The organism is Leclercia sp. W6 (assembly GCF_003336345.1).
Classification (GTDB): domain Bacteria; phylum Pseudomonadota; class Gammaproteobacteria; order Enterobacterales; family Enterobacteriaceae; genus Enterobacter.
Genome location: NZ_CP031104.1, coordinates 1657744 through 1715021, shown reverse-complemented (window position 1 = coordinate 1715021; position 57278 = coordinate 1657744). Strand labels below are relative to the sequence as shown.

General features: G+C 54.1%; 56 protein-coding genes, 1 other RNA gene, 1 pseudogene and 1 other annotated feature (1 of these 59 running past the window's edge). Of the genes and pseudogenes, 38 read left to right on the top strand and 20 right to left on the bottom strand.

Annotated elements, in window-relative coordinates; genetic code table 11:
- The 4 genes in view from DVA43_RS08385 to xthA are tightly spaced (at most 21 nt apart) and all read right to left on the bottom strand, a layout consistent with a single transcriptional unit that may run on beyond the window.
- Window positions 1-286, bottom strand: the 5' end (the start) of a protein-coding gene (locus DVA43_RS08385) for a thiamine ABC transporter permease (RefSeq protein WP_114315250.1). The gene continues 1250 nt to the left of window position 1, outside the view; the window shows 286 of its 1536 coding nt (coding positions 1-286); the start codon lies at window positions 284-286; its stop codon lies off the left edge, out of view.
- Window positions 259-1422: an ABC transporter substrate-binding protein gene (locus DVA43_RS08380; protein ID WP_371414032.1), complete on the bottom strand. Its 1164-nt coding sequence runs from the start codon at window positions 1420-1422 to the stop codon at window positions 259-261. Before DVA43_RS08380 ends, DVA43_RS08385 begins: the two co-directional genes overlap by 28 nt.
- Before the next feature lie 21 nt (window positions 1423-1443).
- Window positions 1444-2130, bottom strand: a complete 687-nt coding sequence (locus DVA43_RS08375) for a TVP38/TMEM64 family protein (RefSeq protein ID WP_114315248.1) — start codon at window positions 2128-2130, stop codon at window positions 1444-1446.
- Entirely contained in the window at window positions 2131-2940 is an 810-nt protein-coding gene (gene xthA / locus DVA43_RS08370) for an exodeoxyribonuclease III (RefSeq protein ID WP_114315247.1), read from the bottom strand. It abuts the gene before it with no gap.
- Between the two features lie 444 nt (window positions 2941-3384).
- On the opposite strand from xthA, the gene DVA43_RS08365 reads away from it, so the two are divergent.
- The 7 genes from DVA43_RS08365 to ves all read left to right on the top strand — a co-directional run bounded on the left by DVA43_RS08365 (window position 3385) and on the right by ves (window position 11089).
- The gene (locus tag DVA43_RS08365; protein WP_103179275.1) at window positions 3385-4605 is read left to right on the top strand and encodes an aspartate aminotransferase family protein; all 1221 of its coding nucleotides are present in this window, start codon (window positions 3385-3387) and stop codon (window positions 4603-4605) included.
- On the top strand, window positions 4602-5636 hold the full coding sequence (gene astA, locus DVA43_RS08360; RefSeq protein WP_114315246.1) for an arginine N-succinyltransferase: 1035 nt from the start codon (window positions 4602-4604) through the stop codon (window positions 5634-5636). Before DVA43_RS08365 ends, astA begins: the two co-directional genes overlap by 4 nt.
- A complete protein-coding gene (gene astD, locus DVA43_RS08355) occupies window positions 5633-7120 on the top strand; it encodes a succinylglutamate-semialdehyde dehydrogenase (protein ID WP_114315245.1) in 1488 nt (495 codons plus the stop codon). Before astA ends, astD begins: the two co-directional genes overlap by 4 nt.
- Complete coding sequence (astB, locus tag DVA43_RS08350; protein WP_114315244.1) at window positions 7107-8432, top strand: N-succinylarginine dihydrolase; 1326 nt, start codon at window positions 7107-7109, stop codon at window positions 8430-8432. Before astD ends, astB begins: the two co-directional genes overlap by 14 nt.
- Window positions 8433-8442: 10 nt before the next feature.
- Window positions 8443-9408 carry a succinylglutamate desuccinylase gene (astE, locus tag DVA43_RS08345; protein WP_114315243.1) on the top strand — a complete coding sequence of 322 codons (966 nt, stop codon included), beginning with the start codon at window positions 8443-8445 and terminating at the stop codon, window positions 9406-9408.
- 338 nt (window positions 9409-9746) lie between these two features.
- On the top strand, window positions 9747-10238 hold the full coding sequence (gene spy / locus DVA43_RS08340) for an ATP-independent periplasmic protein-refolding chaperone Spy (protein ID WP_103823832.1): 492 nt from the start codon (window positions 9747-9749) through the stop codon (window positions 10236-10238).
- Window positions 10239-10531: 293 nt separating this feature from the next.
- On the top strand, window positions 10532-11089 hold the full coding sequence (gene ves, locus DVA43_RS08335) for an environmental stress-induced protein Ves (protein WP_114315242.1): 558 nt from the start codon (window positions 10532-10534) through the stop codon (window positions 11087-11089).
- Here the strand turns inward: ves and cho are convergent.
- Both cho and nadE read right to left on the bottom strand, forming a co-directional pair.
- A complete protein-coding gene (gene cho, locus DVA43_RS08330; protein WP_103823834.1) occupies window positions 11058-11945 on the bottom strand; it encodes an excinuclease Cho in 888 nt (295 codons plus the stop codon). The genes ves and cho overlap by 32 nt on opposite strands.
- Before the next feature lie 85 nt (window positions 11946-12030).
- Complete coding sequence (nadE, locus tag DVA43_RS08325) at window positions 12031-12858, bottom strand: ammonia-dependent NAD(+) synthetase (RefSeq protein ID WP_114315241.1); 828 nt, start codon at window positions 12856-12858, stop codon at window positions 12031-12033.
- A gap of 231 nt (window positions 12859-13089) precedes the next feature.
- Between nadE and osmE the strand changes: the two genes are divergently transcribed.
- The 7 genes from osmE (at window position 13090) to chbG (ending at window position 18938) form a co-directional block, all read left to right on the top strand.
- A complete protein-coding gene (osmE, locus tag DVA43_RS08320; protein ID WP_103179284.1) occupies window positions 13090-13431 on the top strand; it encodes an osmotically-inducible lipoprotein OsmE in 342 nt (113 codons plus the stop codon).
- A gap of 272 nt (window positions 13432-13703) precedes the next feature.
- A complete protein-coding gene (gene chbB, locus DVA43_RS08315) occupies window positions 13704-14021 on the top strand; it encodes a PTS N,N'-diacetylchitobiose transporter subunit IIB (RefSeq protein WP_103823836.1) in 318 nt (105 codons plus the stop codon).
- Between the two features lie 84 nt (window positions 14022-14105).
- A complete protein-coding gene (gene chbC, locus DVA43_RS08310) occupies window positions 14106-15464 on the top strand; it encodes a PTS N,N'-diacetylchitobiose transporter subunit IIC (protein ID WP_114315240.1) in 1359 nt (452 codons plus the stop codon).
- A gap of 45 nt (window positions 15465-15509) precedes the next feature.
- Window positions 15510-15863 carry a PTS N,N'-diacetylchitobiose transporter subunit IIA gene (gene chbA / locus DVA43_RS08305; RefSeq protein WP_114315239.1) on the top strand — a complete coding sequence of 118 codons (354 nt, stop codon included), beginning with the start codon at window positions 15510-15512 and terminating at the stop codon, window positions 15861-15863.
- Between the two features lie 28 nt (window positions 15864-15891).
- Window positions 15892-16710, top strand: a complete 819-nt coding sequence (gene chbR / locus DVA43_RS08300; protein ID WP_114315238.1) for a transcriptional regulator ChbR — start codon at window positions 15892-15894, stop codon at window positions 16708-16710.
- 102 nt (window positions 16711-16812) lie between these two features.
- A complete protein-coding gene (locus tag DVA43_RS08295) occupies window positions 16813-18168 on the top strand; it encodes a 6-phospho-beta-glucosidase (protein WP_114315237.1) in 1356 nt (451 codons plus the stop codon).
- A gap of 11 nt (window positions 18169-18179) precedes the next feature.
- The gene (chbG, locus tag DVA43_RS08290; protein WP_114315236.1) at window positions 18180-18938 is read left to right on the top strand and encodes a chitin disaccharide deacetylase; all 759 of its coding nucleotides are present in this window, start codon (window positions 18180-18182) and stop codon (window positions 18936-18938) included.
- A gap of 129 nt (window positions 18939-19067) precedes the next feature.
- On the opposite strand, the gene katE is transcribed toward chbG, so the two are convergent.
- Complete coding sequence (gene katE, locus DVA43_RS08285) at window positions 19068-21326, bottom strand: catalase HPII (protein WP_114315235.1); 2259 nt, start codon at window positions 21324-21326, stop codon at window positions 19068-19070.
- 210 nt (window positions 21327-21536) lie between these two features.
- Between katE and cedA the strand changes: the two genes are divergently transcribed.
- Window positions 21537-21776, top strand: a complete 240-nt coding sequence (gene cedA / locus DVA43_RS08280) for a cell division activator CedA (protein ID WP_231604252.1) — start codon at window positions 21537-21539, stop codon at window positions 21774-21776.
- 58 nt (window positions 21777-21834) lie between these two features.
- Here the strand turns inward: cedA and DVA43_RS08275 are convergent, their stop codons facing one another.
- The 4 genes from DVA43_RS08275 to hxpB form a co-directional block, all read right to left on the bottom strand.
- Window positions 21835-23226, bottom strand: coding sequence for an L-cystine transporter (locus DVA43_RS08275; RefSeq protein ID WP_114315234.1), 1392 nt, complete (start codon window positions 23224-23226; stop codon window positions 21835-21837).
- A 129-nt stretch (window positions 23227-23355) separates the two neighbouring features.
- Window positions 23356-23946: a metal-dependent hydrolase gene (locus DVA43_RS08270; RefSeq protein WP_103179294.1), complete on the bottom strand. Its 591-nt coding sequence runs from the start codon at window positions 23944-23946 to the stop codon at window positions 23356-23358.
- Between the two features lie 92 nt (window positions 23947-24038).
- On the bottom strand, window positions 24039-24800 hold the full coding sequence (gene kduD, locus DVA43_RS08265) for a 2-dehydro-3-deoxy-D-gluconate 5-dehydrogenase KduD (RefSeq protein ID WP_103823845.1): 762 nt from the start codon (window positions 24798-24800) through the stop codon (window positions 24039-24041).
- Between the two features lie 148 nt (window positions 24801-24948).
- Complete coding sequence (gene hxpB, locus DVA43_RS08260; protein WP_114315233.1) at window positions 24949-25617, bottom strand: hexitol phosphatase HxpB; 669 nt, start codon at window positions 25615-25617, stop codon at window positions 24949-24951.
- A 144-nt stretch (window positions 25618-25761) separates the two neighbouring features.
- On the opposite strand from hxpB, the gene DVA43_RS08255 reads away from it, so the two are divergent.
- On the top strand, window positions 25762-26298 hold the full coding sequence (locus tag DVA43_RS08255) for a YniB family protein (protein WP_103179297.1): 537 nt from the start codon (window positions 25762-25764) through the stop codon (window positions 26296-26298).
- A gap of 39 nt (window positions 26299-26337) precedes the next feature.
- Here the strand turns inward: DVA43_RS08255 and DVA43_RS08250 are convergent, their stop codons facing one another.
- From DVA43_RS08250 to pfkB, 3 genes are all read right to left on the bottom strand, one after another.
- Window positions 26338-27198, bottom strand: a complete 861-nt coding sequence (locus DVA43_RS08250; protein WP_114315232.1) for a fructosamine kinase family protein — start codon at window positions 27196-27198, stop codon at window positions 26338-26340.
- A 105-nt stretch (window positions 27199-27303) separates the two neighbouring features.
- A complete protein-coding gene (ghoS, locus tag DVA43_RS08245) occupies window positions 27304-27594 on the bottom strand; it encodes a type V toxin-antitoxin system endoribonuclease antitoxin GhoS (protein ID WP_103823848.1) in 291 nt (96 codons plus the stop codon).
- Window positions 27595-27681: 87 nt separating this feature from the next.
- Window positions 27682-28614: a 6-phosphofructokinase II gene (pfkB, locus tag DVA43_RS08240; protein ID WP_114315231.1), complete on the bottom strand. Its 933-nt coding sequence runs from the start codon at window positions 28612-28614 to the stop codon at window positions 27682-27684.
- A gap of 292 nt (window positions 28615-28906) precedes the next feature.
- Here pfkB and DVA43_RS08235 point away from each other — a divergent pair, with 292 nt between their 5' ends.
- A complete protein-coding gene (locus DVA43_RS08235) occupies window positions 28907-29665 on the top strand; it encodes a YdiY family protein (protein ID WP_114315230.1) in 759 nt (252 codons plus the stop codon).
- Window positions 29666-29921: 256 nt separating this feature from the next.
- Window positions 29922-30155 carry a hypothetical protein gene (locus DVA43_RS08230; RefSeq protein ID WP_103823851.1) on the top strand — a complete coding sequence of 78 codons (234 nt, stop codon included), beginning with the start codon at window positions 29922-29924 and terminating at the stop codon, window positions 30153-30155.
- A 187-nt stretch (window positions 30156-30342) separates the two neighbouring features.
- Here DVA43_RS08230 and yniD read toward each other — a convergent pair whose 3' ends face one another.
- Together yniD and yncL are read right to left on the bottom strand one after the other, a co-directional pair.
- Window positions 30343-30450 (bottom strand): small membrane protein YniD, encoded by a 108-nt coding sequence (gene yniD, locus DVA43_RS08225; protein WP_103823852.1) that lies wholly within the window; start codon window positions 30448-30450, stop codon window positions 30343-30345.
- A 99-nt stretch (window positions 30451-30549) separates the two neighbouring features.
- Window positions 30550-30642 (bottom strand): stress response membrane protein YncL, encoded by a 93-nt coding sequence (yncL, locus tag DVA43_RS08220; protein ID WP_103179304.1) that lies wholly within the window; start codon window positions 30640-30642, stop codon window positions 30550-30552.
- A 327-nt stretch (window positions 30643-30969) separates the two neighbouring features.
- On the opposite strand from yncL, the gene thrS reads away from it, so the two are divergent.
- From thrS to selO, 14 genes and pseudogenes are all read left to right on the top strand, one after another.
- Window positions 30970-32898, top strand: a complete 1929-nt coding sequence (thrS, locus tag DVA43_RS08215; protein ID WP_103823853.1) for a threonine--tRNA ligase — start codon at window positions 30970-30972, stop codon at window positions 32896-32898.
- A gap of 3 nt (window positions 32899-32901) precedes the next feature.
- Entirely contained in the window at window positions 32902-33444 is a 543-nt protein-coding gene (gene infC / locus DVA43_RS08210) for a translation initiation factor IF-3 (protein WP_023616141.1), read from the top strand.
- A gap of 97 nt (window positions 33445-33541) precedes the next feature.
- A complete protein-coding gene (gene rpmI / locus DVA43_RS08205; protein WP_001124225.1) occupies window positions 33542-33739 on the top strand; it encodes a 50S ribosomal protein L35 in 198 nt (65 codons plus the stop codon).
- A 50-nt stretch (window positions 33740-33789) separates the two neighbouring features.
- Window positions 33790-34146: a 50S ribosomal protein L20 gene (gene rplT / locus DVA43_RS08200; protein WP_000124850.1), complete on the top strand. Its 357-nt coding sequence runs from the start codon at window positions 33790-33792 to the stop codon at window positions 34144-34146.
- Window positions 34147-34263: 117 nt separating this feature from the next.
- Window positions 34264-34387 (top strand) — a sequence feature (Phe leader region).
- Window positions 34269-34313, top strand: a complete 45-nt coding sequence (gene pheM, locus DVA43_RS08195) for a pheST operon leader peptide PheM (RefSeq protein WP_001386830.1) — start codon at window positions 34269-34271, stop codon at window positions 34311-34313. It overlaps the preceding feature by 45 nt.
- A gap of 40 nt (window positions 34388-34427) precedes the next feature.
- Entirely contained in the window at window positions 34428-35411 is a 984-nt protein-coding gene (gene pheS, locus DVA43_RS08190) for a phenylalanine--tRNA ligase subunit alpha (protein WP_114315229.1), read from the top strand.
- Window positions 35412-35426: 15 nt separating this feature from the next.
- Entirely contained in the window at window positions 35427-37814 is a 2388-nt protein-coding gene (pheT, locus tag DVA43_RS08185; protein ID WP_114315228.1) for a phenylalanine--tRNA ligase subunit beta, read from the top strand.
- 4 nt (window positions 37815-37818) lie between these two features.
- Window positions 37819-38118, top strand: coding sequence for an integration host factor subunit alpha (ihfA, locus tag DVA43_RS08180; RefSeq protein ID WP_006820203.1), 300 nt, complete (start codon window positions 37819-37821; stop codon window positions 38116-38118).
- Between the two features lie 101 nt (window positions 38119-38219).
- A complete protein-coding gene (btuC, locus tag DVA43_RS08175; protein ID WP_114315227.1) occupies window positions 38220-39200 on the top strand; it encodes a vitamin B12 ABC transporter permease BtuC in 981 nt (326 codons plus the stop codon).
- A 35-nt stretch (window positions 39201-39235) separates the two neighbouring features.
- Window positions 39236-39787, top strand: coding sequence for a glutathione peroxidase (locus DVA43_RS08170; protein ID WP_114315226.1), 552 nt, complete (start codon window positions 39236-39238; stop codon window positions 39785-39787).
- A pseudogene (btuD, locus tag DVA43_RS08165) lies at window positions 39787-40542 on the top strand (vitamin B12 ABC transporter ATP-binding protein BtuD). The gene DVA43_RS08170 and the pseudogene btuD overlap by 1 nt, the downstream one beginning before the upstream one ends.
- A gap of 72 nt (window positions 40543-40614) precedes the next feature.
- On the top strand, window positions 40615-41079 hold the full coding sequence (locus DVA43_RS08160; RefSeq protein WP_103179311.1) for an NlpC/P60 family protein: 465 nt from the start codon (window positions 40615-40617) through the stop codon (window positions 41077-41079).
- 285 nt (window positions 41080-41364) lie between these two features.
- Entirely contained in the window at window positions 41365-42075 is a 711-nt protein-coding gene (locus tag DVA43_RS08155; RefSeq protein WP_114315225.1) for an EAL domain-containing protein, read from the top strand.
- A 64-nt stretch (window positions 42076-42139) separates the two neighbouring features.
- Complete coding sequence (gene selO, locus DVA43_RS08150; RefSeq protein WP_114315224.1) at window positions 42140-43582, top strand: protein adenylyltransferase SelO; 1443 nt, start codon at window positions 42140-42142, stop codon at window positions 43580-43582.
- 33 nt (window positions 43583-43615) lie between these two features.
- Here selO and hemP read toward each other — a convergent pair whose 3' ends face one another.
- From hemP to DVA43_RS08135, 3 genes are all read right to left on the bottom strand, one after another.
- A complete protein-coding gene (gene hemP, locus DVA43_RS08145) occupies window positions 43616-43852 on the bottom strand; it encodes a hemin uptake protein HemP (RefSeq protein ID WP_210405516.1) in 237 nt (78 codons plus the stop codon).
- Between the two features lie 167 nt (window positions 43853-44019).
- The gene (gene aroH / locus DVA43_RS08140) at window positions 44020-45066 is read right to left on the bottom strand and encodes a 3-deoxy-7-phosphoheptulonate synthase AroH (protein ID WP_103823929.1); all 1047 of its coding nucleotides are present in this window, start codon (window positions 45064-45066) and stop codon (window positions 44020-44022) included.
- A gap of 153 nt (window positions 45067-45219) precedes the next feature.
- Window positions 45220-46053 (bottom strand): pyruvate, water dikinase regulatory protein, encoded by an 834-nt coding sequence (locus DVA43_RS08135; RefSeq protein ID WP_103823860.1) that lies wholly within the window; start codon window positions 46051-46053, stop codon window positions 45220-45222.
- Window positions 46054-46391: 338 nt separating this feature from the next.
- Between DVA43_RS08135 and ppsA the strand changes: the two genes are divergently transcribed.
- From ppsA to DVA43_RS08120, 3 genes are all read left to right on the top strand, one after another.
- Complete coding sequence (gene ppsA, locus DVA43_RS08130) at window positions 46392-48770, top strand: phosphoenolpyruvate synthase (RefSeq protein WP_103823861.1); 2379 nt, start codon at window positions 46392-46394, stop codon at window positions 48768-48770.
- A gap of 236 nt (window positions 48771-49006) precedes the next feature.
- A complete protein-coding gene (locus DVA43_RS08125; protein WP_114315223.1) occupies window positions 49007-50407 on the top strand; it encodes an MFS transporter in 1401 nt (466 codons plus the stop codon).
- 3 nt (window positions 50408-50410) lie between these two features.
- On the top strand, window positions 50411-52792 hold the full coding sequence (locus DVA43_RS08120) for a glycoside hydrolase family 3 N-terminal domain-containing protein (RefSeq protein ID WP_114315222.1): 2382 nt from the start codon (window positions 50411-50413) through the stop codon (window positions 52790-52792).
- Between the two features lie 43 nt (window positions 52793-52835).
- On the opposite strand, the gene rprA is transcribed toward DVA43_RS08120, so the two are convergent.
- Window positions 52836-52947: antisense sRNA RprA (gene rprA, locus DVA43_RS08115), an RNA gene on the bottom strand.
- A gap of 428 nt (window positions 52948-53375) precedes the next feature.
- On the opposite strand from rprA, the gene DVA43_RS25090 reads away from it, so the two are divergent.
- From DVA43_RS25090 to DVA43_RS08105, 3 genes are all read left to right on the top strand, one after another.
- The gene (locus DVA43_RS25090) at window positions 53376-53519 is read left to right on the top strand and encodes a phage integrase N-terminal SAM-like domain-containing protein (protein WP_246842290.1); all 144 of its coding nucleotides are present in this window, start codon (window positions 53376-53378) and stop codon (window positions 53517-53519) included.
- Between the two features lie 974 nt (window positions 53520-54493).
- Window positions 54494-54706 (top strand): hypothetical protein, encoded by a 213-nt coding sequence (locus tag DVA43_RS24485; protein ID WP_147271015.1) that lies wholly within the window; start codon window positions 54494-54496, stop codon window positions 54704-54706.
- 196 nt (window positions 54707-54902) lie between these two features.
- Window positions 54903-56060 (top strand): HEPN domain-containing protein, encoded by a 1158-nt coding sequence (locus DVA43_RS08105; protein WP_114315221.1) that lies wholly within the window; start codon window positions 54903-54905, stop codon window positions 56058-56060.
- The last annotated feature ends 1218 nt before the right edge of the window (window positions 56061-57278 follow it).

Below are 57278 nucleotides of genomic sequence, written 5' to 3'. Positions count from 1 at the left end.
GCAGCCACGGCAGGTGGTTGCACAGGCGTCGCCAGCGGCTGCCAGGCCACAGCGCGGCCACCACCGCCAGGGCCAGTATCAGCGCCCCGGCGGCGGCAATCAGGGTGGAAACCAGAGTGGCGGCCAGCGCCTGCGGGATCTGCGGATCGGCAGCCAGCGCCCGCCAGTTCTCAAGGGAGAAAATCGGGGGTAGCAGCAGGCCGAAGGCGGGCAGTAACGGCAGGTACACCGCCGCCATCAGCAGCCAGGCAAGCCCGCTTAGTGGGTGCCGTAACGACGCAGCCATTCCTGCTCCAGCGCATTCACCCAGGCGGCATGTGGTTCAGCGAGCGTTGGCGGAAGCTCAGCCGGCATAAACTGGCGCAATTTATCCGCCGCTGCCGCCGGGAGTTTTTGTGGATCCAGCACAGTGGGATCGCCCCAGTTAGCCGGGTCCGCCTTGCGGATCTGTGCCTGCGGCGAGAGCAAGAAATTCGCGACGACTTTCGCCCCCGCGCTGGCGGAGGCGTTGGCCGGGATCGCCACAAAGTGTACGTTGCCGATCATCCCCTGCTGAAAACCAAAGCTGTAGCTGTCTGCGGGCAGCGCTTTGCTGGCCACTTTCTGCCGGGCGTGGGCCGGGTTAAAGGTGATCGACAGGTTTAAATTGCCGCTGGCCAGCAGGGCATCCATCCGCGCCGGTGAAGGCGGGAAGTCTTTGCCCTCGCGCCACAGATAAGGATGTAGCTTATCCAGCCAGGCCCACAGCGGCGCGGTCACCCGGGCAAAGGTGGCGCTGTCCGGCGGCTGTTTCAGCGCCTCCGGCTGGGTGGTTTGCGTCAGCAGCAGCTGTTCCAGAAACGCGGTGCCGGTAAAGTCGGGCGGGCGCGGATAGGTGATGGTGCCGGGATGTTGCGTGGCGTATGTCAGTAGCGCCTGCGGGTCGGCCAGCGGTTGCGGCAGGCTCTTGCGGCTGGCGATAAAGGTCAGCTGGGCGCTGCCCCACGGAGACTCGGCTCCCTCGGTCGGGATGGCAAAATCTTCGGTGACTGGTTTCGTGGTATCCACATAGCGCCAGTTAGGGAGCATTTGCGCCCAGCCGGTCTGCAACAGCCCGGCGGTTTTGAGGGTGCGGAAGTTCTCGCCGTTGACCCACAGCAGATCCACCGAACCGTTGGTTTTACGCCCGGCGCTGGCCTCGGTCTGAATGCGCTTCACCGCGTCGGCAGCATCCGCCAGACGGACAATCTTCAGGTTTATGGCGTAATGGCTTTTCATCTCCCCGCTCACCCAGTCCAGGTAGCGGTTCACCGCCTCATCGCCGCCCCAGGCGTTAAACCAGACGGTCTGGCCGCGGGCATCCTCTTTGATTTTCTGCCAGCCGTCATCGGCCAGCGCGTATCCTGCCATCAGCAGGCCCGTTAACAACATGCAAAAACGCACACGGCGCATAGTGCCTCTCTGTTATGAAGAAGTGCGGGAAAAGCGGGCGAACAGCCAGCGGGTGGTAAGCGGCAGCAGCCCCAGTAGCGTAAAGGCAATGACCACGCCGGGTGAAAGGATATCACGCAGCGCGGCGATCTGCCCCAGCTGGTGTCCGGCATTAAGGTAGACGATTGCCCCTGGCAGCATGCCGAGCTGACTGACCCACCAGTAGCGCCACAATCCGATCGGGGCGATTCCGGCTAGCAGGTTGACCATAAAGAACGGAAACAGCGGCATCAGGCGCAGGGCAAAGAGGTAGAACGCCCCGTCCCGCGAGACACCGTCGTTAACCGTGCGCATTGGCCCGGCAAAACGGCGCTGCACCCAGTCCCGCAGCAGGTAGCGGCTGCTCAGCATCGCCAGCGTGGCCCCCAGCGTCGAGGCGAATGACACCAGCACAATTCCCGGCCACAGGCCAAACAGCGCCCCGCCGAGCAGGGTCAACACCGCAGCGCCCGGCAGCGACAGGGTAGTGACCAGCACATAGAGAATAAAAAAGAGGGCGGCGCTTTGCAGCGGGGCCTGCTGGCAGTATTGCTGCAGGGCCTGATGCTGCGCCTGAAGGTTTTCCAGCGTCAGCATTCCGGGCGGCAGTAGCTTAAAGAGAAGGGTAAAAGCGCCCAGAAGGGCGCAAATAAGCAGAACTTTACCGCGACGTACAGCCATTTACTTCACGTCGAAGGTCGCCCAGACCGGGGCATGGTCGGACGGTTTTTCCATGCTGCGGATCTCGTAGTCGATCCCGGTTTCGATGCAGCGCTCCGCCAGCGGATTGCTTGCCAGCAGCAGATCGATGCGCAGGCCGCGGTTATCGTCAAAGCCCTTAGAGCGGTAATCGAACCATGAGAAGCGATCCTGGGTCTCCGGGTTGGCGTGGCGGAAGGTATCCACCAGACCCCAATCCATCAGACGGGCCATCCACTCGCGCTCCTCCGGCAGGAAGGAGCACTTCCCGGCGCGCAGCCAGCGCTTGCGGCTCTCTTCACCGATGCCGATATCCAGATCGGTGTGGCTGATATTCATGTCGCCCATGATCAGCACCGGATCGTCTTTCTTCAGCTCGGTTTCGAGGAAGGACTGAAGGTCCTGGTAGAACTTCTCTTTGGCCGGGAATTTCAGCGGATGGTCACGGCTCTCGCCCTGCGGGAAGTAACCATTGATGACAGTGATGTTGCCAAGCGGTGTGGGTATTTCCGCCATGATGATGCGGCGCTGGGAATCTTCACCGTCTCCCGGGAAGCCGCGTCGCACCGAGACTGGTGTCTCTTTGGTGAGCAGCGCCACGCCGTAATGACCTTTTTGACCGTGATAGAAGACGTTGTAACCCAGTTTTGCCACCTCTTCGAGGGGGAACATATCGTCGTGAACTTTTGTCTCCTGCAGGCCAATGACGTCAGGCTGATGTTTTTCGACGATGGCCTGCAGTTGATGAGGACGGGCGCGCAGGCCGTTGATATTAAAAGAGACAAATTTCATAGTCGCTGCCAGTGCAAGGTGAATAGTGCAAGGATGGTAGCAGAATTTCATCCCGCTGACTGCCGCCGCTGCGTATGTTCCACCCATTACTGCAACAGACCCTGCCGATAGTGCAATTTCTGCACCGTTCTGGCGCGTTACGCCCTCCGATGGCGCGTAAAAGGTATACAAATTTCGCGAGCGATCACAATTCCAGAATTATATTTGGCCTATGCATAATATTTCTGTTTTTCCTTCGGTAAAGCTGCGCTTGTTGTAAAAATATTCACTTTTTATGCAATAACAGTGAATAACTCCATGTTGTAACCTGTTGATATTTCGTTACCCCCTCCCGTTTATGCATTTTTATCGCTGGCTGGCACGAACGCTGCAATCTACATTCACAGGGCAAACACATAAATATTTAACATTTTATCAACCTTTTATTTACCGGATGAGGTCGCTATGTCTCTGTCAATTACGCGTGAAAACTTTGATGAATGGATGATGCCGGTTTACGCCCCGGCGGCTTTTATTCCGGTACGGGGAGAGGGCTCGCGCCTGTGGGATCAGCAGGGTAAAGAGTATATCGACTTTGCTGGGGGCATTGCGGTTAACGCCCTGGGACATGCTCATCCGGCGCTGCGTCAGGCGCTGAACGACCAGGCGGCGAAGTTCTGGCACACCGGGAATGGCTATACCAACGAGCCCGCGCTGCGCCTGGCGAAAAAACTGATCGACGCCACCTTCGCCGAAAAAGTGTTCTTCTGTAACTCAGGGGCCGAAGCTAACGAAGCCGCGCTGAAGCTGGCGCGTAAATATGCACACGACAATTTTGGCAGCCACAAAAGCGGCATCGTCGCCTTCAAAAATGCCTTCCACGGCCGCACCCTGTTTACCGTCAGCGCGGGCGGTCAGCCTTCCTATTCGCAGGATTTTGCGCCGCTGCCGCCGGATATCCGCCACGCGGTCTATAACGATCTGCAGTCTGCCAGCGAGCTGATTGATGAGTCCACCTGCGCGGTGATCGTCGAGCCGATGCAGGGCGAAGGCGGCGTTGTGCCTGCCGATAAAGCGTTCCTGCAGGGGCTGCGCGAGCTGTGCGATCGCCACAACGCGGTGCTGATTTTCGATGAAGTCCAGACCGGCGTCGGGCGTACCGGTGAGCTCTATGCCTATATGCACTACGGCGTGACGCCGGATGTGCTCTCCACCGCCAAAGCGCTGGGCGGCGGCTTCCCGGTCGGGGCAATGCTCACCACCGATAAATTTGCCCGGGTGATGACCGTCGGCACCCACGGCACCACCTACGGCGGCAACCCGCTGGCATCGGCGGTGGCAGGTCAGGTGCTGGATATCATCAACACGCCGGAAGTGCTGAACGGCGTGAAGCAGCGTCACGACTGGTTTGTTGAGCGTCTTCAGGCCATCAACAGCAAAACCGGCCTGTTTAAAGAGATTCGCGGGCTGGGGCTGCTGATTGGCTGCGTGCTCACGGATGAATTCGCCGGAAAAGCTAAACTCATTTCACAGGAAGCGGCAAAAGCGGGCGTGATGGTGTTGATCGCCGGGGCTAACGTGGTGCGCTTCGCGCCTGCGCTGGTTGTCAGCGAAGAAGAGGTGCGGACCGGGTTAGATCGCTTTGCGCTGGCCTGCGAACAGGTGAAGTCCGGGGTGTCATCATGATGGTCATCCGTCCCATTGAGCGCGGGGATTTATCCGCCCTCATGCAGCTTGCCGGTAAGACGGGAGGCGGGCTGACCTCGCTTCCCGTTGACGAAAACACGCTCTCGGCGCGCATTGAGCGCTCCATTGAGACCTGGCAACGGACGCTGCCGAAAGGCGAACAGGGCTACGTGTTTGTGCTGGAAGATACCGTTACCGGCACCGTGGCGGGGATCTGCGCCATTGAGGTGGCGGTGGGTCTGAACGATCCCTGGTATAACTACCGTGTGGGCACTCTGGTGCATGCCTCGAAAGAGCTGAACGTCTACAACGCGCTGCCCACGCTGTTTCTCAGTAACGATCACACCGGCAGCAGCGAGCTGTGCTCGCTGTTTCTCGACCCGGAGTGGCGCAAAGAGGGCAACGGCTATCTGCTCTCCAAATCGCGCTTTCTGTTTATGGCCGCTTTCCGCGATCGCTTTAACGAAAAAGTGGTGGCCGAGATGCGCGGCGTGATCGACGAAACCGGCTTCTCGCCGTTCTGGAAAAGCCTGGGCGAGCGCTTCTTCTCCATGGAGTTCAGCAAGGCGGACTACCTGTGCGGCACCGGGCAGAAAGCTTTTATCGCCGAGCTGATGCCAAAACATCCTATCTATACCCATTTCCTCAGCCCCGAGGCGCAGGCGGTAATTGGCGAGGTCCATCCGCACACCGCTCCGGCGCGGGCGGTGCTGGAAAAAGAGGGCTTCCGCTACCGGAACTATGTCGACATTTTCGACGGCGGCCCGACGCTGGAGTGTGATATCGACCGGGTGCGGGCGATCCGCAAAAGCCGTCTGGTGGAGGTGGCCGAGGGGCAGCCCGCGCCGGGTGAGTTTCCGGCCTGCCTGGTGGCGAACGAACAATATGACAGCTATCGCGCCACGCTGATCCGCGTGGACCCCGAATGTGAACGTCTGGTGCTGACCGCAGCGCAACTGGATGCCCTGAAATGTTGCGCTGGCGATCGTATTCGCATGGTGCGTCTGTGCCCCGAGGAGAAAACGGTATGAACTTATGGATTAACGGTGACTGGGTAACCGGCGAAGGTGAACTTCGCAGCAAACATAACCCGGTGGGGCAGGAGAGATTATGGCAGGGGGCGGATGCCAGCCCCGGGCAGGTTGAGCAGGCGTGCCGTGCCGCGCGCGCCGCGTTCCCCGGCTGGGCGAAGCTGCCGTTCAGCGCTCGCCAGGCGATCGTGGAGAAATTTGCCACCCTGCTGGAGGCCAATAAACAGGAGCTGACCAGCATTATTGCCCGCGAAACCGGCAAACCGCGCTGGGAGGCGGCGACCGAAATTACCGCGATGATCAACAAGGTCGCCATTTCGGTGAAGGCCTACCACACCCGTACCGGCGAGCAGCGCACCGAGATGGCGGACGGGGCCGCCACGCTGCGCCACCGTCCGCACGGCGTGCTGGCGGTGTTCGGCCCCTATAACTTCCCCGGCCACCTGCCGAACGGCCACATCGTGCCCGCCCTGCTGGCGGGTAACACGGTGATCTTCAAGCCGAGCGAGCTGACGCCCTGGAGCGGCGAGACGGTGGTCAAACTGTGGGAGCAGGCCGGGCTGCCGCCGGGTGTGCTTAATCTCGTCCAGGGCGGGCGCGAAACCGGTCAGACGCTGAGTGCACTGAGCGACATTGACGGGCTGCTCTTTACCGGCAGCGCCGGCACCGGCTATCAGCTCCACCGCCAGCTGGCCGGGCAGCCGGAAAAAATTCTCGCCCTTGAGATGGGCGGTAACAATGCCCTGATCGTTGATGACCCGGCGGATATTGATGCCGCGGTCCACCTGACTATCCAGTCAGCCTTTATCACCGCCGGACAGCGCTGCACCTGCGCTCGTCGGCTGCTGGTGAAACGCGGCGCTGAAGGGGATGCTTTCCTGGCCCGTCTGGTTGAGGTGAGTGGGCGGCTGCTGCCGGGCGAGTGGGATGCCAGCGAGCAGCCGTTTATCGGCGGGCTGATTTCCGAACAGGCGGCAAAAAATGTCTACCACGCCTGGCGGGAACATGTCGCCCGCGGCGGCCAGTCGCTGCTGGAGCCGCGGCTGGTGAAGGCGGGAACCTCTTTATTAACCCCGGCAATCGTCGAGATGACTGGCGTGAGCGGTGTGCCGGACGAAGAGGTCTTTGGTCCGCTGCTCTGCGTCTGGCGCTATGACGATTTTGACCAGGCCATCGCGATGGCAAACGCCACACGCTACGGCCTGTCGTGCGGGCTCATCTCCCCGGAACGCGAGAAATTTGACCAGCTGCTGCTGGAGGCACGCGCCGGGATCGTCAACTGGAATAAACCTCTGACCGGCGCGGCCAGTACCGCTCCGTTTGGCGGGGTGGGCGCCTCCGGTAACCATCGTGCCAGCGCCTGGTATGCGGCGGATTACTGCGCCTGGCCGATGGCGAGCCTGGAGACACCGGCCATCGTCCTGCCGGAGCAGCTGAATCCGGGCCTCGATTTTACACGGGAGAAGCGTCATGAAAGCGCGTGAAGTTAACTTCGACGGGCTGGTGGGGTTAACCCACCACTATGCCGGGCTGTCTTTCGGCAATGAGGCCTCTACAAAACACCGTTTTCAGATTTCCAACCCGCGGCTGGCGGCAAAGCAGGGGTTGTTAAAAATGAAGGCGCTGGCGGATGCGGGTTTTCCTCAGGCGGTGATCCCGCCGCAGGAGCGGCCTAACGTCGCCGTCCTGCGCCAGCTCGGGTTTACCGGCAGCGACGAGCAGGTGGTGGAGAAAGCGGGCACCCAAATGCCGCAGCTGCTCTCTGCCGCCAGTTCGGCCTCCTCCATGTGGGTCGCCAACGCCGCGACGGTGGCCCCCTCCGCAGATACCCTCGACGGAAAAGTGCATCTGACGGTGGCGAACCTGAACAACAAGTTCCACCGCGCCAGTGAAGCTGGCACTACGGAACAGGTGCTGCGGGCTATTTTCCGCGATGAGTCCCGGTTCAGTGTCCATACAGCGCTGCCGCAGGTGGCGATGTTCGGCGACGAAGGGGCGGCTAACCATAACCGTCTTGGCGGCGATTATGGCGAGCCGGGCCTGCAGCTGTTTGTCTATGGCCGTGACGAGGGGACTGGTCCCGCGCCTGCCCGTTACCCGGCCCGTCAGACTCTGGCCGCAAGCCAGGCCGTTGCCCGCCTGAATCAGGTCAATCCGGGCCAGCTGATGTTTGCCCAGCAAAACCCGCTGGTGATCGACCAGGGGGTGTTCCATAACGACGTGATTGCGGTCTCGAATCGCCAGGTGCTGTTCTGCCACGAGCAGGCGTTTGTTCACCAGTCAGCGCTGCTGCACGCCCTTGGCGATCGCGTGCCCGGATTTATGCCGATTGAGGTGCCGACGGAAGCCGTTTCGGTGCAGGATGCGGTGGCAACCTATCTCTTTAACAGCCAACTGCTGAGCCGTGACGACGGCAGCATGATGCTGGTGCTACCCCAGGAGTCGCAGAACCATCCTGGCGTCTGGCGCTATCTGAATCAGCTGGTGGCAGAGGATAACCCTATCAGCGAGCTGCGGGTGTTCGATCTGCGCGAAAGCATGGCCAACGGCGGCGGTCCAGCCTGTCTGCGCCTGCGCGTGGTGCTCACTCCTGAGGAGCAGCGGGCGGTCAATCCGGCGGTAATGATGAACGAGACCCTGTTCAACACGCTTAACGACTGGGTGGATCGCTACTATCGCGATCGATTGACCCAGGCCGACCTGATCGATCCGCAGCTTTTACGAGAAGGGCGCGAGGCGCTGGATGCCCTGACCCGCATTCTGCAACTGGGCTCCGTCTATCCGTTCCAGCAATAAAGGAGGCGTGATGGAAAACTTTCTGGCGCTGACCATGGCCAATGAAACGCCCGCCCGACGGGAAGGCAAAGGGGCTTCGTTTCACTGGCGCTGGCTGGCACGCGGCGTGCTGGAGCTTATCCCGGAGGCAGCCAGCGAGCGAGCCCTGGTGCTCTCTGCCGGGATACACGGCAACGAAACGGCGCCGGTGGAAATTGTCGACCTGCTGGTCATGGCGTTGTTTCGCGGCGAGCTGACGCTGCGCTGCCGCCTGCTTGTCATCTATGGCAATCCACCTGCGCTGAGGGCGGGTAAGCGCTACCTGACCTGCGATATCAATCGCCTGTTCAGCGGGCGCGGAACGCAGTTCCCGGCCTGCGAGGAGACCGAACGGGCGGCGCTGCTGGAGGCGCGGGTAGAGGCGTTTTATCACCAGGCCGGGCCCGATCGCTGGCATCTGGATCTGCATACCGCTATTCGCGCCTCGTATCATGAGCGCTTTGGCGTGCTGCCCCAGCGCAGTCAGCCCTGGGATGAGGCGTTTATTCAGTGGCTCGGCGATGCCGGGCTGGAAGCGCTGGTCTTTCATCAGGCCCCGGGGGGTACCTTCACCCACTTCAGCTGTGAGCGCTTTGGCGCCCTGGCCTGTACGCTGGAACTGGGCAAAGCGCTGCCGTTCGGCCATAACGATCTGACCCGCTTCGCCACGACTCATCGGGCGCTGTATGCCCTGTTGAGCGGTGAGGCGCCAGAGCAGCATGTTGATCCTGTCGAGCAGTACCGGGTGGTGCAGCAGATCACCCGCCGCAGCGAGGCCTTTGTGCTGCATATGGCCGCGCATACCCTGAACTTTACCCCGTTCCGTCAGGGCGTTTTACTGGCGGAGGACGGGGAGGAGCGCTATGAAGTACAAAAGCCGACCGAGTATGTTCTCTTCCCCAATCCGGCGGTGGCGTTTGGCTTACGCGCCGGACTGATGCTGGAAAAAATCCCCTGATAAGTCACAGCCCCGAAAAGCGTAACGCGGCGGGGCTGTTTATTTTCTGATTCAGTTCTTCTGTCTCGCTGTTTATTGCAGATTATTCCTGGTTGTTTGCTTTATTATTAATCTGTTTGTCGGTATACTTCTCCACAATCTCTTTAAAATCATCTTCATGCATATTTTTGTTTCAACTCTCCATGCTTTATCCTTATTTTCTCCATATTTGACGATAATTTGTTTTTTACACTTTCACTGTTTTACCGTTGCTCTGACTAATTGACGATAAACCCCGTAAAGTTAATCTCGTCAACACGGCATAGCGCCGAAGAATAACTGAAAGGAAGGACAAAATTATGCGTAAATTAACTGCACTGTTTGTTGCCTCTACCCTGGCTCTGGGCGCTACCAGCGCAGCGTTCGCCGCTGATACCGCCACCACTACCACGGCTGCACCGACCGAAGGCAAAATGATGCATCACAAAGGTAAGCCGGGCATGCATCACGACATGATGTTTAAAGACCTGAACCTGACGGATGCGCAGAAAGAGCAGATCCGCGACATCATGAAAAGCCAGCGTGACCAGATGAAGCGTCCGCCGGTAGAGGAGCGCCGCGCAATGCATGACATCATCGCCAGCGACTCCTTCGATAAAGCGAAGGCCGAAGCGCAGGTTGATAAGATGGCCGAGCAGCATAAAGCCCGCATGCTGGCGCACATGGAAACCCAGAACAAGATTTACAACATCCTTACCCCGGAACAGAAAAAGCAGTTTAATGCCAATTTTGAGAAGCGTCTGACAGAACGTTCCGCGGCGAAAGGTAAAATGACCACCTCAGCCGAATAATCGGTTCAGCTATTCAAGACCGCCGGAGTCTTGTCCACGCAAGCAAATTTGCTGTGGGCAGGTCCGGCGGTTTTTTCTTTTCCAGCCTCTTGCCAGCCGCCGCCATCCCGGTATTCTCCTGTTATCGATTTGCAGAATGTGTTTGAAATTTCTGACGTTACTTTTTTCGTCGTCAGACTAAGGCCCACCCGCACATCTGCCGATACTGATCTGCAGCGACCTAACGATAACAAACAATAAGCGACCGCCCTGGGCGGGATGCTCTGGCGCGTATTGCGCCATTTGGAGTGGTGATGGAATTCTTCGATATCCGCAAAATGCCGATCAACCTCTGGCGCAACGGCGCGGGAGAGACGCGCGAAATATGTTGTTTCCCTCCTGCAACCCGGGACTTTAACTGGCGCGCCAGTATTGCCTCCCTTGCCAGCAACGGGGATTTTTCTATTTCCCCCGGTGTTGATCGGGTGATCACCCTGCTGGAAGGGGGAGAAGTGCATCTGGATGGTGGAAATGCGTTTACTCACACGCTGCGACGTCATCAACCCTTCAGCTTTGCCGGCGAACTGCCGGTCAAGGCGCAGCTGCTGGAAGGGCAGATGTCGATGGACTTTAACATCATGACCCGCCGGGATTGCTGTCGGGCTAAGGTGCGGGTGGCGGACCGCACCTTCACGACATTCGCGTCACGCGGCGGCGTGGTGTTTGTGCTGAGCGGCGCCTGGCAGCTCGGCGAAAAGCTGCTGACCGCCGATCAGGGCGCGTACTGGCATGAGGGCGACCATACCCTGCGATTGCTTAAGGACGAGGGCACCCTGCTGTTCAGCGAGATTTTCTGGCTTCCAGGCCACTGAGCGGAATGATCTCATACTTGCCCGCCAGCAGCGGCTTGCAGAGTATTTTATACCCATCCTGATCAAAACCGGCGGGCGTGCGCAGCAGTTCCGCCGCCTCGTCCAGGCTTTCCACCGCGCCCAGCCAGAGCCAGTTATGGATAATGTGATAGTGAGTCATCTCCGGGCGCGACTCTTTCAGCGCCACGGCGCAGTCCCACGGCCAGCAGGTGACGCCTATCGCCTGCAACCCCTCAACCAGCCGCTGCTGATGCTCTTCCACGCTCTCTTTCCCGCAGCACGCCCCTGCACAGCGCTTCAGGGCGGAGCGGAAACAGGCCCGCCCACGGCTTAACGACTCCAGCCCGAGCAGGCCGTAACAGAGCTGTCGCTCGTCGGCCAGCGTCTGTAAGGTTTGCAGCGCCGCCCGGCGGTTGGCGAACAGGCCATACAGGTTCGGGGTATGGGAGAAATCGACTTCCCGGGCATACACAATCTGCGGTTTGCCCTCAGCGATCTGCAGCGAGCAGAGCTGGCGATTGCGGCGTAATCGTTTATTGAACAGCGGCTGCTGCTCCTTGATTAAACGCGCTTCCAGCAGCAGGGCGCCCAGCTCGCCCGCGGTTTGTGTCCAGGTGATACGCCGGGACTGGCGCAGCATAGCGGCCTCGTCCGGCGTGCGCAGATGCGAAAGCACCCGGCTGCGGATATTGACGCTTTTGCCGATATAAAGCGGCATGGCATCGCTTTCGCCATGAAAGAAGTAGACGCCTGGCTGCTTGGGGAGTGCCTCAAGCCACGGGCGCAGATGTTCGGGATATTCATAGATTGCTGCCGCTTCGAATTCAAGCCGCGGTGCCGATTGACGCCTGCTCACAACATACTCCTGATACTGTTCAGGCATACAGTGTAGCAGCAGTGGTGTGGTTAAAAAAGAGGCGGCATAAGCCGCCTCGTCAGAATTACGCTTTCCAGAAGTCGTCGAACACCGTGATCGGCGGGCGACGTTTGTGCTCGGTCTTCAGATACCAGCCCTCAATAATGCGGGCGGTGGCCTCATCCAGCGTCTTGCCTTCCAGATAATCGTCAATGTTTTCATAGGTCACACCCAGCGCGGCTTCATCCGGCAGGGAAGGGCGATCGTCTTCCAGATCTGCGGTAGGGGCTTTCTTGTACAGATGCTCCGGGCAGCCCAGCGCGGCCAGCAGCTGTTTGCCCTGGCGCTTGTTGAGACGGAACAGCGGGTTAATGTCGGTACCGCCATCGCCATATTTGGTGAAGAAGCCGGTCAGGGCTTCTGCCGCATGGTCTGTCCCCACTACTACGCCGCTGGTCATCCCGGCGATGCTGTACTGCGCCTTCATGCGCTCGCGAGCCTTTTCGTTGCCGCGGACGAAATCGCTCAGCTCAATGCCCGCATCGCGCAGCGCTTTTTCGCTGGCCAGCACCGCTTCTTTAATATTGACGGTCAGCACGCGATCGGGCTGGATGAACGCGATGGCATCCTGACAATCCTGCTCGTCGAACTGCACACCGTAGGGCAGGCGTACCGCGATAAACTGCAGGTCGTTATTCCCCGTTTCGGCACGCAGTTCGCTGATCGCCATCTGGGCGAGCTTCCCGGCAAGCGTAGAGTCCTGACCGCCGCTGATGCCCAGCACCAGCGTTTTCAGGAACGGGAACCGGGTTAAGTAGGATTTCAAAAAATCGACGCTACGGCGAATCTCTTCTTCCGCATTGATGGTGGGTTTAGCACCCAGTGCCTGGATAATCTCTTGTTGCAGAGCCATCTAGCCCCTCCGTTACACAAATTTGCCTGATGAATGTACTGTTAAAGCTAACCCGTCATGGGGAAAACGACAAGGATCACAAATTTGAATGGAGCGAAATAGAGCGATTTAGCAGGTTATCTTTGTTTTGCAGGAATTTTCCGAAAAAACTTTGCCGTCACGCTTGAGGTTGAAAAATGTAGTTTTCTATTCCAGGCTTACTTAACACGCTGATAAACAAGAGGACGGAATATGAACAAGAACGTAGCAGGAATGTTAGGCGCAGCGGCTGTACTGACTTTACTGGCGGGCTGTACCGCTTATGACCGCACAACCGATCAGTTTAAAGAGCCTGTGGTCAAAGATGTTAAAAAAGGGATGAGCCGCGCTCAGGTAGAGCAGCTGGCTGGTAAGCCATCATCTGAAGTGACGATGATCCACGCTCGCGGTACCTGCCAGACCTATATCCTGGGTCAACGGGATGGTAAAACCGAAACCTATTTTGTTGCATTAGATGACACAGGTCACGTTATGAACTCTGGCTACCAGACCTGCGCGGAATATGACACCGATCCGCAGGCACCTAAAGCCTGATAACACTTTCCCTGAGCAGACCCAAACCGGCCAACTGGCCGGTTTTTCTTTATTCCCCTCCCTAATCTTAATTCTTATCGCGAATTATTTGCCCGAAATGTGAAGGTTGTCATAACTGCAGGTCAATGAGAGACAATTCTAAAACTTCCTGGATTACCACTGACATTTCCCTTGCCGTATACTCATCCCATCAGACCAGCCTGCGAGAAGGACGCCCGGTAAGGGTGCTGATGTCGCAGCTAACGCGGTGGCCATATAAGAGGGAAGTCATTATGGAAAAGAAACATATCTATCTGTTTTGCTCAGCGGGCATGTCAACGTCACTGCTGGTGTCAAAGATGCGTGCGCAGGCCGAGAAGTACGAAGTCCCGGTAATCATTGAAGCCTTCCCGGAAACGCTGGCAGGCGAAAAAGGCACCAGTGCCGATGTAGTGCTACTGGGGCCGCAAATTGCCTATATGCTGCCAGAAATTCAACGTCTGTTACCAAATAAACCGGTTGAAGTGATCGACTCTGCGCTGTACGGCAAAGTGGATGGTTTGGGTGTTCTTAAAGCTGCTGTAGCAGCGATTAAAAAAGCTGCTAATTAATTTAATTTTTTATTTTTCCCGTCAAAGAGCAATTTCACACACACTTACGCCGCAATATTATTGCGGCATTTAAGGGCATTTTCTATGAGTAGATTTATTGCTGCGCTTGAAAAGGTACTCCTTCCTTTTGCAGTTAAAATAGGAAAGCAACCGCATGTCAACGCTATTAAAAACGGCTTTATTAAATTAATGCCGTTAACACTGGCTGGGGCCATGTTCGTTTTAATTAACAACGTTTTTCTTAGCTTCGGTGATGGTTCATTTTTCTATTCATTAGGCGTTGGTTTAGATCCCTCAACTATTGAAACGTTAAATGGTTTCAAGGCCATCGGCGGCAATGTGTACAACGGTACGCTGGGTATTATGTCGCTGATGGCACCTTTCTTTATCGGGATGGCGCTGGCAGAAGAGCGTAAAGTCGACTCGCTGGCCGCCGGTTTATTATCTGTCGCGGCCTTTATGACCGTCACCCCTTATAGCGTCGGTGAAGCCTATGCAGTAGGCGCTAACTGGCTGGGAGGGGCGAACATCATTTCCGGTATTGTGATCGGTCTGGTCGTGGCGGAAATGTTTACCTTTATTATTCGTCGCAACTGGGTGATCCGCTTACCGGACAGCGTTCCGGCATCGGTATCACGCTCCTTCTCGGCGCTGATCCCGGGCTTCATTATTCTCTCCATCATGGGAACCATCGCCTGGGCACTCTCTAACTGGGGCACCAATTTCCACCAGATCATCATGGACACCATCTCTACACCGCTGGCATCCATGGGTGGCGTGGTAGGCTGGGCTTACGTGATTTTCACCTCCCTGCTGTGGTTCTTCGGTGTTCACGGTTCTCTGGCGCTGGCTGCGCTGGACAGCGGCATCATGACCCCATGGGCGCTGGAAAACGTGGCGCTCTACCAGCAGTACGGCTCTGTGGACGCAGCGCTGGCGGCCGGTAAGACCTTCCACGTGTGGGCGAAACCGATGCTCGATTCCTACATCTTCCTGGGCGGTACCGGGGCGACACTGGGTCTGATTATCGCGGTGTTTATCACCTCCCGTCGTGCGGATTACCGTCAGGTGGCGAAGCTGGCCCTGCCATCAGGCATCTTCCAGATTAACGAGCCCATCCTGTTCGGTCTGCCGATTATCATGAACCCGGTGATGTTCATTCCGTTCATCCTGGTGCAGCCGCTGCTGGCCGCCATTACCCTGACGGCTTACTACATGGGCATTATCCCGCCGGTTACGAACATTGCACCCTGGACAATGCCAGCCGGTCTGGGCGCCTTCTTCAACACCAACGGCAGCGTAGCGGCCTTCCTGCTGGCGATATTTAACCTGGGCGTGGCAACCCTGCTCTATATGCCGTTTGTCGCCATCGCTAACAAGGCCCAGACCACCATTGATGAAGAAGAGAGCGAAGAGGATATCGCCCTCGCCCTGAAATTCTGATGTCGTATGACGCGGGGCGACCCGCGTCAGTACAGGAGAGAAAACATGTTTGATTTAGATAATGTGGTAGCAGAAGCGGAAGAGGTCGTAGAGAACGATCTTGAAGAAGTGGTGATGGGACTTATCATCAACTCCGGTCAGGCCCGCAGCCTGGCGTACGCAGCGCTGAAAAAAGCCAAGCAGGGCGATTTCGCCACCGCCAATGAGATGATGGCTCAGTCGCGCACCGCGCTCAATGAAGCGCACCTGGTGCAAACAAAACTGATCGAAAGCGATCAGGGTGAAGGTAAGATGAAGGTCAGCCTGGTGCTGGTACACGCCCAGGACCATCTGATGACCTCCATGCTGGCGCGTGAGCTGGTGGCGGAACTCATCGAACTTCACGAGAAAATGCAGTAAGTCAGTCTGATAGCAGGAGGTCAGCGCCATGGAAATCACTACCGCCCGGGAACAACAGCTGTTTAATGGTAAAAATTTTCATGTGTTTATCTACAACAAGGTGGAGAGCATCAGCGGTCTGCATCAGCATGACTACTATGAGTTCACCATTGTGCTGACCGGCCGCTATTTCCAGGAGATCAACGGCAAGCGGGTGCTGCTGGAGCGTGGGGATTTTGTTTTTATCCCGATGGGTTCTCACCATCAGAGCTTTTACGATTTTGGCGCCACGCGCATTCTTAACGTCGGCATCAGTAAACGCTTCTTCGAAACCCACTATTCGCCGCTGCTGCCGTTCTGCTTTGTTGCATCGCAGGTTTATCACGTTAAAAGTGAATTCCTGAACTGGATCGACACCGTTATTGCCTCGCTCAACTTCCGCGATAATGAATTTGACGAATTCATTGAAACGGTAACCTTCTACGTTGTTAACCGCTTACGCCACTATCGCGAAGAGCAGCAGGCATCAGACGATATTCCACAATGGCTGCGCACCACCGTTGAAATGATGCACGACAAACTGCGTTTTGGGGAAAACGCGCTGGAGAATATGGTGGCGCTGTCGGGTAAATCCCAGGAATACCTGACCCGTGCCACCCAGCGTTATTATCAGAAAACGCCGATGCAGATTATTAATGAAATACGGATCAATTTCGCCAGAAAACAGCTGGAAATCACCAATTATTCGGTGACGGATATTGCTTATGAATCCGGTTATAGCAGTCCGAGTCTGTTTATTAAAACCTTTAAGAAATTGACCTCATTTACACCTAACAGCTACCGGAAAAACCTCACAGTTATTAATTAACGTCCGGCGGTATTACTGCCGGGAATATCGATTAACAGACTTGCCCAATATAAGTGGGACGGGATCGCTATACTTAAAAAGCGGATCTCCAGGGAGAATATTATGCAAAAGAAACTTAAAGTCGTAACCATTGGCGGCGGAAGCAGCTACACCCCGGAATTACTGGAAGGCTTCCTTAAGCGTTATCATGAACTGCCGGTCAGTGAATTGTGGCTGGTTGACGTGGCCGAGGGCCAGGAGAAGCTCGATATTATTTTTGACCTGTGCCAGCGCATGGTGAAAAAAGCGGGCGTGCCGATGACCGTGCATAAAACCCTCGACCGTCGTCAGGCGCTGAAAGATGCCGATTTCGTGACGACGCAGCTGCGTGTCGGCCAGCTTAAAGCGCGCGAGCTGGATGAGCGTATCCCGCTGAGCTACGGCTACCTGGGCCAGGAGACCAACGGTGCAGGCGGCCTGTTCAAAGGGCTGCGCACCATTCCAGTGGTGTTCGACATCATTAAAGATGTACAGGAGATCTGTCCTCAGGCGTGGGTGATTAACTTCACCAACCCGGCCGGGATGGTCACCGAAGCGGTTTATCGCCATACCGGATTCAAACGCTTCATTGGGGTCTGCAATATCCCTATCGGCATGAAGATGTTTATTCGCGACGTGCTGGCGCTGACCGACAACGACGACCTCTCTATCGACCTGTTTGGCCTGAACCACATGGTCTTTATCAAGGATGTCCTGGTCAACGGCAAGTCACGCTTCCCGGAGCTGCTGGATGGCGTTGCCAGCGGCACCCTGAAAGCAAGTTCAGTGAAGAACATTTTTGACCTGCCGTTTAGCGAAGGGCTGATCCGCTCCCTGAATCTGCTGCCATGCTCCTATCTGCTCTACTACTTCAAGCTGAAAGAGATGCTGGCGATCGAGATGGGCGAATACTACAAAGGCGGCGCCCGCGCGCAGGTGGTGCAGAAGGTGGAAAAACAGCTGTTCGAGCTCTATAAGAACCCGGATCTGAACGTGAAGCCGAAAGAGCTGGAGCAGCGCGGCGGGGCCTACTACTCCGATGCAGCCTGCGAAGTGATCAACGCCATCTACAACGACAAGCAGGCGGAGCACTACGTTAACGTGCCGCACTATGGCCACATTGATAACATCCCGGCTGACTGGGCGGTGGAGATGACCTGTATCCTGGGCCGTGACGGGGCGAAGCCGCATCCGCGCCTGACCCATTTCGATGACAAAGTGATGGGGCTTATCCACACCATCAAGGGCTTTGAAGTGGCGGCAAGCCAGGCGGCGATCAGCGGCGAGCTGAATGACGTGCTGCTGGCCCTGAACCTGAGCCCGCTGGTGCACTCCGATCGCGATGCCGAGAAGCTGGCGCGGGATCTGATTCTGGCCCATGAAAAATGGCTGCCGAATTTCGCTGCCACTATCGATAAACTGAAAAGCGAGCAGCACTAAGAGGGATCGCTATGGAATATCTGCTGATCGTCAATGCCGATGATTTTGGCCTCTCAAAAGGGCAGAACTACGGCATCGTGGAAGCCTGTCGGCACGGTGTGGTGACCTCTACCACCGCCATGGTCAACGGCGAAGCCATTGAGCACGCCGCGGCGCTCAGCCGGGATCTGCCCGATCTGGGCGTGGGCATGCACTTTGTTCTGACCCTTGGTATGCCGCTGACCGCCATGCCAGGGCTGACCCGGGACGGGCTGTTGGGTAAATGGATCTGGGAGATGGCAGAGCAGGGGACGTTACCCCTGGAGGAGATCGCCCGCGAGCTGGACTGTCAGTTCAATCGCTTCGTCGATCTCTTCGGGCGCGAACCGACCCATATCGACAGCCATCATCACGTGCATATGATCCCGGCCATCTTCCCGCTGGTGGCCGAGTTTGCCCGCCGCAAAGGGGTGGCGCTGCGTGTGGATCGTCAGGTCGACATGCTCGGCGATACGGGGGGCGATCTGCCGCCCACGACGGACGGTTTCAGCAGCGCATTTTATGGCGACGAAATCAGTGAAGCGCTGTTTTTAAGCGTACTGGACAGGTCCGTACAGCAGGGAGAGCGGTCGCTGGAGGTGATGGCGCATCCAGCCTTTATCGACAATACGATCCGTAAAAGCGCTTACTGCTGGCCACGGCTGGCGGAGATGGAGGTGCTGACGTCGACGTCGCTGAAGTATGCGATTGCCGAGCGCGGGTATCGTCTGGGAACGTTCAGGGATCTGTGAGGAATTGCCGGGTGGCGGCTTCGCCTTACCCGGCCTACAAATTTAATGGAACCTTACGCCGGGTTTTATCCGGTTAGCAAATTACACGGAACCGTAGGCCGGATAAGCGCAAGCGCCACCCGGCTTTTTTTACGCAGGTATTTGGTCAATCTTACTGCGACGCGACCAGACCCGGTGCGCTGCCATCAGCAACGTCAGCTCATCCATAAACGCACCCGCAGCCGTGTCGCCTTCGACGATCCCTTCTTCGCCCTGATCTGCCACCTTCAGTAGCGGCTTAAACTGACGGGCATCGCCAGCCAGCGCAATCGGCTTGAGATGCTTGTACGCTTCCAGCAGATAGTAAGCGGCGTCGCCGTTATTCAGCAGGCTCTGAATATCGCCGCACGGCACGACGACCGCATCGACGGTCAACGACGGTGAACCGGCGAAGGTGGCCGCCACTGGCAGCACCGAGCCATCATCAGCGGTGACTTCACCCATACGCGAATAGAGCAGTTTGGCATGGACGCCTTTGGCCTTCAGTGCCCGCAGCACTGCCAGCACATCGCTCGCCCGCGGGGTATCGTTAAGCAATACCGCCACCACACGGCCTTTGATATCGCCGCCAGGAACGGCATACAGGCTGAGGGAAGGATCCTTTTTCACGCCGTTAACATCCTGCGGCGGAACCAGATTACGCTGCTCGTCGGTAAGGGTGATGCCCAGGTTGTCCGCCACGCCCTGCGCGAGAGTGATATCAATATGAGCCAGCTGATCGACCACCCGCTCGCGAATGTAGGCGCGCACCACTTTGCTTAACTCAAAGCTGAAGGCGCCAATGATATGCTCCTGCTCAACGGGCGTCTGGCTCTGCCAGAACAGCCGTGGATGGGCATAGTATTCGGCGAAAGAGGGACTGCGCTCGCGGATCTTCGATCCCTCTACGCGCTCCTGATAGGACTCGAACCCGCCCCGTTTTGGCCCCGGCGGCGTTTCGCGTGGCCAGTTGTCATTGATCGAGTTTGGCTCGTAGTTCGCCGGGTTGGTGTCAATCTCCGTGCGGTGCATCCCGTCCCGCTGGAAATTATGGTACGGGCAGGTGGGGCGGTTGATCGGGATCTCATGGAAGTTAGGCCCGCCTAGGCGACTGATTTGCGTATCGGTATAGGAGAACAGACGCCCCTGCAGTAGCGGGTCGTTGGTAAAGTCCATCCCGGGAACGATGTGCCCTGGGTGGAACGCGGCCTGCTCGTTTTCAGCAAAGAAGTTGTCCGGGTTACGGTTGAGCACCATTTTGCCCACCAGCTGAACCGGCACCAGCTCTTCCGGGATCAGCTTGGTCGGATCGAGGATATCAAAATCAAATTTGAACTCGTCCTCTTCCGGGATCAACTGGAAACCGAGCTCAAATTCCGGGAAATCGCCTGCTTCAATGGATTCCCACAGGTCGCGGCGATGGAAGTCCGGGTCGCGTCCGGTAAGTTTTTGCGCCTCATCCCATACCAGCGAGGCTTTACCGGCTACCGGTTTCCAGTGGAAGCGTACAAAGGTGGCTTTGCCTTCGGCATTAATCAGCCGGAAGGTATGAATGCCAAAGCCCTCCATGGTGCGGTAGCTGCGCGGAATGCCGCGGTCGGACATTGCCCACATCACGTTATGCAGGGTTTCCGGCTGCAGCGATACGTAATCCCAGAAGGTATCGTGTGCGCTCTGGCCCTGGGGAATAGCCCAGTGAGGTTCCGGTTTTACGGCGTGAACAAAATCGGGGAACTTGTGTGCGTCCTGAATAAAGAAGATCGGTGTGTTGTTGCCCACCAGATCAAAAACACCCTCATCGGTGTAAAACTTGGTGGCGAAACCGCGAATATCGCGCACCGTATCGGCAGAACCTGCGCCGCCCTGTACCGTGGAAAAGCGCACAAAGACCGGTGTGATTTTATCCGGATCCGACAGGAAATCGGCTTTAGTAATCTCTTTCAGGCTTTTGTAAGGCTGGAAATAGCCGTGAGCGGCGGAGCCGCGCGCGTGTACGATGCGCTCCGGGATACGTTCATGGTCAAAGTGGGTGATCTTCTCCCGCAGGATAAAGTCTTCCAGCAGGGTGGGACCGCGGGTACCGGCACGAAGGGAGTTCTGATCGTCACTGATACGCACGCCCTGGTTGGTGGTCAACGGGAAGTTTTCACCTCCTTTGCGAACCCCCTCCAGGGCATTCAGTTTCTGGTTGCCGGTATCTGGCGCCTTCATGCTGCCGGGGGCCGTAGGCTCCTGACCTGGCGGAGTAGGGACTGGACTGGCGCGGTGAGAACCGTCCGCCGGGGCCAGCGAGTCCATTCCGGGTTTCGCTTCGCTGGCATCGTGAAGCGGGGATTGTTCAGGTTTATGGGTTTTATCATTTTGCGACATTGCACTCGTCTCCTTTTCATTGCTGAAATGCGGCCGTTTTTGCGTCAAAACTCAATAACTATAGAACATTACGGGTTATAGACCGGGTGAAAGGCCGAACTAAGGCCAGTGCTTATGCTTGATAAAACACGTGAGGCGCGACGCAGGAGGGGCAATCGGCTATGATAAGAATTTGCTGATTTTTATGTTTGTTTAGTGAAACTGCTGCTTATGAAACCTCTTCGCCAACAAAATCGCCCTGTGATCAGTTACCAGCCTCGCGTTGAACCTGCGCCGCCAGAACATGCCACCAAAATGGATGGCTTTCGTGACGTCTGGCTGTTACGCGGCAAATATGTGGCCTTTGTCCTGATCGGGGAGCGTTTTCGTCGTTCTCCAGCATTTACCGTTCCGGAATCAGCCCAGCGCTGGGCGCTGCAGGTCCGTCAGGATGAAGAGGTTGAGGATTAACAGAGATAAAAAAACCGCCGTCATTACTGAAGGCGGTTTTTTTTAACTCAGAAGGCGATTAACGGTGCGCGAGCTCCGCGTCGTCTTCACTTGCCAGGATGGTTTTGTCGGTCTGCTTCAGCCACTGGCTGGTCAGCGTCCCGGCGGTCATGGAGCCGCTGACGTTCAGTGCGGTACGACCCATGTCGATCAACGGTTCAACAGAGATCAGTAGGGCCACCAGCGTTACTGGTAGACCCAGCGCAGGCAGAACAATCAGTGCCGCGAAGGTTGCGCCGCCGCCCACACCGGCCACACCAGCAGAGCTCACGGTGACAATCCCCACCAGGGTCGCAATCCATACCGGATCCAGCGGGTTAATCCCAACCGTTGGGGCAACCATCACCGCCAGCATGGCAGGGTAGAGACCTGCACAACCGTTCTGACCAATCGTCGCGCCGAAGGAGGCGGAGAAGCTGGCAATAGATTCCGGCACGCCCAGACGACGGGTCTGCGCTTCCACGTTCAGTGGAATGGAGGCGGCGCTGGAGCGGCTGGTAAAGGCGAAGGTCAGTACCGGCCACACTTTGCGGAAATATTTCAGTGGGCTGACACCGTTTACGCTGAGCAGAATGGCGTGAACCACAAACATAATGCCCAGACCGAGATACGAGGTCACCACGAAGCTACCCAGCTTGATGATGTCCTGCAGGTTCGAGCCCGCAACCACTTTGGTCATCAGCGCCAGAACGCCATACGGGGTCAGCTGCATCACCAGACGCACCAGCTTCATCACCCAGCTCTGCAGGGTATCGATGGCGGTCAGTACGCGCTGGCCTTTCGGCGCATCATCTTTCAGCAGCTTCAGGGCAGCTACGCCCAGGAAGGCGGCGAAAATCACCACGCTGATGATCGACGTCGGGTTGGCGCCGGTCAGATCGGCAAACGGGTTTTTCGGGATAAAGGAGAGCAGCATCTGCGGAACGGTGAGATCCGCTACTTTACCCGCATAGTTGGTCTCGATGGCGGTCAGGCGCGCGGTCTCCGCGGTGCCCTGCACCAGGCCTTCTGCCGTCAGGCCAAACAGGTTGGTGACCAGCACGCCGACCAGCGCCGCGATAAGCGTAGTAAACAGCAGCGTACCGATGGTCAGAAAGCTGATTTTCCCCAGCTGGGAGGCGTTATGCAGACGGGCAACCGCGCTCAGAATAGAGGCGAAGACCAGCGGCATGACGATCATCTGCAGCAGCTGGACGTAGCCGTTGCCGACAACGTTAAACCACTGAATAGACTCTTTCAGCACCGGATGGCTGGAACCGTAAATGGCCTGCAGCGCCAGGCCAAAGACCACGCCCATGACCAGACCGACCAGCACTTTTTTAGCCAGGCTCCACTGTTTATGATGCGCCTGCGCCAGCAACAGCAGTAGGCCGACGAACACCACAATGTTCGCGATTAATGGAAAATTCATCCCCGTTCTCCTGATTTAATATCAGATCGGTATCAGTCCGACCTTATTGGCGCAAGGTTAGCAGAAGTGTGATCCAGTCGCTTATATCCAAATGGAATGGGTTATGCCAAAACGGTTAAGTTTGTCCAGTTACTGCTCACTTTGCAGATGAATAAAGCGGTTGAACTGAAATTGCAGCGAATTGATCATGTGCGAAGACCAGCGCACGGCGCCGTTTTCAGGCAGCGTCTGAGGCATCCAGACGGCCCAGGCAAACAGGGCCATGCACAGCGCACGCTCCAGCTGGTTACCTTTTTGCGGTCGGAGGATAGGCAAACGAAAACGCCAGCGGCAGGGCCAGAGGAGGGGAACTCCTGCCGGGGTGAGCATGTCGGCCAGGATATGGCTCAGGTAACCCAGCACCATTCCCTGAATGGCGTCTGCGGGAATGAGCCAGCTGTCGGGTACTTTTAAATAGAAGAGGGTCAGGGCGGCGAACACTGCCAGCAGGCTGTGCGTAAAGCCGCGATGGCCGCAGGCGCGGGCAATGGGTTTGGAGATCCACTTCAGCCGCTGCCCGAGCAGCGACTTAGGATGATCGATATCCGGTAACAGGCAGGTCAAAACCGCCGATGGCACAATATGCCACCAGTCACCCTGCGCCAGCACTGGTGTAAGCTCAGCGTTCTTGGCAAACACTGCGCAGGCGAGAGAAAAAAGCAGATGACCTTCCGCCGTCATGATAAAACCCACTAAACTGTCGATGCATCCAGTATAGGGATTTTATACAGTATACGGAAGTAGTGACGGTGTAACTCTTTGTCACAAAGCTGTTAACGCGCCAGCCAGCCACCATCGACGGCAAGGGTATAACCGTTCACATAGTCCGAGGCGGAAGAGGCCAGAAACACCGCCGGGCCCTGGAGGTCGTCTGGCTTGCCCCAGCGACCCGCCGGAATACGATCGAGGATCTCTTTGCTGCGCTGTTCGTCGTCGCGTAGCTGCTGGGTGTTGTTGGTCGCCATGTACCCCGGGGCGATGGCATTTACGTTAATACCATGTTGCGCCCACTCGTTGGCAAGCAGCCGGGTGAGCCCCAGCACGCCGCTTTTTGACGCGGTATAAGAGGGAACGCGGATCCCCCCCTGGAAGGAGAGCATGGAAGCGATATTAATAATTTTGCCCCCTTGCCCCTGCGCAATAAACTGGCGGGCCACGGCCTGAGAGAGGAAAAAGACCGACTTCAGGTTGAGGTTCATCACCTCATCCCAGTCTTTCTCACTGAAGGTCAATGCATCTTCCCGGCGAATGGTCCCGGCGTTATTCACCAGGATATCGACCCGCCCCATGCCGGTCACCGCCTGTTCAACAAGACTTTCAATGGCATCCTGCTTGCTAAGGTCGGCCTGAATAGCCAGAAACCGACGCCCCAGCGCCTTCACGCCCGCAGCGGTCTCTTCCGGAACGCGGCGATTGACGCTGACAATATCGCACCCAGCCTGGGCCAGACCCAGCGCCATGCCCTGGCCGAGGCCGGTATCACAGCCGGTAACGATGGCAACTTTTCCTGAAAGATTAAAGGCATCCAGTATCATACAGACCTCAGCATGTAGGGGGGTATAGTTGTTCTGAGGTAAGCATAGAATCAGTTATCAGGAAGATCAAATTAAAATGAAATGCTGTTTCAAAAATTTTTAAGGCGGTCATGTTTGCGGGCAACAGGGTGCTGCCCGCCAGTGACGATTACCCGCGTAGATGCGCCACGGTGAGCGCCTGCAGGGAGGTCAGTTTGACATCGGCCAGTGCGTAGCGCGCGTCGTGCTGGTTCTCTTCCGCAGGCACGACAATAGAGCGCATCCGGGCCGCTTTACTGGCAATCATGCCATTCACGGAGTCTTCCAGCGCTACGCAGGCGGTCGGGTCGACGCCCAGCTTCGCGGCGCAATCCATATAGACCTGCGGATGCGGCTTGCTGTACGGGAGCTTTTCTGCCGAGGCCTGCGCGTCGAAGCTGTCGCGCAGATCGAACATGATCAGCACCTTCTCCAGCATATGCAGCGGCGAGGCGGATGCCAGACCGACCTTCAGCCCCTGTTCTTTACAGAGTAATACGGCCTCACGCGCGCCTTTGAGTAAGGGACGGGTCTCTTCCACCAGCGTAATGGCGCGGTTAATAATGCGATCGGTCACTTCATCCCGGCCTGGACCTACCCACGGCTGGTGGGCGTACCAGAGTTCAACCACCATATCGATGCGCAGGCCGAGGGTATCCGGCAGCTCGTCACGGCGGCTGATATCCACACCCAGACTCGCCATCACATCCAGTTCAGCCCGATCCCACAGCGGCTCAGAATCAATCAGTAATCCATCCATATCAAAAATGGCAGCAACAATTTGACGTGGCGTCGACATGCAACCTCTCCTTTCGTTGGTTTTAGCAGCGGTAAGCGCTACCTCACCCTGGCAATTTAGCATATCGCCAGTAAAGAGCGGGCGAAAATGAGATCCAGCAGGTAGACTTAGCCTCAAAGGATGTAATTCGATTATGAGGAACCAATGACATATCAACAAGCTGGACGCGTCGCGATACTGAAACAGATTGCCGGATGGGTGATTTTTATCCCGTCAGTTATCTCGACCATTATTTCTGTTCTGAAATTTATCTATGACCACAGCGAGAAGCAGGCCGGAATCAACGCCGTGATGCTTGATTTTGCCCATGTCATGATTGAGATGATGCGGTTCAATACCCCATTCCTGAACTTTTTCTGGTACAACTCCCCGACGCCTGATTTTCGGCAGGGGATGAACATCGCATTCTGGATTATTTTTGCCCTGATCTTTATTGCTCTCGCGTTGCAGGCTTCGGGAGCGCGGATGCGCCGCCAGACGCGCATGATCCGCGAAGGGTTGGAGGCGCAGCTGATTCTGGAGAAAGCGAGAGGGGAGGAAGGATTAACCCGTGAGCAGATCGAATCACGTATTGTGGTGCCGAATAACACTATTTTCCTGCAAATATTCACGCTCTACGTGCTGCCCGTGCTGATGATCGTCGCCGGGTACTTCCTGTTTTCGCTGCTCGGCCTGATCTAAGCGTTCGCTGCCGGGCGCTGAAGCCCGGCAGCCTGCGCGTTATGCCGCCAGTACCCGCTCCAGCGCTCGCTGCGCATTCACCATATGCTCCCCACCAAACAGAATGGCGCGGTTCATCAGCGTATAGAGCTGATACACCGGCTGCCTTTCCAGAAAATCTGCCGGCAGCGGGGATATCGACTGATAGCCATCATAAATTTGTGGCGGCTGCTCAGGATGGAGAGACAGCATGGCGAGATCGCACTCTCTGTCCCCCCAGTAGCAGGCCGGATCAAAGATATAAGGGCCATTCGGACCCAGCGCGCAGTTATCCGACCATAAATCGCCATGCAGTAACGAAGGCTGCGGCTGGTGTGAGGCCAGGCGCTGCTGAATATGATCGACAATGGCGTCAATATTGCCGAACTCCAGCCCTTTTTCCGCCGCCAGTTCCAGCTGCCAGCCGATGCGCTGTTCGGCAAAGAAGGTTGACCAGCGTCGCTGCCAGGCGTTGGGTTGTGGGGTGGTGGAGAGATCGTTGTCAAAATCGAGGCCAAACTGCGGCTGCTCGCTCCACTGATGCAGGCGGGCGATCTGCTGCCCCAGAATAAAGGCATTGTGCGCGTCGAGCGGGCGGGGAGGGAGATAGTCCATCACCAGAAAACTGTAGTCGCGATCGCTGCCTACGGCCCGGACTGTCGGGACAGATACGGTTTTGCTGCGGGAGAGCAGTTCCAGCTGATCGGCTTCTGCCGTGAATATCGGTAACAGTTCACGTTCGTCGCATTTCACGAAGAGATCGCGGCCCGCAAAGCGCAGATGCCACGCGGCGTGGATTTCGCCCCCTGGCAGCTCATTACGCAGTTCAATTTCACCTTCGCCCAGCTGTTCACTTAAAAGATGACTGATAGCCTGCCACATGATCGCTCTCCCATGTTGTCTGCCAGATCATAAAGTTAGCGTGAAACTATGGTAAAAAAATACGAGCTAACGCACAGTTGGGCCGTTTGGTTGGCCCTGGGGCATTTATTGTTGCTCTTTATGCCAGTTTTCCCAGCGCGTGACTTCAACCTGCGGCTCTTTCCCGGTTGCGCTCTCAACCAGCCCCGACGCCAGCGCCTTCACCTCTTCTTCACTCAGCGGGGTAACCAGACCATAAGTATGGGTGCCCAGCTCATGCAGCGTGCCCTCATCGTCAGTCATGGTCAGTAAAAAACCTCCGCGGGTGAGGTTGTTGTTCATTTCGTTGAGCTCGGTCAGCGTATCTTCATGCACTTGAATGGTTACCACGTAGCGCGCGATCTCTCCACTGCTCATCATTCACCTCGTTGTTATCCCGAAATTTTTTAGCATAGTCGATTCATGCTATTTGTCGCCCTCGCCGGATAACCGGGAGGGCCGCCATTACGCATTTGCCAGATACTTGAATATCTTCTGCGTATCTTCCAGCGAGCAGAGCCGGGTGCCGTGATTAATGGTTGCCGCGCTGCCTGCGGCCACGCCGTACTGGGTCATCTCCCGTAAGGATGCGCCTTGCGCCAGTTTCAGGGTCATGGCGCCGACCATGCTGTCACCTGCGCCGACGGTGCTCTGGCTTTTCATCGGTGGCGGTACCACTTGTACCGAGCCGGTTTCATCAACGGCCAGTGCCCCCTGGGGACCCAGGGAGACGACGACCCGCCGCGCTTTGCCGCTTTTCACTAACTCCTCGGCGGCCTTACGTACATCGTCTGGTTGGCTGAGGTCACGATTGACCAGCGCGCTCAGCTCTTTCTGGTTGGGTTTCACCAGCTCAATATTGCCAAGGGTCAGCGCGGCGCTGAGCGCCTCCCCGGAGCTGTCGACAATGCAGCGAATGCCGTTCTGCTGGGCAGCGCTGATCAGCTGCGTCAGTTTTTCAGTTTTCACGCCGGGTGGCAGACTGCCGCTGATAACGAGCAATGCGCCGCTCTCGATGGCCAGCACTTTCTCTTCCAGCTGGCGGAACTCATCTTCGCTTAGCGTCGCCCCAGGCATCACAAAGCGGTATTGCTCGTTAGAGGATTCAACGTGAACGTGCAGGTTTTGCCGGGTCCAGTCCTTGGCCTCAACCGTATCGACGGCGACCTGCTCGTCGGCGAGGAGAGAGACGAGATGTTCACCCGTTGCACCGCCCGCGGGAAAGATGGCTGTGGCTTTTCCGCCAAGGTGCGTAATCGCCCGGGCGACGTTAATGCCACCGCCGCCGGGCTCGAAGACCGGCACGCTGCAGCGGAGTTTACCTTCAGGATAGATTTGTGCCGTCAGGGTAGCGCTGTCCAGGGAAGGGGAGAGCGTCAACGTAAAAATACGATCCATGCTTATCTCCTGTAAGTGAGGTTTGCATTAAGCCTGGCACCGAACCCACAGAAGGGAAAGTAATAACAATATGATTTTTAATATAAATATCTTTACGTAACGTGACTGTTTTTTATAAATATTAGAGGGCTTTGAGATCGTTCTTATTCCAAAAATGAAACAAGAAATCATTGCTATGTTATTTGAGCCTTTTTATAATTTGTTACCTTTCCAAGGATCCCATGGCATTGATCCGCAAGAAAGTTTCCGGGACCGTAATGGTCTCTTTTTTTGTTGTACGGACTCTTTATAAATGAAGCTCTTAAAGACAGTACCCGCTGCGATGATGTTAGCGGGAGGCCTGCTTGCGTCAATGAATGCAGCAGCCGATGATTCCGTTTTTACTGTCATGGATGATCCCTCCACTGCACAGAAACCCTTCGAAGGCAACCTTAACGCAGGTTATCTGGCGCAATCGGGCAATACGAAAAGCTCTTCCCTGACCGCAGACACCACCCTGACCTGGTACGGCAACACGACCGCCTGGTCGCTGTGGGGTAATGCAAGCAATACCTCCTCTAACGATGAGCGTTCTTCCGAGAAATATGCGGTCGGTGGGCGTAGCCGTTACAACATGACCGACTATGACTATCTGTTTGGCCAGGCAAGCTGGTTAACCGATCGCTATAACGGCTATCGTGAGCGCGATGTCGCGACCGCCGGTTACGGTCGGCAGTTCCTGAACGGTCCGGTACACAGCTTCCGCTTTGAATTTGGTCCGGGCGTACGCTATGACGAATACACTGACGGCGACACGGAAACCCAGCCGCTGGGCTACGCGTCCGGAACCTATGCATGGCAGATGACCGAAAACGCGAAATTCAGCCAGGGCGTTTCTGTCTTTGGCGCTGACGACACTACCGTCAACTCCGAAACCGCGCTCAACGTGGCAATCAACGCCCATTTCGGGCTGAAAGTTGCATACAATGTGACCTGGAACTCTGAGCCGCCAGCGTCTGCGCCGGAACATACCGATCGCAGAACCACCGTCTCTCTGGGCTACAAAATGTAATTATCGCGGGCCAAGACTATATTGGCCCGTTTTTGATTTTTGTGCTGATAAATAATAAACGCCGTTTTAAAATATAGCGCTAGCCGATATCTCCATATTCTCTCCACAATTCCTCGCTTCGTTAACTATTCAATTTATTTGACACGAATTGATAAATATTTTGACTATGCAAAAGTGTGATCCAGATCTAAACTATGAACACAGGCTAGATATTGCCTTAAGTTGGTCTGTATTAATTCAGTAAGAGAAAAACATTATGAATAAAATCACAACTGCATCTGCAGCATTGGTGCTTTCTGCACTGTCATTCGGCGTATTTGCCGCTGACGCTGTATATAACTCTGCCAGTGACACCTCTACACAAATCGGCATTACCAAAGCCTCTGATGTAGAAGCCGGATCGAACATCGCCCCGGGCTCGCAATCTACCGGGCAATCCATGGATGACGCGTTCGACGTGCATAAACTGGTCGCCGGTGAATGGTCCTGATTGATTTGTCAGGTTACCTGAATTCATTTGCGGGCCGTTATTGCCACTAAAAAAAACCGGATTTTGACGTACCGGTTTTTTTATTTTTGTCGTTTTTGTAAAGTTACTTAAAACGAAGTTTTATATTCGCGCCATTATTAAAGACACGAGGCGAAATAACATTGTAGGTCAGGGGAAAGCGTTGCGATTATCCCCAAATCATTGCCGCCCAGCGTAATAATAGCATGGCAACGCAGATGGCGATTAACACAATCACCATCTTCCAGTGTTTTTTTGAAAAGCGTTTCGTTGGCATCCGATCATCCTTGTTCATTGATTCATGCAGTCTACCAAAGAACAAAGATAATTGCGCTTCACCGGGGTGCTAAATCCTCAGGCACCTGCAACAACCGCGTCAAAACCAGTGAAACTTATCTGCCAGAATCACGAGTAAGGCGGTGGCAGAAAGAATGTTCAGGATAACGACTGTTTTGCTGGATACGTTCATAATTTGCCCCATGGAATGTTGAAGGACCAGTTCAAGAATAGCTCAGCAACTCGCTATTGCGAGGAGCTGTCTGAAATTCCACGTCAAACTCATGCAAAAGTACTAACGCGTTCATTCTACCTGTAAAGGGTGTTTTCACACTTTTGTTAGTGTTACCATCTCCGGGCTGATCGTAAATTGTCATTTGTCTGATTTCGATCCTGTGCATGGTTGCGGGCCAATTTGACGATTGTTGGTCAGATGGTTTTGCAATTCACTGTAAATTAAAGATTATTTTCTTTGCATATGCTCTTATGTGTGGGGCATCACTGCAAATAAGGACATAAAATGCCTGTTATTACTCTTCCTGATGGCAGCCAACGCCATTTTGACCGCGCTGTAAGCCCAATGGATGTTGCGCTGGATATCGGCCCGGGACTGGCGAAAGCCACTATCGCTGGCCGCGTAGACGGTGAGCTGGTTGATGCTTCCGATTTAATTGAAAACGATGCGAAGCTGTCGATCATCACCGCGAAAGACGAAGAAGGTCTGGAGATCATTCGTCACTCCTGCGCGCACCTGCTCGGTCATGCGATCAAACAGCTGTGGCCTCACACCAAAATGGCAATCGGCCCGGTTATCGACAACGGCTTCTACTATGACGTTGACCTTGACCACACCCTGACCCAGGAAGATATCGAAGCCCTCGAAAAGCGTATGCACGAGCTGGCTGAGAGCAACTATGACGTCATTAAGAAGAAAGTGAGCTGGCACGAAGCGCGTGAAACCTTCGTGAAGCGTGGCGAAAGCTACAAAGTCACCATTCTTGACGAAAACATTGCCCATGATGATAAGCCTGGCTTGTATCATCATGAAGAATATGTCGACATGTGCCGTGGACCGCACGTGCCGAACATGCGTTTCTGCCATCACTTCAAACTGATGAAGACCGCAGGCGCTTACTGGCGTGGCGACAGCAACAACAAGATGCTACAACGCATCTACGGTACCGCCTGGGCCGACAAAAAAGCCCTGAACGCGTACCTGCAGCGCCTGGAAGAAGCGGCGAAGCGCGATCACCGTAAAATCGGTAAACAGCTCGACCTGTATCACATGCAGGAAGAGGCGCCGGGTATGGTGTTCTGGCATAACGATGGCTGGACTATCTTCCGCGAACTGGAGACATTTGTACGCTCCAAGCTGAAAGAGTATCAGTATCAGGAAGTGAAAGGCCCGTTCATGATGGACCGTGTGCTGTGGGAAAAAACCGGCCACTGGGACAACTACAAAGATGCGATGTTCACCACCTCTTCTGAGAACCGTGAATACTGCATCAAGCCGATGAACTGTCCGGGTCACGTTCAGATCTTTAACCAGGGTCTGAAATCCTACCGCGATCTGCCGCTGCGTATGGCGGAGTTCGGTAGCTGCCACCGTAACGAGCCATCAGGCGCGCTGCATGGCCTGATGCGTGTTCGTGGCTTTACGCAGGATGACGCGCACATCTTCTGTACTGAAGATCAGGTGCGTGATGAAGTTAACGCCTGTATTCGTATGGTCTACGATATGTACAGCACCTTTGGCTTCGAGAAGATCGTGGTCAAACTCTCAACTCGTCCTGAAAAACGTATCGGCAGTGACGAGACCTGGGATCGTGCTGAGGCGGACCTGGCCGTCGCGCTGGAAGAGAACGGTATCCCGTTTGAATACCAGCTGGGCGAAGGCGCATTCTACGGTCCGAAAATTGAATTTACCCTGTATGACTGCCTCGATCGTGCATGGCAATGCGGTACTGTACAGCTGGACTTCTCCCTGCCGCAGCGTTTAAGCGCCTCTTACGTTGGCGAAGACAACGAGCGTCAGGTTCCGGTAATGATTCACCGTGCGATTCTCGGTTCTCTGGAGCGCTTCATCGGCATCCTGACCGAAGAGTTCGCTGGCTTCTTCCCAACCTGGCTTGCGCCGGTGCAGGTAGTGGTGATGAACATTACCGATTCTCAGGCTGATTACGTTAAAGAATTGACGCAGAAACTACAAAATGCGGGCATTCGCGTAAAAGCAGACTTGAGAAATGAGAAGATTGGCTTTAAAATCCGCGAGCACACTTTACGTCGTGTCCCGTATATGCTGGTCTGTGGTGATAAAGAGGTGGAAGCAGGCAAAGTAGCCGTTCGCACCCGCCGTGGTAAAGACCTGGGCAGCCTGGACGTAAACGAAGTGATTGAGAAGCTGCAACAAGAGATTCGCAGCCGCAGTCTTCAACAACTGGAGGAATAAGGTATTAAAGGCGGAAAACGAGTTCAAACGGCACGTCCGAATCGTATCAATGGCGAGATTCGCGCCCAGGAAGTTCGCTTAACAGGTCTGGAAGGCGAGCAGCTGGGGATTGTGAGTCTGAGAGAAGCAATCGAAAAGGCTGAAGAAGCTGGAGTAGATTTAGTTGAAATCAGCCCTAACGCCGAACCGCCAGTTTGTCGTATCATGGACTACGGCAAGTTCCTTTATGAAAAGAGTAAGTCTTCTAAGGAACAGAAGAAGAAGCAAAAAGTTATCCAGGTTAAGGAAATTAAATTCCGTCCTGGTACCGACGATGGCGATTATCAGGTAAAACTCCGCAGCCTGATTCGCTTTCTGGAAGATGGCGATAAGGCCAAGATCACACTGCGTTTCCGCGGTCGTGAGATGGCCCACCAACAGATCGGTATGGAAGTGCTTAACCGCGTCCGTGACGATCTGAGTGAACTGGCAGTAGTCGAATCCTTCCCTACGAAGATCGAAGGCCGCCAGATGATCATGGTGCTCGCTCCTAAGAAGAAACAGTAAGGCCTTCAAGTAGCAATTCCTGTGGAGCCGACAGGCTTCGCAGGTTTTGTTCGCCTACGTTTCGTTTATTTAACAATGCGAAGTGGAAGTTATTAAAATGCCAAAAATTAAGACCGTACGCGGTGCTGCTAAGCGCTTCAAAAAAACCGGTAAAGGTGGTTTTAAGCACAAGCACGCTAACCTGCGTCACATTCTGACTAAGAAAGCTACCAAGCGTAAACGTCACCTGCGTCCAAAAGCCATGGTTTCTAAAGGCGATCTGGGCCTGGTAATCGCGTGCCTGCCGTACGCATAAGTCGTTAACGTTTAACTTTTTTAACTTAGAATAGATACAGGAGAGCACACATGGCTCGCGTAAAACGTGGTGTAATTGCACGTGCACGTCACAAGAAAATTTTGAAACAAGCTAAAGGCTACTACGGTGCGCGTTCACGCGTATACCGCGTTGCCTTCCAGGCTGTTATCAAAGCAGGTCAGTACGCTTACCGTGACCGTCGTCAGCGTAAGCGTCAGTTCCGTCAACTGTGGATTGCGCGTATCAACGCAGCAGCACGTCAGAACGGTATTTCTTACAGCAAATTCATCAACGGCCTGAAAAAAGCCTCTGTTGAAATCGACCGTAAGATCCTGGCTGACATCGCCGTATTCGATAAAGTAGCGTTCACCGCTCTGGTCGAAAAAGCGAAAGCAGCTCTGGCATAAGCCAGTTGAAAGGGGGAGCTTTGCTCCCTCTTTTCGTTTCAACAGCATCAAAACATTGACAATTTTCTGGCGACCCTTTTCAATAGGGCGACAGGTTCCATACCACACAAGGTAACGCAAGCATGAATGCTGCTATTTTCCGCTTCTTCTTTTACTTTAGCACCTGACATCAGGAGGCTAGCGCGTGAAAGACGAAACGGAAAACAGCGCCAGAAAGCCTCCTGATGGAGGCTTTTTTCGTATCTGCCGCTTGTAAATATCGCTACATAACGAGGAAAACCATGTCACATCTCGCAGAGCTAGTTGCCAGTGCAACGGCCGCCATTAACCAGGCCTCAGATGTTGCCGCGTTAGACAATGTCCGCGTGGAATATCTGGGCAAGAAAGGGCAATTGACCCTTCAAATGACTACCCTGCGTGAATTGCCGCCAGAAGAGCGCCCGGCTGCAGGTGCGGTAATTAACGAAGCCAAAGAGCAGGTTCAGCAGGCGCTGAACGAGCGTAAAAACGCGCTGGAAAGCGCTGCGCTGAATGCGCGTCTGGCTGCAGAAACCATCGACGTCTCCCTGCCGGGTCGTCGTATTGAAAACGGTGGCCTGCACCCGGTTACGCGGACTATCGACCGCATTGAAAGTTTCTTCGGTGAGCTCGGCTTTACCGTGGCGACCGGCCCGGAAATCGAAGACGATTACCATAACTTCGATGCCCTGAATATCCCAGGCCATCACCCGGCACGTGCTGACCACGACACTTTCTGGTTCGATGCTATCCGTCTGCTGCGCACCCAGACCTCTGGCGTGCAGATCCGCACCATGAAAGAGAAGCAGCCGCCAATCCGCATTATCGCGCCGGGCCGCGTCTATCGTAACGACTACGATCAGACCCACACCCCAATGTTCCACCAGATGGAAGGGCTGATCGTGGATAAAAACATCAGCTTTACCAACCTGAAAGGCACTCTGCACGACTTCCTGAGCAACTTCTTTGAAGAAGATCTGCAGATCCGTTTCCGTCCTTCCTACTTCCCGTTCACTGAACCTTCTGCCGAAGTCGACGTGATGGGTAAAAACGGCAAATGGCTGGAAGTGCTGGGCTGCGGCATGGTGCACCCGAACGTCCTGCGTAATGTCGGCATCGACCCGGAAGTTTACTCCGGCTTTGCGTTCGGTATGGGGATGGAGCGTCTGACCATGCTGCGTTATGGCGTGACCGACTTACGTGCATTCTTCGAAAACGATTTGCGTTTCCTCAAACAGTTTAAATAAGGGCAGGACAGAACAATGAAATTCAGTGAACTGTGGTTACGCGAATGGGTAAACACCGCGCTCGACAGCGAGGCGCTCTCTAACCAGATCACCATGGCAGGCCTGGAAGTGGACGGCGTTGAGCCGGTTGCAGGCGCGTTTAATGGCGTGGTTGTGGGTGAAGTCGTGGAGTGCGGCCAGCACCCGAATGCAGACAAGCTGCGTGTTACCAAAGTAAACGTGGGCGGCGAACGCCTGCTGGATATCGTCTGCGGTGCGCCAAACTGCCGTCAGGGCCTGAAGGTAGCCGTGGCGACCGTCGGCGCGGTGCTGCCTGGCGATTTCAAAATTAAAGCGGCGAAACTGCGCGGCGAGCCATCTGAAGGCATGCTGTGCTCTTTCTCTGAGCTGGGTATTTCTGACGATCACTCTGGCATCATTGAGCTGCCAGCAGATGCACCGATCGGTACCGACCTGCGCGAATACCTGAAGCTTGATGACAACACCATCGAAATCAGCGTGACCCCGAACCGTGCTGACTGCTTAGGCATTATCGGCGTTGCGCGCGACGTCGCTGTGCTGAACCAGACCGAACTGAACGTGCCAGAGATTGCACCGGTTGCTGCCACCATCAACGATACCGTATCGATTCAGGTTGACGCACCGGATGCCTGTCCGCGCTACCTTGGCCGTGTGGTTAAAGGCATTAACGTGAAGGCACCCACTCCGCTGTGGATGAAAGAGAAACTGCGCCGCTGCGGTATTCGCTCCATCGATGCGGTGGTTGATGTGACCAACTACGTCCTGCTGGAGCTCGGTCAGCCGATGCATGCGTTCGATAAAGATCGCATCGAAGGCGGCATTGTGGTTCGTATGGCGAAAGAGGGCGAGACCCTGGTTCTGCTCGACGGCAGCGAAGCCAAACTCAATGCCGACACGCTGGTGATTGCCGACCACGGCCAGGCGCTGGCGATGGGCGGGATCTTTGGCGGCGACCACTCCGGCGTGAACGATGAAACCCAGAACGTGCTGCTGGAATGTGCATTCTTCAGCCCGCTCTCCATTACCGGTCGCGCACGTCGTCACGGCCTGCATACCGACGCGTCTCACCGCTATGAGCGCGGCGTGGATCCAGCGCTGCAGTACAAAGCGATGGAGCGCGCTACCCGCTTGCTGATCGATATTTGCGGTGGTGAAGCCGGTCCGGTTGTTGATGTGACCAGCGAGGCGCATCTGCCGAAGCCTGCGACCATTACCCTGCGCCGCAGCAAACTGGACCGCCTGATTGGCCACCACATTGCCGATGCGCAGGTGAGCGACATTCTGCGTCGTCTGGGCTGTGAAGTGACCGAAGGCCAGGACCAGTGGACAGCCGTTGCGCCAAGCTGGCGTTTCGATATGGAGATCGAAGAAGATCTGGTGGAAGAAGTGGCCCGTGTCTACGGCTACAACAACATTCCTGATGAGCCGGTGCAGGCAGGCCTGGTGATGGGCTCCCATCGTGAAGCCGACCTCTCTCTGAAGCGTGTGAAAACCATGCTGAACGATAAAGGCTACCAGGAAGTGATCACCTACAGCTTCGTTGACCCGAAAGTGCAGCAGCTGATCCACCCGGGCCAGGAAGCGTTGATCCTGCCAAGCCCAATCTCCAGCGAAATGTCCGCCATGCGCCTGTCGCTGCTGACCGGCCTGCTGGGCACCATCGTCTACAACCAGAACCGTCAGCAGAGCCGTGTGCGCATTTTCGAAACCGGTCTGCGCTTTGTGCCGGACACTCAGGCGAGCCTGGGTATCCGTCAGGATCTGATGCTGGCGGGCGCTATCTGCGGCAACCGCTATGAAGAGCACTGGGATCTCAGCAAAAACAGCGTTGATTTTTACGACCTGAAAGGCGATCTGGAATCGGTGCTGGATCTGACCGGTAAATTGTCTGAAATTGAGTTCCGTGCTGAAGCCATTCCGGCGCTGCATCCGGGACAAAGTGCCGCGATTTATCTGAAAGGTGAACGCGTTGGTTTCATTGGTGTTGTGCATCCGGAACTGGAACGCAAACTCGATCTCAATGGCCGTACACTGGCGTTTGAACTGGAGTGGAACAAGGTCGCAGACCGCGTCATTCCTCAGGCTCAGGAGATTTCTCGCTTCCCGGCAAACCGTCGTGATATCGCAGTTGTGGTGGCTGAAAATGTGCCTGCCGCAGATATTTTGGCCGAATGTAAGAAAGTTGGCGTAAATCAGGTAGTTGGCGTAAACTTATTTGACGTGTACCGCGGCAAGGGCGTGGCAGAGGGCTTTAAGAGCCTGGCTATCAGTCTGATCCTTCAGGATACCAGCCGTACACTCGAAGAAGAGGAGATTGCCGCTACCGTTGCCAAATGTGTAGAGGCATTAAAAGAGCGATTCCAGGCATCATTGAGGGATTGAACCTATGGCGCTTACAAAAGCTGAAATGTCCGAATATCTGTTTGATAAGCTTGGGCTTAGCAAACGGGATGCCAAAGAGCTGGTTGAGCTGTTTTTCGAAGAGATCCGTCGCGCTCTGGAAAACGGTGAGCAGGTGAAACTCTCCGGCTTTGGTAACTTTGATTTGCGCGACAAGAATCAACGTCCGGGTCGTAACCCGAAGACGGGTGAGGATATTCCCATTACGGCTCGCCGCGTGGTGACCTTCAGACCCGGCCAGAAGTTAAAAAGCCGTGTCGAAAATGCTTCACCCAAAGCAGAGTGAGATGATCTAACTAAAAAGGCCGCGAAAGCGGCCTTTTTTCTTTGCGCTGCTGTAAACCCACCGTAAAATCAATTACATCTTTTTCCCGCAAAATGATTCCAATGTCTGAATTTGCCCGTCTGCAATACCGTTCCGATCTGCGTAAAGTGCTCTTACTGCTGCTGGCGCTGATCACCGCGCTGGGCTTGAGCCTCTGCGCGGGCGAGCAATGGATCGGGCCGCAATCGTGGTTTACGCCGCAGGGAGAGCTGTTTATCTGGCAGATCCGACTGCCACGAACCCTGGCCGTGGTGCTGGTGGGCGCTGCGCTGGCGTTAAGCGGGACAATCATGCAGGCGCTGTTTGATAACCCGCTGGCGGAGCCTGGCCTGTTGGGCGTTTCGAACGGGGCGGGAGTCGGATTGATTGCCGCTGTGATGCTGGGTGGGGGAACCCTGTCCGGATGGGAACTGAGCCTCTGCGCCATTGCCGGGGCACTCATCATTACCCTTCTTCTGTTGCGCTTCGCCCGTCGTCATCTCTCAGTGAGCCGTTTGCTGCTTGCCGGGGTGGCGCTGGGCATCATCTGTAGCGCCCTGATGACCTGGGCGGTCTATTTTTCTACTTCATTTGATTTGCGTCAGCTGATGTACTGGATGATGGGCGGCTTCGGTGGCGTGAATTGGGAACAGGGCTGGCTGATGCTGCTGCTGGTGCCTGCCATCGTCTGGGGCTGCTTTCAGGCCGTGCCGCTGAACATCCTGGCGCTGGGCGAAGTCTCTGCTCGCCAGCTGGGATTGCCGCTAACCTTCTGGCGGAACATTCTGGTGATCGCCATTGGCTGGATGGTGGGGGTGAGCGTGGCGCTGTCTGGCGCCATCAGCTTTATCGGCCTTGTTATACCCCATATGCTGCGTTTGTGTGGCATCACCGACCATCGGTTGCTGCTGCCTGCTGCGGCCGTGACAGGCGGCGCTACGCTGCTTATTGCCGACATCATTGCGCGTCTGGCACTGACCGCAGCAGAGTTGCCGATTGGTGTTGTCACCGCTACGCTGGGAGCACCGGTATTTATCTGGCTATTATTAAAAGCGGGCCGCTGAGGCTGCCACTCTGAACATCAACCTGAGGGAATGTTATGCCGAACGATATTCTGAACACCGAAGTGACGACAATTGATGGAGAAAAGACCACTCTGGAAAGCTACAAGGGCAAAGTGCTGCTGGTGGTTAACGTGGCCTCCAAATGCGGTTTGACGTCCCAGTACGAGCAGCTGGAAGCGATGCAAAAGGCGTGGGAAAAAGAGGGGTTCAGCGTGCTGGGCTTCCCGTGCAATCAGTTCCTCGGCCAGGAGCCTGGCAGCGAAGAAGAGATCAAAACATTCTGCAGCACAACCTATGGCGTAACCTTCCCGATGTTCAGCAAAGTGGATGTTAACGGTGAGAATCGCCATCCGGTTTATCAGAAGCTGATTGCGGCAGCACCAACCGCCGTGGCGCCAGAGGGTAGCGGTTTTTATGAACGTATGGCCAGCAAAGGCCGCGCACCGCTCTCTCCGGACGACATCCTGTGGAACTTTGAGAAGTTCCTGATCGGTCGTGACGGGAACGTGATTCAGCGCTTCTCACCGGATATGACCCCAGACGATCCGGCCATCACCTCTGCGGTTGAAAAGGCGCTGGCCAGCTAATGACCGTCCTGATGCAGCTCAGCGCCGTAGCGGTGAAAGGGCGGCTGGGCCCGCTCGATATCGCCGTCAATAGCGGGGAGATCGTTCATCTTGTCGGGCCGAACGGTGCCGGGAAAAGCACGCTGCTCTCCCGTATGGCGGGTTTAACCGGTGGTGAAGGGGAGATTACCTTGTTGGGGGGACCCCTCTGACGCTGGTCGCCCACGTCGCTGGCCAGCCGCAGGGCATATCTGGCGCAGCAGCAAACTGCGCCGTTCGCCATGCCGGTCTGGCACTATCTGACGCTGCATCAGCACAATAGCCCACAAAAAACGCTGTTAAGTGACGTGGCAGCGATGCTGGGTATTGAAGATAAGCTGGCCCGCCACGTCAGCCAGCTTTCGGGTGGAGAGTGGCAGCGCGTGCGGCTGGCAGCGGTGATCCTGCAAATCCATCCCCAGGGCAATCCGCACGGTCAACTGCTGTTGCTGGATGAACCCATGACCAGTCTCGATGTGGCCCAGCAGGTGGCGCTCGACAGAGCGTTAAGTGCGCTGTCACAGCAGGGCGTTGCGGTGGTCATGAGCAGCCACGATCTCAACCATACGCTACGCCACGCGCATCGCGTCTGGCTGCTGAAGCGGGGGCAGCTCATTGCCAGCGGGGCGCGTGACGCCGTGCTGACGCCGCCGAATCTGGCGAAAGCGTATGAGATGTCTTTCCGCCGTCTGGACATCGAAGGTCACAGAATGATTATTTCGACGTCACAGGAATAACCGCTTGTTGCACAGCGACATATTCACAGGCTAAATTACAGAAAATTCAAAAAATCAGAGGATTCGTCGGGAATGCGATTCTGTTTTCTCCTGGTAGCCGCGCTATTTCTTGCAGGATGCAGCAGTCATCGCGCACCGCCGCCCAACGCGCGGCTGTCTGATTCTATCGCCGTGATTGCAGGCCTTAACGATCAGCTCCATAGCTGGGGGGGCACGCCTTATCGCTACGGTGGCATGACCCGCGGTGGGGTGGATTGCTCGGGGTTTGTCCTGCTGACGTTTCGCGACAAGTTTGCCCTGCAGTTGCCGCGTGAAACGCGCCAGCAGGCGACAATAGGCACCGAAATTGATAAAGACGATCTCTTACCGGGCGATCTGGTCTTCTTTAAAACCGGTTCCGGAGAAAGCGGCTTGCATGTCGGGATATACGATACTGATAATCAATTTATACATGCCTCGACCAGCCGCGGCGTGATGCGTTCGTCTCTTAATAACGTCTACTGGCGCAAAAATTTCTGGCAAGCCCGGCGCATTTAACCCCGTCGCGCCAGTCGGGCGCGACGCAGCTTTGCTTTTAAATGAGATTCGTTTCTGAGCATTAATTTACAGGGAACCAGAGGTGGGAATTAATGTTAAGCAATTCTGATGTTTAGCGAATACTGGCTATTAAACAGCAACCAGGATAAGATTATTTCAGGACTAAGGAAAATCCGAAAATTAAATGGAACGGATGAAATTATTCTTATTAAAATCCATAAGGTTGAATTGCTTCAGCATATGTTTCAGGATGTCATGTATCGTCTTTAAATCAGGACGGATGCCATGATTGTGATGCTGGATATTGCGTATCAAACAGAATTTTTATTGGTCCCTGCGCGCCATGACTCAGGAGCGCTAAAAGGACTTGAAATAAACGTCAACTTTGTTGGCGTTAACAACCAGGTGCGCATACCTACCGAGCTGGTGCGGCCTATGCTAACGCCTGTACAGGAGTTGATGCTGTTTCAGGAGCAGCTCGCCTTGCTTGAAACCTGCAAACTCTTTTTTATTCAGCAACAGCTCATCGCCTGGATAAATATCTCGCCAGTCATCGTTGAATACCTGATAACAGAAGACGAAGGTGTTTCAATATGTGAACGATATCCATGGCTGGAGTTCACCATTTATGAAAACTACCCTGACCTTAATAAAGGCAATTTAAATACCACGCTAATGAATTTCGCGCTGCGCTTTCCGCTGGTGTTAGGTAATTTCGGAACTGGGGATGCGTCAACCAAAGCCATTTTTGATGGCATGTTTAAACGCGTCGCGCTGGATAAAAATTTCATTCAGAATCATCTTACTGAAAATACCTTCGATCCTTTTTTACGGGCTATCTTTGCCCAGGTATCACCGTACTGTCAGTCGCTGATGGTAGCGGGCGTTAATGATGAGATCGTCTTGCAACGGCTGTCGGCTTACGGCTTCAGTGCCATGCAGGGCAACCTGTGGCCTGCCGTTCCCCTTGAGCGGATCACGTCGCTGGTGCAGTGATAACCTTGGTCTTAACCGGTGTTTAACATCTGACAAACCCACTACACTAAAAGCAGGAGGACCTATGACCCTGTCTTTTACCGCGCACTGGCATGATGAACTACCCGGTTTTTACACGGCCCTGAAACCCACGCCCCTGAACAATGCCCGTCTAATCTGGCATAACACGGCGCTGGCAGACGAACTGGCAATCCCGGCCTCGCTCTTTACCCCTGAACAAGGCGCTGGTGTCTTTGGTGGCGAAACACTGCTGCCGGGCATGCAGCCGCTGGCGCAAGTCTACAGCGGGCACCAGTTCGGCGTCTGGGCCGGACAACTGGGAGACGGGCGGGGGATCCTGCTTGGCGAACAGCAGCTTGCCAATGGACAAACAATGGACTGGCACCTGAAAGGCGCCGGACTCACGCCATACTCGCGTATGGGCGATGGCCGCGCCGTGCTGCGCTCCACCATCCGCGAAAGCCTGGCTTCCGAGGCGATGCATGCCCTGGGCATTCCCACTACCCGCGCACTGTCGATTGTCACCAGCGATACCCCCGTCGCGCGTGAGACGATGGAGCAGGGGGCCATGCTCATCCGCGTTGCCCAGAGCCATGCCCGTTTTGGCCATTTTGAACACTTCTACTATCGCCGCGAGCCGGAGAAAGTCCGCCAGCTGGCAGATTTTGTTATTCGTCACCACTGGCCGCAGTGGCAGGACGAGGCCGATAAGTACATTCTCTGGTTCCGCGACGTGGTGGCGCGTACCGCATCCCTGATCGCCAGCTGGCAGACGGTGGGCTTTGCTCACGGCGTAATGAATACTGATAACATGTCGATCCTTGGGCTGACTATCGATTATGGCCCGTACGGTTTCCTCGACGACTATCAGCCAGGTTATATCTGCAACCACTCCGACTATCAGGGGCGTTACAGCTTTGATAACCAGCCTGCTGTCGGACTGTGGAACCTGCAGCGTCTGGCCCAGTCCCTGTCGCCGTTCATTGATGTTGAAGCGCTCAACGACGCGCTGGATGGCTACCAGGAGGTGCTCCTGCAGCAATACGGCAAACTGATGCGCCGCAAGCTGGGGCTGATGACCGAGGAGAAGGGCGATAACACTCTCCTGAATAACTTGTTTGCGCTGATGGCTCGCGAAGGCAGCGACTATACCCGCACCTTCCGCATGCTGGGGCAAACCGAGCAGCAGAGCGCCGCTTCGCCGCTACGCGATGAGTTTATCGACCGTCAGTCCTTTGATGACTGGTTTGCGATTTACCGCGCGCGCCTGCAGCAGGAGAACGTTGCCGACGATGTGCGTCAGGCCCAAATGAATGCCGTCAACCCGGCGATGGTGCTGCGTAACTGGCTGGCGCAGCGGGCGATCGAGCAGGCTGAAAAAGGCGATTACGCTGAGCTTCACCGCCTGCATGATGCCCTGCGGACGCCGTTTGCTGACCGTAACGATGACTATATCAGCCGCCCGCCAGACTGGGGCAAGCGGCTTGAGGTGAGTTGCTCAAGCTAACGCGTGAGAAAACCGGCTGCGGTGGCGAAGGGGTTATTTTGTGAGGATGAGTTTTCCGGCATGTGTCTGGCGCAACAGGTAGTGCTGACCATGATGCTCAATGATGACGCGTCCCTCTTCGCCCAGCAGCTGTTTACTGTCGATACGGCGATCGGTCGCCTCCGGGGCCGGCGCTATTTTGTCTTCATGACGGGCAAGCGTTGCTGCAGTGTTATCCATACGTGACATATAAATTTTTAAAATAGCAATCAATGTAACATTGATAATCATTATCGATAAACTGACCGGTTCAGCAACTGTTTTTGTGAGAAAAAATAAGAGGCTTGCGAGATGCGGCCTGAAAAAAAACCCGGTGTCGCTTAACTTACCGGGCCTGCAGTATCAGATTGTGGCGTTTTGTAGGCCGGGTAAGGCGTAGCCGCCACCCGGCGCAGGTGCTAAAAGCGCGAGTCCACCGCCGCCGCCAGTTTATCCAGCAGCACTTCAGTATCTTCCCAGCTCAGGCAAGGATCGGTAATTGACTGGCCGTAAGTCACAGGCTGGCCGACCACCACTTTTTGCGTACCTTCGCGCAGGAAACTTTCGGCCATCACCCCGGCAATGGCGCTGGAGCCGTTGCGGATCTGCTGACAAACCTCGTCGCAGACATCAAGCTGGCGACGGTGCTGTTTCTGGCAGTTACCGTGGCTAAAATCCACGACCAGCTGTTCCGGCAGGTCGAACTCCCGCAGGGTATCGCAGGCTTCCGCGATATCCTGCGGATGATAGTTCGGCTGTTTGCCGCCGCGCATAATTATATGGCCGTAGGGGTTGCCGCTGGTCTGATAGATGGTCATCTGACCGTTCTTGTCCGGCGACAGGAACATATGGCTGGCGCGGGCGGCGCGGATGGCATCTACTGCGATGCGGGTATTGCCGTCGGTGCCGTTTTTAAAGCCCACCGGGCAGGAGAGTGCCGAGGCCATTTCACGGTGGATCTGGCTTTCGGTGGTACGGGCGCCAATCGCCCCCCAGCTGATGAGATCGGCAATAAACTGTCCGGTCACCATATCGAGAAATTCAGTGGCGGTCGGCACGCCAAGCTCGTTGACCTGCAACAGCAGTTTGCGCGCAAGCTGGATGCCGTGATTGACCCGGTAGCTGCCGTTTAAATCGGGATCCGAAATTAGCCCCTTCCAGCCTACCACCGTGCGCGGCTTCTCAAAGTAGGTACGCATCACGATCTCCAGCCGTGACTGGTGCTTATCCCGGAGTCCTTTCAGGCGCTGGGCGTAGTCCATCGCGGCGTCAAGATCGTGAATAGAGCAGGGGCCAACAATCACCAGCAGGCGGCGATCGTCCCCATTAAGGATTTTTTCAATACGTTTACGTGACGTTGTCACGTGCTCGGCCACTGCCGCAGAAACAGGGTACCGCTGGGCCAGCTCTGCTGGCGTCACCAGGCTATCGATACGCGCTGTGCGGAGTTCATCGGTTTTATTCATGGTATTTCTCAGAATGTAGTGCTTCATCGGTAACTTACCGGGAAGTGATGGGCATCACCTTAAACCAATCCCCGCTGATTTCAAGTGCAGGGCACAGACGTGCCCTGTAATGGGGAGCGAGTATAAAGGATTATGAACTAATGTACTAGCCTGTTAGTACATGCGGCGATTCAGGCCCATAATATCGAGAATTTTGGTGGCGATCTCTTCGACCGAATAGTTGGTGCTGTTCAGACACGGAATATTGTTTTTACGGTACAGGGCTTCGACTTCAGCCACTTCCATACGGCACTGGCGCATCGAGGCGTAGCGGCTGTTTTCCCGGCGCTCTTCACGGATGGCCGCCAGGCGTTCCGGGTTAATGGTCAGACCAAACAGCTTATGTTGCAGGGGTTTTAACGCCGCCGGGAGTACCAGATTATCCATATCATCGGCAATAAAGGGGTAGTTGGCGGCGCGGATCCCGAACTGCATCGCCAGATAGAGGCTGGTAGGGGTTTTACCGCAGCGCGACACGCCGAGCAGAATGACCTGGGCCTGATCGAGATTACGCAGTGAGATGCCGTCATCATGGGCGAGGGTGTAATCGATGGCGGCAATACGCGCGTCATATTTAGTGATGTTCGCCGGGTTCAGGCCGTGGGTGCGGTGCGCCACTGGGGTGGGATCCAGCTTCATCTCCTGCTGAAGGGGGGCCACCAGCGCCTGGACGATATCCTGGCAAAAGCCTTCGCTCTGTAAAATGATCTGGCGAATCTCCGGGATCACAATCGAATAGAAGACCAGCGGGCGCACGCCGGTCTGCTGAAAAATGGCATCGATTTGATCTTTCACTGCTCTGGCGCGGCTCTCATTTTCTACAAACGGCAGGGTGATGCTGTTAATGGAAACCGGGAACTGCGACATCACCGCATGGCCCAGTACTTCGGCGGTGATGGCCGTACCATCGGAAATATAAAAAACGTGGCGATCGACAGCATTATCCATTTTGCACACTCGGTATATCAGATGTAATTGACTGAAAGCATAAATTAAAAAAGTAAAATACAACAGGCAATGTACGCTGGAAAATAAAAATGAAACGCTATTTTTATTTTAATTGAAAGGGGTGTTTCATTTTTCAAAATCACACTAAAGTCTGAGTATTTTTGTGGGAATCCATAAGAATCATCAGGTTAGGATTTAAGCGGGAAGAGTCTGAAAAGCTAAAAAATAAAAGTGCTTACACGATTCACCGTTTTTTTAGTGCGAATAAATATGACAGTATAAATACGCAGTAAGGAACTTCTCAAAACCCGTTCATATATCATAAAAGGATTGTTTCGATGTCCAACAATGGCTCGTCACCGCTGGTGCTTTGGTATAACCAACTCGGCATGAATGATGTAGACAGAGTTGGAGGCAAAAATGCCTCCCTGGGTGAAATGATTACAAATCTGTCCAGTATGGGTGTCTCCGTACCGAATGGATTTGCTACCACCGCCGATGCTTTTAACTATTTTCTGGATCAAAGCGGCGTAAACCAGCGCATTTACGAACTACTGGATAATACGGACATTGATGATGTCTCCGAGCTTGCTAAAGCCGGGGCTCAGATCCGCCAGTGGATCATCGACACACCTTTCCAGCCTGAACTGGAAAAAGCCATTCACGACGCCTACAACCAGCTTTCCGCTGACGATGCGCAGGCCTCCTTTGCCGTGCGCTCCTCTGCGACCGCAGAAGATATGCCGGATGCCTCCTTCGCCGGACAGCAGGAGACCTTCCTCAACGTGCAGGGCTACGATGCGGTGCTGGTGGCGGTAAAACATGTGTTTGCCTCCCTGTTTAACGACCGCGCAATCTCCTATCGCGTGCATCAGGGTTATGACCACCGCGGCGTTGCGCTGTCGGCGGGCGTGCAGCGCATGGTGCGTTCAGACCTGGCCTCATCAGGTGTGATGTTCTCTATTGATACCGAATCGGGTTTCGATCAGGTGGTCTTTATCACCTCTGCCTGGGGTCTGGGCGAGATGGTGGTGCAGGGGGCCGTCAACCCTGACGAATTCTATGTTCACAAACCAACCCTGGCCGCGGATCGCCCGGCTATCGTGCGCCGCACCATGGGGTCGAAAAAGATCCGCATGGTTTACGCCCCGACCCAGGAGCACGGCAAACAGGTTCGCATTGAAGATGTGCCGCAGGAACAGTGCGACCGCTTCTCCCTGACCGATGCCGAAGTGCAGGAGCTGGCGAAGCAGGCGGTGCAGATTGAGAAGCACTATGGCCGTCCGATGGATATCGAATGGGCCAAAGACGGTAACACCGGCAAACTGTTCATCGTCCAGGCGCGCCCGGAAACCGTCCGTTCCCGCGGCCAGGTGATGGAGCGATACACCCTGCATGCCCAGGGCAAAATCATCGCTGAAGGCCGTGCCATCGGCCATCGCATCGGCGCAGGCCCGGTGAAAGTGATCCACGACATCAGCGAAATGAACCGTATCCAGCCGGGCGATGTGCTGGTAACCGACATGACCGACCCGGACTGGGAACCGATCATGAAAAAGGCCTCGGCGATTGTCACCAACCGTGGCGGTCGTACCTGTCACGCGGCGATCATCGCCCGTGAGCTGGGTATTCCGGCGGTTGTCGGCTGTGGTGACGCCACGGAACGCATGAAGGACGATGAGAACGTCACCGTCTCCTGCGCCGAAGGCGACACCGGTTATGTTTATGCGGAGCTGCTGGACTTCAGCGTGAAGAGCTCCAGCGTGGATACCATGCCGGATCTGCCGCTGAAGATCATGATGAACGTCGGCAACCCGGACCGGGCGTTTGACTTCGCCTGCCTGCCAAACGAAGGCGTTGGTCTGGCGCGTCTGGAGTTCATCATCAACCGTATGATCGGGGTTCACCCGCGTGCGCTGCTGGAGTTCGATGACCAGGATCAGAAGCTGCAAAAAGAGATCCGCGAGATGATGAAGGGCTACGACTCGCCGAAAGAGTTCTACGTTGGCCGTCTGGCTGAAGGGATTGCGACGCTGGGTGCAGCCTTCTTCCCGAAACGCGTCATCGTGCGTCTCTCTGACTTCAAATCTAACGAATATGCCAACCTGGTGGGCGGCGAGCGTTACGAACCAGAAGAAGAGAACCCGATGCTGGGCTTCCGTGGCGCCGGTCGTTATGTCTCTGACAGCTTCCGCGACTGCTTTGCCCTGGAGTGCGAAGCGGTGAAACGCGTGCGCAACGACATGGGGCTGACCAACGTTGAGATCATGGTGCCGTTCGTACGGACCGTGGATCAGGCGAAAGCGGTCATTGACGAACTGGCGCGTCAGGGGCTGAAGCGCGGCGAGAACGGGCTCAAAATCATTATGATGTGTGAGATCCCGTCCAATGCCCTGCTGGCAGAACAGTTCCTTGAGCACTTCGACGGCTTCTCCATCGGCTCGAACGATATGACGCAGCTGGCGCTGGGTCTGGATCGCGATTCTGGCGTAGTCTCCGCGCTGTTTGATGAGCGTAACGAGGCGGTCAAAGCGCTGCTGTCGATGGCCATCCGTGCCGCGAAGAAGCAAGGTAAGTACGTGGGTATCTGTGGTCAGGGACCTTCCGACCATGAAGATTTTGCCGCATGGCTGATGGAAGAGGGGATCGACAGCCTGTCCCTCAACCCGGACACCGTAGTACAAACCTGGCTGAGCCTGGCCGAACTTAACAAGTAACATTCAGGTTCTGCACGATAAAAGGTGAGGATGTTGATCCTCACCTTTTTTATTTTCCCCGAGACTTGCTCTCCATCACAAATAAATAAAAAAACTAAATATCATAATTTGTCTGTTAATTTAGACAATTGTTAGCAGGCAAGGCGTTGCTAATAATTGAGCCTCGAATGCGCACGAATCTGATTCTTGCGCAGCTGGTTGAAATAATTTTAACCTGATAAAAAGGCTCATTAAAAATGACAATTTCCTCTGTATTGAGTACGAAGGATAAAATAGGCTATGGATTAGGTGATATGGCCAGCGCGCTGGTGTGGCAAACGGCGACGTTATTTTTGGCCTACTTTTATACCGATGTTTTTGGTCTGCCTGCGGCCATTATGGGTACCATGTTTTTAGTCGTCAGGGTAGTGGATGCCTTTGTCGATCCCTGTATTGGGGCGCTGGTCGATCGCACCCAAACCCGCCACGGTCGTTTCCGCCCTTGGCTGCTCTGGTTCGCCATTCCGTTTGGCGTCAGTTGCCTGATTACCTTCTATGTACCGGACGTAGGCGCCACGGCAAAAATTGTCTATGCCTGTGTCACCTACGCCATTTTAAGCCTTATCTACTCCGCCATTAATGTGCCTTACTGCGCAATGCCCGGCGCTCTGACGCTGGATCCGCGTGAGCGCCACTCCCTGCAATCCTGGCGTTTTGGTTTGTCGTTTATCGGCGGCCTGATCGTCACGGTTATCGCCTTACCGCTGGTCTCTTATTTAGGCAATGACAATGTTCAGAAGGGCTATTTTTATGCCATGAGCCTTATGGGGTTATTAGGCATTATCTTATTCTTCTGCTGTTTCTTTATGACCCGCGAACGTTATTCTCCCCGTAATGACACCTCGGGCTCAATGCTGACGGATTTAAAACTGCTGGCCGGAAATAGCCAGTGGCGAATCGTTTTTCTGTTCAATATTCTCTTGCTCACCGCGGTAGTCACGCGTGGATCAGCAACGATGTATTACGTGAAATATGTTCTGCTGCGCCCTGAGCTGATTTTTGCTTTTATTGTCTCGGGGATGGTGGCTTCGCTGAGCGGCGCTTTATTATCCGAACGCCTGCTGGGGAAATTTGACCGGGTTCGCGCATATCAGTGGACCATTATTACCTTCGTTATTTTTGGCGCGCTGATTTTCTTCATTCCGCCTTCCCAGGTCTGGCTGATCTTTGGTTTGAATATCATCTTTAGCTTCATACAAAACCTGACCACGCCGCTCCAGTGGACCATGTTCTCCGACGTGGTGGACTACGAAGAGCATCGCAGCGGCCGCCGACTCGACGGGCTGGTGTTCTCTACCGCGCTGTTCGCCATCAAATTTGGCCTTGCGCTGGGCGGTGCCGTGGTGGGCTGGGTGCTGGGGATGGTGGATTACGCACCGGGAGAGGCCACCCAGACCCCGCACGTGCTCTCTACGATCAACGCCTTGTTCACCCTGATCCCCTGCGGCCTGTTTATTTGCATGGTGCTGCTGCTGGCGGTCTACAAGCTCAACAGCCGACTGGTGGATACCATTGCGCGTGAACTCGCCAGCAAACGTGAAACCCGTAACGAGGCAGGGCACCTCAGCCCGGCAATTCATTCCGCAACTCAGGAGTAACTGATGACTGCTATTTACAAGGATGCGGGCCGTCCCGTGCAGGAGCGCGTCGCCGCCTTACTGGCGCGCATGTCCCCGGAAGAGAAATTTGCCCAGATGCACGCCTACTGGCTGATCCTCGATGAGAACGGCAATCACCGTGAGCGTAGCGATCTGAGCGATGAATTTGCCGGCGTAAGTGAACAGGCCGCCCTGAGCGAACGCCTGAAACTGGGCGTCGGGCAGATCACCCGTCCGCTGGGCACCCACATCGTTGATGCCAGAACCGGCGTGCGTGCCGCTAACCGTCTGCAACGCATGATGATGGAGGAGACGCGGCTCGGTATACCGGCGCTATTCCACGAAGAGTGCCTGGTGGGGCTGTTGTGTAAAGACGCCACCTTGTTTCCCTCCTCGCTGAACTACGGTTCAACCTGGGATCCGGAGCTGGTGCAGCGTGCCGCTGAACAGATAGGTAAAGAGGCCCGCTCGGTTGGCTGTCAGCAGGGGCTGGCGCCGGTGCTGGACGTCTCCCGCGACGTACGCTGGGGGCGTACAGAAGAGACCTTTGGCGAGGACCCGTGGCTGGTGGGTGTCATGGCAACAGCATATGTGAAGGGCTTGCAGGGCGATAAACGCGATCTGCTGGCGACCCTCAAGCACTATGTTGGCCACTCCTTTAGCGAAGGGGCGCGCAACCACGCCCCGGTCCATCTTGGTTTCAGCGAACTCAACGACACCTTCCTGCTGCCCTTTGAGATGGCGGTGAAGCTGGCGAATGCCGGGTCAGTGATGCCGGCTTATCACGATATTGATAATCAACCCGGCCACAGCGACCATTTCCTGCTCACCACCGTGCTACGTGAGCAGTGGGGCTTTGACGGCATCATCGTGGCGGATTATGGCGGTGTGAGTCTGTTGCATCAGCATCATGGGGTGTCTCACGATGCAGCCGAATCGGCCGCGCTGGCCTTTAACGCCGGGCTGGACGTCGAACTGCCAAAAGATGACTGCGCCCGACATCTGGCCGGGGCGGTGGAGCGGGGCCTGATCACCATGGAGAAAGTGGATGAGATCGTCGCCCGCGTGCTGACCGAAAAATTCCGCCTTGGTCTCTTTGAACATCCGTATGCCGACGAAAATGCCATTGACCTGCAAAGTGACGAGACTCGCCGGGTGGCCCGCGAAGTGGCGACGCGCTCGCTCACCCTGCTGGAGAACCGCGGCGTTCTGCCGCTCTCCGGGAAACCTCGCGTGGCGGTGGTTGGCCCCACGGCGGACGATCCGCTGGCGCTGTTAAGTGGCTACAGCTTCCCGGTCCATTTGATCATCAGTGACATGGTGGAAGAGACCGCCCAGGTGACCACCCCGCTGCAGGCCCTGAAACACTACCTGGGCGAGGCCCACGTTCAGTATGCGCAAGGGTGCCATATCATCGAAAAACGTATGGCGGGGGCCCCGGTTTTCCCGGGGGACAGCAGCGGCAAACCGATGCAGCAGTCGCCGGTTTCGCAGGATACCCACCTCATCCCGCAAGCCGTGCGGGTCGCCAACGACAGCGATGTGGTAGTGGCATGCGTGGGGGACCTGGCGGGCCTGTTCCAGAGCGGCACCGTGGGTGAAGGTTCGGATACGGACAGCCTGAATCTGCCCGGCGTACAGCAGCAGTTGCTGGAGGCGCTGGTGGCGACCGGCAAACCAGTGATCGTGGTGATGACGGGAGGGCGGCCATACAACCTGCAGGGGCTGGAAGATCGCATAGCGGCCCTGATGATGGCCTGGGCGCCGGGTCAGGAAGGCGGCTGGGCCATCGCCGATGTACTGACTGGGCGGACAGAGCCACAGGGCAGGCTGGTAGTCAGCGTACCGAAAAGCGCGGGGGCAATGCCTTTCTACTACAACCACAAGCTGAAAAGCGGCGGTACGCCGTTCGCCTTCCACTTTGGGTCTCGCTATCCCTTTGGCTATGGCCTGGGCTGGACGACCTTCAGCTGGGGAGCCGCACGGCTGGCTGAGAGCAGTGTCCCCGTCGACGGCGAAGTGACGCTGAGCATCGATGTGAAAAACAGCGGCGAGCGCAGCGGGAGCGAAGTGGTCCAGGTTTACGTCCGGGATAAAGTCGCCAGTCAGGTGCGGCCGTTGCAGGAGCTAAAAGCCTTCCAGCGCGTCACCCTGTCTCCAGGTGAAAGCGCCACGCTCACCTTTACGCTGCCTGTGGATCTCTTCAACTTTACGCGCCGGGACGGCAAACGCGTTGTCGAACCGGGTGAGTTTGAGCTGCAGGTTGGGGCATCATCGGCGGATATTCGCGAGGTGGTGACTGTCGAGGCGACGGGCGACACCCGGGTATTACCTTGCGAGTGGCGTATGGTGAGTGACTGCACGGTTGAGAAGAGCGTGGGCTAAGGTGCTGTAAAGGCGGGAGTCTCTTCTCCCGCCTGGTTTGCAGGATAAAAAATGCCCATCTTGGGAGATGGGCGAAGACTACACACAGCAATTCTTTGTTTCACTCAGGGGATTTAAATCATTGATTGATGTGTGAGTATGCGGTTTTGCGGCATAACCAAAATTAAGCAAGGCTTGAAAATGGACACACAAATTGCACACATATCGCACACAAATAAAAAGGGGTATGTATGGCGCAAGCGTTATAAGAAACGCACGATTGAAATCATCCTCCGCACCCGTGATAAATCACTTGCCATAAAAAGAACGGCATCTATAACAATCAGATATATGGCGCTAAAATCCCTTGAAGCTCCATTTACCTCAATGTGGTAAATGCTGAAAAGTTTCGTGATGGCATCGTCGCCTCTGACGAGATTTAGCGATTGAGGTATCTTGCGACAGCTTCACAGGAAGCGCCACACGCTGTTGCTACCGCTTCGCCAACGCAATCCCTTACCTTAAGCACTAAACCGCCTCAGAAGGTCGCACAGGGGTATTCCTTAGCGGTCGCCAAAAAAGCGTACTTTGACGCTAACGCTGAATGGAAAGAAAAACTATTAAGGCATATTCTGGTTGCATAGATAGATTTATTGTTTGGTGTACATCGAAAAATATTGAGATTGTGGAAGAAATAACGAAAGAGCATGTTATTTCATTTAAATCTTGCATGGATGAAGAAAACTAAGCCTCCATGACCAAACAGAAAATTATTACCGCATTGGGTAGCATGTTTGCGTTTGTGTTGGACGTCAAAGAATGGATTGATAAAAAAACCATTCAGGAGGATGAATTATAAAAGGTCATCGTTGAAAAGCCTAACGAAGAAGTTACATCATCTCAATTCAAAGAAATGATTGAGCAACCAGCAGTAACTAAAGGCGCTCAAAATTATTAAGCTAATGTATTTATATATTACACGGGGTGCGGGGTAGCGAGTTAAGTCAAATCAAAAAGGATGATTACATCAAAATAGAAAGGATTAAATGCATTAGCATCAATACACATGAATAAGGTAAAACTACTAAAACAGAATCCAGTAAGCGGAATATACCAATTTGCGATGCATTTTTAGCGCTTAATGTATGGGAAGAAAAGCCCGTAATGAAGAATGGATTAAACAGCATTATGAATAAAATTAGCAACGCGTATAACTCTATTGGTTTAAAACGAACAAGCCATTGTTACCGCCAAAGTATGTCTAACAGATTACGTGATACTGATGCTGATCATAGTACGCGAGCATTTATTTTAGGTCATGCAGCGCATGGAATTACGGAATGAGTTTATATTACACGCTTGCCATTACAGGAAATGCTAAAGACGCTGAATGACGCTAATTAATTAAGTTCGCTACGCTCACCTGGCTGTCAGTAGCGATTTCTTCCGCCCGGTTGGATGCAAGCGCTCAAGGCATGATTGTGCAAATAATAACCATTAAAAGCATATAGGGCACTATGAAGCGCTAAAATTTAAAGCCATACACTCCATTGCTTTGAATCAATTAGGCCAGAAGGGAGCGACAGGAGCGGCATCTGTGAGCGATGCGAAACACCATATAAGGAGATAGGTAAAATGTTGATACAATACCTATCCCTCCTGAAATACATTTACTAATCAAATGGTGTTAGAGTTGTCACTCTTTTCAAGGAAATATATAATATGACCAAAGCCGAAACAGAACGCCATTTATTCAATGTGTATCAAGAATGGCTTAGAGGAAACATAAATACGAGAGAGAAAGAATTATCATTCTGGGGCTATATAAATAGCCTGCCTAATTTTACGGAATTTGGATTCGGTAGAGACATCCCATACCAGCGAACAGCTATATGGGTCAGGGAGTGGAATAGTAATTTAGGAATTAATTCCTAACCATTTATAGTTAATGGTTCGCTTCGCTCACGCCTCTGTGGGGCTGGTGGGTAGAAGGAATGTGGCTTCAAAACTTCCTTTTCTTCACCCACCAGCCCGAAGGGCGTGAGCGTAGCGAACAAATATGGATTACTTTATTGCTTCACATTTATATATCTTTAACTTAAAATAATATAAAACATTAGTGAGGTTAGTTATGAACGTTGAAATGCATGATGGGGCAATAAAAAAATTAAAAGGACTTATAAAGACTATAATAATGGATTCTTGCTCTATAAAAAATGAGGTAAATCATATATATGACATGGAACCATATGAAAAAATAGCAAAAGAGTTAAATAATAGAAAAACTAATTATGAGATCGATCCTGCATCGTGTTTTATGATTCTTCAGAAAATTAGACTCAAAACCAAAGTACAGAAATCCAATCCTGAGTCATTAGATAATTGTGTTGATATGGTTTTTAATGCTTTTGCAAAAACTCCTTTTGAATGCGATATTCAGATTCATTTCAATAAGGTGAAGCACTTTAAATCAAAACAATACTTTAACACGCTAAGTGCAATTACTGGCAAAATGGATAGTTCATTAATTTTCTCTAATGAACATGAAAAATATTTGATCATCAATTTGAAAACAAAAGGATTTTATACTGGAGCGCATCCAGAATCTTTCATTAAGAGTGCAATACGAGATGTAAATGTCCTTATCTTTCTTTTAATTACAAATGGTGTTTTATCTGATAAATTATATGAGGTTCTGACACCGTCTTATTTCTCAATGAATGAAATGAGCAAAAGTATGCCTGTAGAAGTCAATGTAATAAATACTCAATTCCCATTTCTTTCAACCAATGCTAAACTGCCAGCATCAATCGAAAATTATTACTCAATTTTAACGGTTGATGATGGTTATTCAGAATTAGCGTTACATAATGCTTTCGATGTTGCAAATTCAGTTGTTGAGGACAATTCTCGCGAGTTACTTAGAATTAAATCAGCTATAGATTGGCTGGTTAATTCAATTATTACTGAAGATAAAACAATGGCCTTTGTTCAGGCATGTATGGGGCTTGAGTCTATTTTTGGTGATGATGATTATGAAGGTGGGCTAACAACTATTCTTTCTGACAGATGTGCATATTTAATTGGAAAAAACATTAAAGATAGGGCTGGCATTAAAAAAACATTTAGAGAAATATATCAAATAAGATCGAAAATTATTCATGGTGTTAGAAACTGCCTATCCGAAAAAGAACAAACGATGCTTTATATGGCAAGACAGTTTTTGCGTAAATCGATATTGAAAGAATTAGGTAATCTTAAGCTACTCAGCGCATCACAGCAGCGCTAACGGCTATCAGGTAAGGTGATTGCATGTCTTTATACCTCATCGCCTCCTCATGCTTCCCATTAAGCTATTGATCACAAATTGATCTTGCGGGAGTGTTGCTGGTGGTATGTTATAGGGCGAACGAACCATGACGCTTAATGCCTCGGATTTGCGCCGGAACCACACCGCCAGCAAGCGCACAAGGCGAAAAGGTATGTTTGGATGTTTTGGGGCTGGAGCGCTCAGATGAGCCGCTTAGTACGCCTGTGTTGTATCTAGCCTCTGGTGACGTGATTGCATAAAAAGAAATTGTCTAAATGCGGTGTTATAGGGGATTTTGTTTTGAAAGCATAATACTCATTTTTGTTTTTATAAAAATAAATCAATCCGATTTGTGGCGGTATAGCTGAAACCATTTCAGTGTACATTTCTTTATTCTCACCCTGTATTTTTATTTCTCCTTGATCTATTAGCCCTGTAATATCATGTCAGGATCACATAATGTTGTTCCTGTGCGGTAAAGATGAGTAATGCCATTGGGCATTTCGGGATAAACACCAGTAATTTCTAGGTTGAAAGATTCATCACGCTCGTTTTTACAGATTAACAATCCATCGTCATTTTGTGAAAGTACCAGAGTTTTATTCTGATTGGGTTTTAATTCATTGATATATTATATATTTGTATTGCATTGGGCGCAACCTGTTAAACTAGCAGCCAATAAACATAATGCTAAGGTGAATGATTGTTTTTGCATTTTATTTATCCTAAAGATGGAAGGGCGATTAGATTAAATCACCCATGCAGGTTTATAATTAGCGGTTATATTAATAAGGCTGTACTTATTTGTTAGTATGTTTTTTATTATGTGAGATAAAATTTCGGAGTAAATTTTTTCAATCACAATTTCACATTTTAGATTTGGATTCACGACCGCATCAATTCGTTCCAGCCAAAACATTAATTATTGTTGTGCATCGCATTTTCGTTTGAATTTAATTGCCCCGCCGAATTTTTCATTTAAAGAATCATCGTCATATAAAAAATAAGTTTTATTATTAATGGTTATTTGGATTAAATATATTTTTCTGGTCAGACAATTTAACCTTTCCTTTCCTTTCCTTTCCTTTCCTTTCCTTTCCTTTCCTTTCAATAAGTTAGATTCTGCATCTATAGCACACAAATGGTTCACAAACCGCATACATGTAATCGCATACCCTCAACGTGCTAAATCCCTAA

Coding starts and splice junctions, on each gene's coding strand:
- DVA43_RS08375 (WP_114315248.1), bottom strand. CDS start 2,130: ATGGCTGTACGTCGCGGTAAAGTTCTGCTTATTTGCGCCCTTCTGGGC.
- xthA (WP_114315247.1), bottom strand. CDS start 2,940: ATGAAATTTGTCTCTTTTAATATCAACGGCCTGCGCGCCCGTCCTCAT.
- DVA43_RS08365 (WP_103179275.1), top strand. CDS start 3,385: ATGTCTCTGTCAATTACGCGTGAAAACTTTGATGAATGGATGATGCCG.
- astA (WP_114315246.1), top strand. CDS start 4,602: ATGATGGTCATCCGTCCCATTGAGCGCGGGGATTTATCCGCCCTCATG.
- astD (WP_114315245.1), top strand. CDS start 5,633: ATGAACTTATGGATTAACGGTGACTGGGTAACCGGCGAAGGTGAACTT.
- astB (WP_114315244.1), top strand. CDS start 7,107: ATGAAAGCGCGTGAAGTTAACTTCGACGGGCTGGTGGGGTTAACCCAC.
- astE (WP_114315243.1), top strand. CDS start 8,443: ATGGAAAACTTTCTGGCGCTGACCATGGCCAATGAAACGCCCGCCCGA.
- spy (WP_103823832.1), top strand. CDS start 9,747: ATGCGTAAATTAACTGCACTGTTTGTTGCCTCTACCCTGGCTCTGGGC.
- ves (WP_114315242.1), top strand. CDS start 10,532: ATGGAATTCTTCGATATCCGCAAAATGCCGATCAACCTCTGGCGCAAC.
- nadE (WP_114315241.1), bottom strand. CDS start 12,858: ATGGCTCTGCAACAAGAGATTATCCAGGCACTGGGTGCTAAACCCACC.
- osmE (WP_103179284.1), top strand. CDS start 13,090: ATGAACAAGAACGTAGCAGGAATGTTAGGCGCAGCGGCTGTACTGACT.
- chbB (WP_103823836.1), top strand. CDS start 13,704: ATGGAAAAGAAACATATCTATCTGTTTTGCTCAGCGGGCATGTCAACG.
- chbC (WP_114315240.1), top strand. CDS start 14,106: ATGAGTAGATTTATTGCTGCGCTTGAAAAGGTACTCCTTCCTTTTGCA.
- chbA (WP_114315239.1), top strand. CDS start 15,510: ATGTTTGATTTAGATAATGTGGTAGCAGAAGCGGAAGAGGTCGTAGAG.
- chbR (WP_114315238.1), top strand. CDS start 15,892: ATGGAAATCACTACCGCCCGGGAACAACAGCTGTTTAATGGTAAAAAT.
- DVA43_RS08295 (WP_114315237.1), top strand. CDS start 16,813: ATGCAAAAGAAACTTAAAGTCGTAACCATTGGCGGCGGAAGCAGCTAC.
- chbG (WP_114315236.1), top strand. CDS start 18,180: ATGGAATATCTGCTGATCGTCAATGCCGATGATTTTGGCCTCTCAAAA.
- katE (WP_114315235.1), bottom strand. CDS start 21,326: ATGTCGCAAAATGATAAAACCCATAAACCTGAACAATCCCCGCTTCAC.
- cedA (WP_231604252.1), top strand. CDS start 21,537: ATGAAACCTCTTCGCCAACAAAATCGCCCTGTGATCAGTTACCAGCCT.
- DVA43_RS08275 (WP_114315234.1), bottom strand. CDS start 23,226: ATGAATTTTCCATTAATCGCGAACATTGTGGTGTTCGTCGGCCTACTG.
- DVA43_RS08270 (WP_103179294.1), bottom strand. CDS start 23,946: ATGACGGCGGAAGGTCATCTGCTTTTTTCTCTCGCCTGCGCAGTGTTT.
- kduD (WP_103823845.1), bottom strand. CDS start 24,800: ATGATACTGGATGCCTTTAATCTTTCAGGAAAAGTTGCCATCGTTACC.
- hxpB (WP_114315233.1), bottom strand. CDS start 25,617: ATGTCGACGCCACGTCAAATTGTTGCTGCCATTTTTGATATGGATGGA.
- DVA43_RS08255 (WP_103179297.1), top strand. CDS start 25,762: ATGACATATCAACAAGCTGGACGCGTCGCGATACTGAAACAGATTGCC.
- DVA43_RS08250 (WP_114315232.1), bottom strand. CDS start 27,198: ATGTGGCAGGCTATCAGTCATCTTTTAAGTGAACAGCTGGGCGAAGGT.
- ghoS (WP_103823848.1), bottom strand. CDS start 27,594: ATGAGCAGTGGAGAGATCGCGCGCTACGTGGTAACCATTCAAGTGCAT.
- pfkB (WP_114315231.1), bottom strand. CDS start 28,614: ATGGATCGTATTTTTACGTTGACGCTCTCCCCTTCCCTGGACAGCGCT.
- DVA43_RS08235 (WP_114315230.1), top strand. CDS start 28,907: ATGAAGCTCTTAAAGACAGTACCCGCTGCGATGATGTTAGCGGGAGGC.
- DVA43_RS08230 (WP_103823851.1), top strand. CDS start 29,922: ATGAATAAAATCACAACTGCATCTGCAGCATTGGTGCTTTCTGCACTG.
- yniD (WP_103823852.1), bottom strand. CDS start 30,450: ATGCCAACGAAACGCTTTTCAAAAAAACACTGGAAGATGGTGATTGTG.
- yncL (WP_103179304.1), bottom strand. CDS start 30,642: ATGAACGTATCCAGCAAAACAGTCGTTATCCTGAACATTCTTTCTGCC.
- thrS (WP_103823853.1), top strand. CDS start 30,970: ATGCCTGTTATTACTCTTCCTGATGGCAGCCAACGCCATTTTGACCGC.
- rpmI (WP_001124225.1), top strand. CDS start 33,542: ATGCCAAAAATTAAGACCGTACGCGGTGCTGCTAAGCGCTTCAAAAAA.
- rplT (WP_000124850.1), top strand. CDS start 33,790: ATGGCTCGCGTAAAACGTGGTGTAATTGCACGTGCACGTCACAAGAAA.
- pheS (WP_114315229.1), top strand. CDS start 34,428: ATGTCACATCTCGCAGAGCTAGTTGCCAGTGCAACGGCCGCCATTAAC.
- pheT (WP_114315228.1), top strand. CDS start 35,427: ATGAAATTCAGTGAACTGTGGTTACGCGAATGGGTAAACACCGCGCTC.
- ihfA (WP_006820203.1), top strand. CDS start 37,819: ATGGCGCTTACAAAAGCTGAAATGTCCGAATATCTGTTTGATAAGCTT.
- btuC (WP_114315227.1), top strand. CDS start 38,220: ATGTCTGAATTTGCCCGTCTGCAATACCGTTCCGATCTGCGTAAAGTG.
- DVA43_RS08170 (WP_114315226.1), top strand. CDS start 39,236: ATGCCGAACGATATTCTGAACACCGAAGTGACGACAATTGATGGAGAA.
- DVA43_RS08160 (WP_103179311.1), top strand. CDS start 40,615: ATGCGATTCTGTTTTCTCCTGGTAGCCGCGCTATTTCTTGCAGGATGC.
- DVA43_RS08155 (WP_114315225.1), top strand. CDS start 41,365: ATGATTGTGATGCTGGATATTGCGTATCAAACAGAATTTTTATTGGTC.
- selO (WP_114315224.1), top strand. CDS start 42,140: ATGACCCTGTCTTTTACCGCGCACTGGCATGATGAACTACCCGGTTTT.
- hemP (WP_210405516.1), bottom strand. CDS start 43,852: ATGATTATCAATGTTACATTGATTGCTATTTTAAAAATTTATATGTCA.
- aroH (WP_103823929.1), bottom strand. CDS start 45,066: ATGAATAAAACCGATGAACTCCGCACAGCGCGTATCGATAGCCTGGTG.
- DVA43_RS08135 (WP_103823860.1), bottom strand. CDS start 46,053: ATGGATAATGCTGTCGATCGCCACGTTTTTTATATTTCCGATGGTACG.
- ppsA (WP_103823861.1), top strand. CDS start 46,392: ATGTCCAACAATGGCTCGTCACCGCTGGTGCTTTGGTATAACCAACTC.
- DVA43_RS08125 (WP_114315223.1), top strand. CDS start 49,007: ATGACAATTTCCTCTGTATTGAGTACGAAGGATAAAATAGGCTATGGA.
- DVA43_RS08120 (WP_114315222.1), top strand. CDS start 50,411: ATGACTGCTATTTACAAGGATGCGGGCCGTCCCGTGCAGGAGCGCGTC.
- DVA43_RS25090 (WP_246842290.1), top strand. CDS start 53,376: ATGGAAAGAAAAACTATTAAGGCATATTCTGGTTGCATAGATAGATTT.
- DVA43_RS24485 (WP_147271015.1), top strand. CDS start 54,494: ATGACCAAAGCCGAAACAGAACGCCATTTATTCAATGTGTATCAAGAA.
- DVA43_RS08105 (WP_114315221.1), top strand. CDS start 54,903: ATGAACGTTGAAATGCATGATGGGGCAATAAAAAAATTAAAAGGACTT.